Below are 57,671 nucleotides of genomic sequence, written 5' to 3' on the forward strand. Positions count from 1 at the left end.
CAGTGAGCGCTGGCAACGCAGTCCGCCTGGCGTCGGCCACGATGTCGCGACAGGTTCAGTCGCGCGGCGGCGTCGTGCCGGCGGCGCAGTACTACTTGTCCGTTCTCAAGCGCGAAGGCATGCCCGGAATCATGGCTCGCCTGCGCCGCCTTCAGAGCGGAGCGGGATTCGCCGATGGACCGCCCCGTGACGAGGTTTATCACGAGTGGATCGAACGCTACGATTCGATCACGCCGGAGAAGCGCCAGCAGGTGTTGCAGGACATCGAAAGACTTCCGCGCCGCCCGACATTCTCGATCGTGGTTCCCACTTACAACAGCAGCGAGCCGTTTCTGCGCGAGATGATCGCGTCGGTGCGGGAACAGATCTATCCCGACTGGGAACTCTGCATCGCAGACGATGCCTCCACCGATCCGCGCGTGCGCGAAGTGTTGAGCGAGGCAGCGGCGCAGGACAGCCGGATCAAGCTCGTGTTCCGCGACACCAATGGTCATATCTCAGCGGCGAGCAACAGCGCGCTCGAACTGGCGACGGGCGAATTCGTCGTCCTGCTGGACCACGACGACGTCATTCCTCCGCATGCGCTTTACATGGTCGCGGTGTATATCGGTCGCTATCCCGCGAGCCGCATGCTCTACAGTGACGAAGACAAGCTGAACGAGGCGGGCAAGCGCACGACGCCGTATTTCAAGAGCGACTGGAACCCGCAAATGTTCCTGACGCAGAACATGTTCTCGCATCTGGGCGTCTTCGAGACGGCGCTCGTACGCGAGGCAGGCGGCTTTCGCAAGGGCTACGAAGGCAGCCAGGACTACGACCTGGCGCTGCGCTGCATCGAGATCGCGGGTCACGATCAGGTCGTCCATATTCCGCACGTGCTCTATCACTGGCGCATCGTGCCGGGCAGCACGGCGGGTAGCGGCTCCGAGAAGCCCTACGCGCTTATGGCCGCCAAGCGGGCCGTCGAAGATCATCTGACGCGCAGCGGGATCGATGCATTCGTCGATCAGCCATACGAATCGCTCGGCATCTTGCGCGTACGTTATGGACTCGCGCAGCGTCCGCTCGTCTCTATCGTCATTCCCACGCGCGACGGGCTGGCGCTCACCAAGCAGTGCATCGACAGCGTGCTCGCCAAGACGCTCTATCGCGAATACGAGATCATCGTGGTCGATAACGGCAGCGTGAAGCCGGAGACGCTCGCTTATTTCGACGAGATCGCCAGCACGAAGGGCATTCGCGTGATTCGCGACGACGCGCCCTTCAACTTCTCGGCGCTCAACAATCGCGCCGTACGCGAGGCGAAGGGCGAGTTCGTGTGCCTGCTGAACAACGACATCGAGGTGATCTCGCCCGACTGGCTGAACGAGATGGTCAGCATCGCCGCACAGCCCGGCGTCGGCGCCGTGGGTGCGTGCCTGTGGTACCCGAACGACATGCTTCAGCATGGCGGCGTGCTGATCGGTCTTGGCGGGGTTGCCGGGCACATGCATCACATGATGAAGCGCGGTCTGTTCGGTTACTTCGGCCGCGCGGTGGCCATGCAGAATCTGTCGGCGGTCACGGCAGCCTGTCTCGTCGTCAGGAAATCCGTCTATGAAGAAGTCGGCGGCCTGAATGAAGAACTGGCGGTCGCGTTCAACGATGTGGATTTCTGCCTGCGTCTTCTCAAGGCGGGCTATCGCAACGTCTGGACGCCGCACGCGGAGCTCTACCATCACGAGTCGGCGACACGCGGTTCCGACATGGATGCGGACAAGTATCAGCGCTTCCTGGGAGAAGTTCGCTGGATGGAAAGAGAGTGGGACGGGTGGCTGGAAAATGATCCGGCGTACAACCCGAATCTTTCGCTCAGCACCAAGGTCTTGCCCTTCACGCTGGCGTCTCCGCCGCGCGTCGGACAGTTCGAGTGACGATCTGCGCGGTCCGGAGACGGGCTATGCGCATGTTAAAATGTCCAGTTAATTTCTAAACCGAACCGCTGGGCGCGCGGTCATTGGCAAGATGTTTTCTTGCGATTCGCGTGCTCCGGGAAGGTCTCCTGCAGGAAACTCTCGATGCAACTTTCAGTCTGGCGGCACCGAGCGCTGTTATGGGATTTCGTGCGCCGCGATCTTGCAACCAAGTTTCGCGGCTCGGCGCTCGGGTCGATCTGGATGCTCGTGACGCCGATCCTTACGCTCATCGTCTATTTCTTCGTTTTTAGCGTGGTGTTCAAGGCGCGCTGGTCGTCCGGCACGTCGGGCAGCAAGGAGTCGGCGCTGATTCTCTTCGCCGGGCTCATTACATATACCTTCTTTTCCGAATGCTTCTTGCGCGCGCCGGTGTTGATGCGCGAGAACCCGAATTTCATCAAGAAGGTCGTGTTTCCGCTCGAGATCCTGCCCATGGCGATCACGCTGTCGGCGCTCGTGAATGCGTCGATCGGCTATGGCCTGCTGCTTTTGTTTCATCTTGTCTTCGTCGGTCTTCCGCCAGTCTCGGCGCTTGCGCTGCCAATCGTGCTGCTGCCGTTCATGTTTGCAGTGCTCGGCGTGAGTTATCTTTTCGCGTCGCTCGGCGTGTATCTGCCCGACATCAAGCTCGCGGTGCCGCCCATAACCATGGCGCTCATGTATCTGAGCCCGATCTTTTACCCGATCGATATGGTGCCCGAGGCGCTTCGCGCACTCGTGAGCTGGAATCCGTTCACGCCAATTCTCGAGAATGTGCGGCATGTATTCTTCTTCGGCACGTGGCCTGACTGGACGGGCTATCTGATTCAGATTGTGGCTTCGCTCGCATTCCTGCGAGTCTGCTACTGGTTCTTCGACAAATCGAAGAAGGGCTTTCCTGACGTTCTCTGATCGAGAAGCCAGAACCGGCGCGGACAAATGCCGGCGGGACAACACAAAGCGCGCAGTCGGTTAATCACAATGAACACAACGAGAGTAAAAGCAGGCATCGTCATCGTCACGTACAACTCGGCAGAGGTGTTCGCGCTGGCGCTCGACAGCCTTCTCGGTACTGCAAGCGATACGGCGTTCGACGTCGCGGTCATCGACAACGCTTCGGCCCCCGCGCAACGCGAGGCTTCCCGGCGGGTGTTCGATCAGGCCGTGAGCCGCGGGCTTTCCGGGGTCTATTTCCAGCAGGAAAAGAACCTGGGCTTTTCCGGCGGCAACAACATCGGCATCGAGCACTTTCTCGCCGATAAGGACATCACGCACATCTGTCTGCTCAACAGCGACGTGATCGTGACGGATCACTGGCTCGACTATCTGATCGAAGACGACAAGGACGCGATCGGCCCGCTCACCAATGCGTCGAACAACGAGCAGGGTATTCCCGTCGGCTACCATCTCGGCGACCGCAACAACCTGGGCGCGGGAAGCGCCGCGCTCGACCTGCCCGCGCTCGACCGCTTTGCCAAAGAACGGCGCGAGGCGTGGCTCGGCGACGTCGTCGAAAGCGATTTCCTGAGCTACTATTGCGTTCTGTTCACGCGGCGCGTCATTGAAAAACTCGGGCTGCTGGACACCCGGTTCTTCCCGGGCGCCTATGAGGACGACGACTATTGCCTTCGCACGCTCGAGCACGGCTTCAAGATGCATGTCGCGCGAGATGTGTACCTGCATCACTGGGGCTCCGCGTCGTTCGGCAAGCTCGACGCGCTCGAAGCACAAGGCTTCGCAGCCGAAAACCGACGCCGCTTCGAAGAGAAGTATGGCCGCGCGTGGCAGGATCGCACTTACCTGTCCGTGACCGCGTGGAAACAGGACTCGCTTTTCGCCATCGCCCAGCCGGCGCATCCGCCGCTGCACGTTGAAACGCATCGGCTCTACGCGCAGCAGCTAAGCAAGCTCGTCGATGGGCTCGAAGCCTATCGCACGCATCTTCTGCACGAAATCAAGACGCGCCGTTCGGTTGAAAAGCGCGATCTGCGCTCGATCGTGTTCGGTCAGTACGAAGACGAGGAGGCAACGCCGCGCTCGCTCATTCCGGTGATCGAATCGATTTCGTCGGAGGTGCGGCAATTCCTTGCCGACCAGAACGAAGTCGCCACGCCGGACGTGGTTCAGCGTTTGAAGACGCGCTTCGAGAGTCTCGAGCGCGAGGTCGATGCGCTCGTCTCCGAGACCAAGGCGCTGCTCGCGCAACTCGACGCCATGCCGACGCTCGAGCCGAAAGCATCGGACGGACTCATGAACCGCCTCACGGCGAGAGTGGCCCGCGCGGCCCGGTTCCCGAGTTCCCGGGTGAGCCGTATCGCGCGATGGCTGGAGTTTGCGGATCTGTTCTTCGGTGGCAACGGCATCATGTTCGTGGCGCCGTATCCGACGAAGGCGCGGGAGCGCGACGGCTATTTCCAGCGCGTCAAGGCAATCGATTCGCTGTTCCCGTCGCGCCGCCGCGTGTATTGCGACGTGCGCGAGGCCGCTGCCGGCCCCAAGCCTTTCATCGAACGCGCGGGACGCAGCGCCTGGGTGCTCAATATCGCTGATGAATCCCGCGTGCAGCGGCTCGCTGCATGCCTGCTTGCGTGGCGCTTCAAGCGGGTCTATTTCCATAGCGTGCTGCGCATGCCCAACGCGCTCGGACGTGCGCTGCGGCGCGTGCCGGGAATCAAATGGGTGCTCGACGTCCACGGCGTCGTGCCCGAAGAGTTCCGCATGCACAACGACTTTTACTCGGCGCGCATCCACGATGATTGCGAGCGCTGCGCAGTCGAGCGCGCGTCGAACGTGATCGTCGTTTCGCAAGCGATGGGCAACTATCTGTCGCACAAGTATCGCGATCTTCTGAAGGCCAACGTCATCGTCCTGCCGATCTTCGCGGTCGACGAGGGCAGCCATGCTTCGCGCGCCTACCGGGACGGCAAGCCGACGGTGATCTATGCCGGGGGCACGCAGAAATGGCAGAACCTGCCGGCAATGATGAACGTCGTGCGCGAAGGCATCGATCTGGCGGACTGGTGGATCTACACGCCGGACGTCGAGCAGATGCGCAGCGCAGCCGCGGCCGAGATCGTGCATCACCCCAACTTTCATGTGTCGAGCGCGACGCGCGCCGAGCTGAACGGCATCTATCAGCAGTGCCACTTCGGCTTCATTCTGCGCGACGACATGGTCGTGAACAACGTGTCGTGTCCGACGAAGCTGATCGAGTATCTTGCGTTCGGCATCGTGCCCATCGTCGATACACCGAACATCGGCGACTTCAACACGTACGGCATGCGTTATGTGACCGCTTCGGATTTCGCCGCCGGGAAATTCCCCGGTGAGCGGGAAAGAATGGACATGGCGCGTCACAACATGAGCATCTGCGAGCGGCTCGTCGAGCAAAAAGCGAGCGGCGAGCAGCAGCTCACGGCCGCGTTCGCCTGAGAGTCGTGAGCGAGAACATCAATCGGGGCAGGAGTTTCAAGAGAGAGTGGCTTTGGACGATCTAGCTATTCATGTTCGCAATCTGAGCAAGCGCTACGAACTGTACGCGAAGCCCCAGCATCGTCTGCTGCAGATGCTGTTTCGCGGCCGCAAGCAGTTCTTCGGCGAGTTCTGGCCGTTGCGGGATATTTCGTTCGACGTGAAGAAGGGCGAGGCGGTCGGCATCGTCGGGCGCAACGGCGCGGGCAAATCGACGCTCTTGCAACTCATCGCCGGCGTGCTTCAACCGACGCAGGGCGACGTGTCCGTGCATGGCCGGGTCGCGGCGCTGCTCGAACTGGGCAGCGGCTTCAATCCCGAATTCACGGGACGCGAGAACGCCTATTTGAACGGGTCCATCCTCGGTCTGACGCGCGCGGAAATGGATGCCGCGATGCCCGAGATCATCCGGTTCGCGGCGATCGGCGAGTTCTTCGATCAGCCGGTGAAGCACTATTCCAGCGGCATGATGGTCCGCGTCGCGTTCGCCGTGCAGGTTCAGTTGAATCCCGACGTGCTGATCGTGGACGAGGCGCTCGCCGTCGGCGACGCGCTGTTCCAGAAGCGCTGCTACCAGCGGATTCGCGAACTGCGCGACCGCGGCGTTGCCATTCTGTTCGTGTCGCACGATATCGAATCGGTCAGAACCTTCACCGATCGCGCCATTCTGCTCGACAAAGGCAGGCTCGCGGTCGTCGGTCCTTCGTCGGAAGTCGTGCTCGCCTATCGCAAGCTGCTTCACGACGAGGAGAACCGCGCGAAGCAGAGCGAGATCGACGAGCACAAGGCGGCGACGAAGGCAAAAGCCGCCGCCGAAGCGACGCAGCCTGCCCCGGTTCCGGCGCTTGCCGGGACGCAGTCCGCCGATGCCGCGTCGGCTGCATCGGCTGCATCGGCTGCGTCGGCTGCATCGGCGATCAGCACGGCCGCCGAAAAGGTGATGGACGAACCGCACGAACAGAACAAGTTCGAATTCGGCACGCTCGAAGCGATGATCACGGACGTCACCGTGCTCGACGAGAAAGGCGAATCGTCGTCGACTTTCTATACCGGCGACACGATCAAGGTGATGGTCAGGTTCCAGATTCGCGAGGACATGGACAAGCTGTACGTCAACCTGCGCATTCGGAACAAGGAAGGCATCAAGATGTACTCATGGGGTACGTTCAACCAGGACGCCGAAATGTTGGCGGCAGGGCGCGACGGCTTCATTTTCTGGAACCGGAAGTTTCGCGCGGGCGAGGAGCACACCGTCGTGTTCACCATGGACGGCTGCGCGCTCGGCGAGAATTTCTATGAAGTGCAGGCCTCCCTGATCCATCAGCAATCGATGAACTTCTCCGATCAAGCCATCCTGCACTGGATCGACGAAGCCGCGTTCTTCATGGTCCGCGCGCGCGTGGACACCCATTTTTTCGGCGGCGTGTGCGACCTGCATATGCGTGCCGAACTGCAATCGAATGCGGGCAGCAGCAGTGCTAAGCCCGGCGCCGAGGCATCGCGCGCCTGAGCGCGCCCATGAACGGTCCGGGCCGCGCGGAGGTCCGGACACATCTCTACTTCCGCGTTGCAGAACGTGAAGCGAACGTATGTCTGAAGAGTTACTGGCCTTTCTCCGTCAATGCCTGATCTGTTTCGGGCATTGCCGGGTCCTGTATGTGGGCGACGGATTGCCCGGGGCGCTGCGTGCGCTGCTGGACGCCGGCTGCGATGCATACGGCCTCGCACTCGACGAAGACGAAGCGCGCGATGCAGCACCGCAGTTCCCGCCCGGCCGTGTGCTTCGCGCGAATGATGCCGGCGCATTGCCGGAAGGTGTGTCGGCCGACCAGTTCGATGCACTGATCGTCGCCCGATCCGCTGTCGCGCATTCCGAGGCGAGCGAAGGCAGCGAAGAAAGCGACGCGCGCGATCTTGCGGCGACACGCCTGCTCGCGCAGCCTTTCCGGCAAATCGCAATGCTCGGCCCGGCGCACAAGGCCGCCGGTGACGTCAACCGTATTGCGTATCGCCGGCATGCGCGCACAAAAGCGGCGTGGTGGTCGCAGCCGTTGCCACCGGCGAGCAATCGCGCGTCCGTGTTCTTCGAGCGCATGCCCTCGGGCGTCGTGGACGAACAGGAAATCGCGCCGCCGCAGGACATTCTCGCGCAGGCGAACTCCGCGTGGCCGACCGCTTTCGGCGATACCGTCGAGGCATGCGCATTCGTCCGTATCGGCGATATCGTGCTTGTGCTAGATTCGAGCGTGGGCAGCGGAGCGCGTGTCGTCGCGCAAAACAGCGCCGCGCGCGCTGTCGTCGGATTGGAGCCGGGCGAGGCGAGCCTCGCATACGCGCGCTCCCGCTATGGCGTCGACGAACACGTGTCCTTCTTCGCAGACGCCGCTTCCCGGCCTGATTGCGCTGCGTCGGTCGATGTCCTGATGGCGCTCGATGCAACAGCCTTTCCCGCTGATGTGTTGCATGGCGAGATAGCGCGCGTTCGTCCGGGCGGACGCGTGATATTCGGCGTATCGCGTGCGCAAGCCGAGGCCCTGGAACAGGAAGGCGGCGCGTCGCCGCGCGCCTGGCTGCATCGCGTGTGCGGGCCGCAGGCGGAGGGCTTGCTCGCGGAGCGCGCGTTCGTGTCGTCGGCGTTGGGGGGCGGCGATCCGGGTCGTACATGGACCGAGGCGGGCTTCGACGAGCCCGCGAATATCGACGGCACACTCATCGTCATCGCAATGCGCGACCCGCTCGCCGGCCGCGCGTCGGACTACGTCGAAACGACGTTCGCAACCGTCGACGCGCCGGATTTCCACGTGCTCGCCGATAACCGGGCCATGGAGAACCCGTGGCTGTTCAAGAGCATGATCGCGATCGGCATGCGCCTCACGAACAACGAGTCGCTCGACGCGCTGAATGCACAGGTCATGGCAAGCTCGCCTCGCGGCAGCGCGGATTTCGGCGCGGCGCTGTGCGGCCACGCGTACCGCGTGCTCGGCCATGCGAGGTCGGAGCAGGAGATGCGCGCTTGTCTCACCGACATTCGCGAGTACGTCGCGGCAGCCGGCGGATCGGCGCATCAGTTGCGATGGAAGGTATCGTTGAGCTTCGTCGCCGCGCGGCTCGCGCAGCGGCTCGGCGATCTCGCGGCTGCCGAAGACTGGGCGCTCCGCTGCGCGGCAATGAACCCGATGCCCTTCAGCCCGCTGCTCGGCACGAAAGTCGTAGGGGCGCTGGATCTGGCTGCCACCTTCGCGCTCGTCCGGGGCGACCGGCAAGCCGCCCGCGAGCGGCTCAAGCAGGGCGTTGAGACGGTGCGCCGTCTTTTGTCGGGCGACTGGCTCAATATTCTCGGCAACATCGAGAAGCCGCTCAGTTTCGGCTTGCCCGAAGTATCGCAACTTGCCGAAGCCGGTGCGCGCTGTGCCTATCTGCTGAACCATCTCGACGACGCCGATTCGCGTCCCGGATTCGTATGGCACGAGCATCGCGGCTACTACGAGCGCATTCTCGACGAGAGAAACACGAGGGTGAACCTGCTGACGGCCGGACACGCGGTGCTCGCGAATAACGCGGTTCGCCTCGAAGCGGAGGTGAGCCGGCGCGAAGCCGAGCGCCTGCGGCTCGAAGCGACGATCGCGGAAAGCATCGCCGAACGTCAACGGCTCGAAGGCGTGATCGGCGAACTGAACGAGAATCGGCAGAGACTCGAGGCGCTCGTCGGCGAAATCAACAGTGACCGCGCGCGGCTCGATCAGGCGGTCGCGCAGAAAGAACAAGAGCGGATAAGACTCACGGAGATGGTGGAGACCCTGAGCGAGCAGCAGGCGGCGCTCACTCGGGAAAAAACCGGCGCCAATACTGTCGTCAGCCATCTGGCGCACGAGCAACCGAGAGGACTTACCTTGAGCAGAACCTGGAATGCGATAAAGCGCAGGCTCAACCGCGTTGCGGGAAGGCACGCCGCAGCGGCGGAAGAAGGGCTGCCCGCGATCGCTCCCGGAGCCCGGCGCACGCCAGGCGCGCCGGTCTCGATCGACGACATTGTCGCGCCGTGGCTGGCCTCGTCCGGACTCGGCGCGCATCCGTGGCGATGCACGGACCGCGCGGCGCGGCAACTGGGCGTGCAAGCGGCCGAGCGGCTCGCGGCGAGCGACGCCGACGCGCGTCTCGTGATCGTGTCCGCGCCGGAACTGAAAACGTCGCCGCGCGATGAAACACGACTCGTCGTCGCGCTCTTCGACGACACCGACGACGCTTATGCGCTGCGCAACGAGGTCTATGACAAGGTCGATCTCTGCATTGCGCTCGGCCCGCGCGTGTACGAACGACTTGCGCTGTTGCATCCGTTGGTCGCGCGAGCCGACGGCGCCGCGCTCGACGTGGCCCGCCGCTTTGCCAGCGCCGCCGGTGGCGAAGCGCTCCGCGTGCCCGTATTCGCGAGCGACTTGCAGGGCGCTCCGGTGGTGCTGCTGCAGGTGGACAGTTTCATGGTCGGCGGTCTGGAGCGCGTGGTGTTCGATCTGCTCGACACGCTCGCTGCCGCCGGATTCCGGCCGATGCTCGGCGTGACCGGCGACATCGCGCCCGAAGCGGAAGCCGAACTGAAAGCGCGCCGCTTTGCTTACGTGAGGCTGCCGTCGCATCCCAAGGCGCTGCGCCGGCTCTTGAAAGAGCACGAAGTGGCGCTCGTCAATGCGCATTATTCGCTGACGCTCGCGGAAGTTTGCGCGTCGCTCGGCATTCCGTTCGTGCAGACCGTCCACAACATGTACCAGTGGCTCGACGAGCCGAACAAGCAGAAGTGGCGTCAGGCCGACCAGATCACCGACTGCTACGTCTGCGTGTCGGCCAACGTCGCCATGTTCGCGGACTCGAACCTGCGCCTTGCGGCCGAACGCATGCTCGTGATTCCGAACGGCTGTGACTCCGCGGGCCGGGTGCCGCTCGCGACGCCCGAGCGCGACCCCGAACTCCGCGCCGAACTCGGCGTGCCGCAAGACAGCCCGGTGTTCGTCAATGTCGCGTCGATCAATCCGGTGAAGGGACAGGGCTTGCTGATCGAGGCGTTCGCCATCGCGCATGCCGCGCGTCCGGACATTCGCCTCGTCATACTCGGCAAGCACGCCGACGCGAGCTACGCGCAGCGCCTGCGCGAGAAGATCGAGCGACACGGCTTGCAGGATGCGGTGCTGATGCCCGGCTACCGGTCCGACGTGCATCGCTTCGTCGATCTCGCGCGGGCGGTTGTCATGCCGTCGTTCACCGAGGGCTGGAGCCTCGCGATCTCCGAAGCGGTGCAGCGCCATGCGCCGGTCATCGCGACGAACGTCGGCGGAGCGCGCGAGCAACTCGTCGATGAAGCCAGCACGGTGATCGACGCCTATCGCACCGACTGGGCGAGCCTCGACGGTCCGCAGTTCTACGCGGCGATCGCCAATGAGGACACGTTGCACGCCGTGCGCGATCAACTGGCCGCGGCGCTTCTCGCGCATGCGGACCGGCCGCTGCGCACCGCGCGCGACGCGTTGCAGCGGTCATACACGTCGATGACGCCGGCGCAGGCCTACGAACGGCACGCGGAAGTCTTCAAGGCCTTGCTGTACCGCAAGTCGGCGACTCCGATACGTTACGCGTCGTACCGGCCGCAGCGCCAGAGCCGCTATCTGTCGAACGTCTGAGGCGGACTGTTTCGCGCAACACGTCGATAGCGGCGCACACAAGATGACAGGTATGCAGGCGGAGCCCTTTGTCCCCGAGGTCTCGCGCCTGCTCGATGACGAGCGCGCCTACCGGGCGATGTCGGCGCGAGAAAACCCGTTCGGCGAGGGAACCGCAGGCCAGCAGGTCGTTCCGGTGCTGCGCGCTTGCCCGACCGGTGAGCGCAACCGCCCGATTACGAGCGGCTCTTGCCCGGCCGATACACCCACAGTCTCGCGCTCGCGAAGTTGACGAACATGCCGGCGACAGAACCGATCGCGACCGCGACAAGCGGTCCCGTTCCTGAATGCGGCAGCATCTTCATCGCGAGCACATAGGCGCCGTAGTTGCACACGCCGCCGAACATCATCGCGAGCAGGTATTCGTACCATTCGCGCCACGCTGAATGCCGGTGCCCCGTCGTGAACGTAAAGCGGCGATTGATCCGCCATGTCACGAACGCCGCGCAAAGAAACGAGATCAGCCGGCCGATATATGGTCCCGTGCCGAGCGCGAGCATCGCGTACAGCGCGCCGGAATCGACCAGAAAGCCGATTGCCCCGGCTATCGCAAAGCGGATGAACTGACGCATCTCAGCGCGGCTGCCGGCCCACGGCGGGCACCGACAGATAGGCGAAATGCTTGGCCTCGTTGCGCCCGCGCGTGACCGTGTCCAGAACGATCCCGCAAGTCAGCAGAATGGCGCCGAAGATCATGAGACCGCTGCTGAGAATCACCGTGGGCACGCGCGGGACCAGGCCCGTTTCGAAGAAAGTTTCGAACACCGGAATGGCCATGCCGACGGAGAGCAACGCGCACAAGAAAAAGCCAGTCGAGAAGAAGGCGAGCGGCTTCTCGGTCTTGAACAGCTTGAGGATGGTCATCAAAATCCGGAAGCCGTCGCGGTACGTATTGAGCTTGCTTTCCGAGCCCTCCAGACGCGACTTGTAACTGGTTTCCCGTTCAGCCACCGGCATTCTCAGGCTCAGCGCGTGAACCGCCAGTTCGGTTTCGATTTCGAAGCCTGCGGAGTGAGCCGGGAAACTTTTCGCGTAGCGGCGCGAGAAAACGCGATAACCCGAAAGCATGTCGCGAAAGGTCTTGCCGAAAATGGTGGCGGCACAGCGCGTGAGCAGGACGTTGCCAAAGCGATGGCCCAGCCGATAGGCGGTTTCTTCATCGCTCAGACGCGAGCCCACGACCATGTCGAGGTGTTTCTCGACCAGCAGTTCGACGAGCGCGGGCGCGGCGAACGCGTCATAGGTCGCGTCGCCGTCGACCATGACATAAACGTCGGCTTCGACATCGGCGAACATTCTGCGCACCACGTTGCCCTTCCCCTGAAGCGGCACCGCGATCACTTCCGCGCCCGCCTCACGCGCCACGCGAGCGGTGTGGTCCGACGAATTGTTGTCGAATGCGTAGATCTCGGCCGTCGGAAGGCTCTGCCTGAAGTCACGTACCACGGTCGCGATGGCGGCTTGCTCGTTATAGCAAGGAATGACGACCGCGATGCGCGGGAAATGTTTTTCGCCTATGTCCATTCGCGGGATTATTGCATACCGCACACGCGATTATTGCGGCTGCCGGTGACTGCGCGCCGCGAAAGAAGTGAACGCGATTGCGAACAGAATCCAGCCGATCACGAACGCGGCCCACGCCCAGCCGATGAACGGCGGCGCGAATTCGAAGCGGATGGTCGAGCGTCCGGCCGGCAGTGCGATGCGCTGGAATATCTCGCCGGTCTGCGCGATCGGCGTTGCTTCGCCGTTCACGGTCGCGCGCCAGCCTCGCATGAAGAGTTCGAGGCGCGTCACGGACGAGGCGGCGGTGCAGTCGGCTTCGACGCTGTTGCGTGTGTCGGCGACCAGAGTGCATCCCGGCGCGCTGAAATAAGGCGCGGGATTCGCGAGTTCGAAGACGCGCATGACCTTGTCGCTGAAGACCTCTCGCAACGCCGGTTGCGGCGTTTCATCGACGTAGTGCGCGAGCGACGCGAACGCTGGCTGACCGGGCGATTCCTTCGGCGCGAGCACATAGCGGACGCCGACGCGCCGGTAGGCATCGAGATTGGCGATCAACTGATCGGCGGCCGATGGCCCCGCAGAATCCTGACGGCTGCTGCCGGTGAAGAGAATGGGCGGCGCATTGCTGTCGAGATGGCGCTCGACGTAGTCGGTCCAGATGCGCGGAATGGGCAGGTCGTTGTGATTGATCGAAGCGATGCCGAAATACGCGCCGTAGTTCGGCTGCACAGGCCCCAGCGTCACGAATCGCTGAAAGCCGAGGTTTGCTTGAAGGTAATGCACGCCGTCGAGCGCGACGGCGCCGCGCGACGGCGTGCTGAGCGTCGGAATCGCGAAGCAGACGACGGCCTCCAGCACGAGCAGCGCGGCAAGCGCGCGGCGCCGGGTCTCGCCGGAGCGGGAGCGCCACGCGAGCGCGGCCATCGCCAGCAAAACGACGGCGAGGAAGATCGCATTGCCGAGCGCGAGCCGGCCATGAAGACTCAAGCCATGCCGATGCGTCGTCCAGATCGCGGCGATGACCGCGAGGGCGACGAGCGCGACGGCGATTCTGAGCGCGCGCGATGCTCCGTCGCGGGAAAGATCAGTGAGCGCGAACGCGGCGAGCACGCACAGGCTGAACTCCCACGACGGCGGAAGATAGCGAAAGTAAGCCGCGAGCTTCAATCCCGGGACGATCTTCACGATCAGCCCCGAACCCGGAAAGCCGTACGAGATGCCGATGGTCACCAGCACCCAGACCACGAGCATGATTCGCAAGCCGCGAAAGGTTCGGCCCGCAGCCCCGGCGAGCGCGAGCGCGACCAGTGCGCAACCGGCGTAGCCGCCGACGGCGCCCCAGAAACCCGCATGTTCGGAAAAGCTGAAAGATCGCGCCGAACGCATAGGGCGCGAGCAGGCCGACGAGGAAGCCGGGGCTCAGATGAACGGACTCAAACCCGGTGCCTTCGTGTCCGCCCGTGTTGGCGAGCGGCAGAAAATCGAAGAAGGGAACGAGAACGGGCGCGCTGATCGCGAGCGCGGCGATTCCGCCGATCACCACGCGCCGCAGAAAGAGCCAGCGCTCCGCGTAGGGCAGGGCAGCGGTTCGCACCAGCGTCCAGGCGAGGATCAGCAGGCCATTCAGATAGGCGACCTCGGGAAAACCGGCGTAGAGCGAGGCGGCGAGGCCGATCGTCAGGAATGCGTGGCCACCGGCTTTCGCGCGCGCGACGCGCTCACGCAGGATCTCGATGCCGAGCAGCGTGAGGGGTAGGAAGGGAATCGGATTGATGACCGCGTTCGCGAGCCACGCGAACGTGCCGTTGAATTCGAAGGCGAGCGCGGCGGCGACGGCCGCGAGCTTCGAACAGCCGATCCTGCGCAGCAGTTGCCACGTGGCGACGCCCGAGATGACTTGCAGCGCGATATGCATGTAGAACTGGCCGCTTTTCAGCACCAGCAGCCAGGTCAGCGGAAAGAGCGCTGCAGCCTGCATCTCCCCGACGAGCGGCGTGCCCACGCCCTCGAAATGATTCCACCACGGAATGTGCCCGCTCAGGACATCGAGCGCGGCGCGGTGACCCAGCGCGTGGCTCGTGAACGCGATGTTCGGGTCGATGGTGGGAAACGGCGGGAAGCCGCCGAGCGGGCCTGCGCGCAGGCCGTCTGCGAGGCCGGCGTAGAGCAGCGTCGGATCGGCGAGAAGCAGGTCGAATAGCTGCGGCGCGCGCACGAGAACGGGGGCGAGCACCAGCACGCCGACGCATAGCAATGTGTATTTGAGACGGTCGGCGGATTCGTCGATGTTGGTGCTGGGCATGGTTGACGCAGTCGGGATGTTTCGGGGCAGGCGATCCTAGCATTCCGACAGGCGAGCGGGGCTACTTTGGCATCGTGATCCCGGTGACGGTGAGCGTCGAGCTTCGCTGACCGATGGTCACGCGCACCACGTCGGAAGCGGAGCATTCGCGGTCGGTGTAATAGAAGAATCGACGTTTATGGTTGTCGCCATAGTCGACGAGCCAGAATGCGTTGCCATGTCCGAGGAAGGTCCAGAACGGCGCGATGCTGGCGTTGTCCGACGGCCTGTCCGGGGCGAAGCAGAACGTCGTGTCCTTGTTGATGGGGACGTTCTTGATCGCCTGTTGGGCATCGCGAATGCCCGCTCCGTACGGAGACAGCATGAAGTTGTCACGCGTCGGCGCGCCGTTCTCCAGAGAATAAAACATGAGACACACGGTCAGCGCCGACAGCACCCAGGTTCTTCGTTCCCGGGCGCGAAAGACGGGCGCGGCGAAGTTGCTGAACAGCATGAGCGCCAGCATGAGATAAGGGATCGCCAGATAGCCGAGCGTGCGCTGCGCGCCGAGAAAGAAGAGCATGCCGAAGGCAGTGGCGAAACCACCGGCGAGCGGAAGAGTGAGCATGTAGTTCCGTCTCACGTTGGCGAGCGTCAACGCCAGAATCGCGGCGAACAATAGCCGATACCAGGAGCCGATCATTCCTTCGCGCAGGAGGCCGTCATAAAAGCGCGCGCGCGCAATGGAGTGACTCAGTGACAGGTCGAGTTTGTAGTGAACGTTCGCGCTGTGCGAGATGGCGAGTGACCACGCAAGCGTGCACGCGATCAACAGGACGATGACCGTGACGAGCGGGACGAAGCGCTTCACGGGTGCACGGCAATGACGCAGAGCGACGTGAATACCGACGAAGACCAGCGCGAAGAGGGACGATACGTTCGAAAACATCGCCAGGACATAGATCAGCACGGCGCGCACGATACGGGGATTGCCCGCGTTGATTCCGCGTACGGTCGAGAAGATGAACCAGAACGAGAACAGGTGGGCAATGGTGTGTTGCGAATTCGAAATCCACGACGCATGCGGCACGGTCGCCGGCATGTAGAAGTAGATCATGGCGGCAACCGCGGCTATCCACGGATCGAGGTCGAATTCGCGCAGCGTGCGGTAGATCAGCACGCAGACGCCGGCGATCACCACGAGGTTGAGGTAGAAATAGTTGCTGCTGTCCCAGCCCAGCAGATGTGATGTCAAAAAGAAATAGAGGTCCCGCGTGACGGGCCGACCGAAGTTGACCGCTGGGTCGAACAGTTCGGACAGGTTGAGCGTCGAGTAGTGCGGCCAGAATTCGAAGTCGTCTTGAAAGAAGTAAGAGCGGCTGATGATGGTGACGTAAGCCGCGAGGACTAGCACGCAAATGCCGGCACTTGCATAGCAAAGCGATTTTCTGAATCTGTCGAACAGTGACGTGTATCCCAACTCCTATCTCCTTCCGCAGTGGCGCGTGCCCGAGCGTTTGTTTCGCGGCGTCATCCAGAATCAATGCGACCATTCGCCCGTTTGCACGCTCCGCGTCACGCTCTATTGAGCGCGCTGGACAAGGTGCGGGCGCTTCTGTCACAGTGATTAGTTTAGCAAGCGCCCAAGGGAATGTACGATGGCGTGAGTTTCCTTCAAAACGCGCGAGACCGCCACCATACAGACATGCAAACGAAAGGGCGAATCGATTCTCTTGACGGCCTGCGCGGATGGGCCGCGTTGGTGGTCGTTTTCTACCATCTGCTGCCTGCGTTCCTGATCCCCGAGGCGAAGCAGCCGAAGTGGATCATCTTTCCGACCGACGGTGCGCTCGCCGTCTATGTATTCTTCGTCGTCTCCGGATTCTCACTCGCCATCGGCTATGTGCGAACAGGGGATAGGCGCGTGCTGTTGACGCTCGCGGTGCGGCGCTATCTCAGGTTGAGCATTCCCGTTCTCGTGTCCTGCTTCCTGACTTACCTGATGATGTCGGCGAACCTGAATAACGCACCGCATGCGGCGCAGCTACTGGGCCGAACCAATTGGCCGGCGAAGTCGTTCCAATTCCAGGAGTCGCTGCGGGGCGTGTTCGAATTCGCGGCTTTCGGCGTGTACTTCGATTACGTTCCCGCGCTTAGCTACAATCCCGTGCTGTGGACGATGAGCGTCGAAATGGCGGGCAGCTTCATCGTATTCGCATTGCTCGCGTTGCTCGGGACCTCGCGACTCAGATGGCCTCTGTTCGCGGCTCTGTGGCTCGCCTTCTCGGTTGTGCAAAGTCCTTTTTCGGCATTCATTGCGGGCGTCGCCATGGCGGAGATGCATGACAGCCCGTTCATGATCCGCGTCCGCATGACGAAATGGTCCGTGTTCGGCGGCATGGCAATCGTGGTTTGCGTTGCATATGTGGCGACTTTCCATCGCTACCTCTACGCACACACAACAGCCCTTTCCGTTTTAGGGGCAGCCCTGGTCATGGCGTTTTGCACGAGCGAGCGGCTAGCCGAATGGTTGTCCACACGCGTCTCGCGATTCATGGGTGCAATATCGTTTCCGCTGTATCTCACGCACATACCGGTTATTTGTACGGTCGGCGCGATGCTATGGCTGCATCTGCGCGACGATGAAGTGAAAGCCATCGTTGTCACGACCGCGGTCGTCGTTCCGCTCTGCCTTGCGCTTGCGTGGTTGTTTTCGCCGGTCGAGCGCTTCGCCGTTTCATCCAGCAGACGTTTCTCTCGCGCCGTGCTTTCTCGAACAATCTCTGGACGAGCACCGTGATTTTCTTCGAGCGCGCGCAGTGACTGTGGCGCGATCACCTTTGCATCATCAACCGGACTAGAAATGCAGGTAGCGTTGCTTTACACGTTGTTCGCCGCCATCGCCACAGCCGCCAACATCGGCGCGCAGGATCTCACCGCGCGCCTCTACAGCGGCCCGGGGCACATCGTGTTGTCGGTGTTCATGGGCACGGGCGTCGGCCTCGTCGTCAAATACGTGCTCGACAAGAAGTGGATCTTCCGCTTCAAGGCGGAGAACGCGCGTCACGACGCGACCATGTTCACGCTCTACGTGACAATGGGGCTCGTCACGACCGCGATCTTCTGGGGCGTGGAGTTCGCTTTCAACCACATCTTCGGCACGGCCGCGATGCGCTATGTGGGTGCCTGCATCGGACTCGCCATCGGCTATGTCATCAAGTACCGCCTCGACGAGCGCTACGTCTTCCGAACTTTCGCCTGAAGCGACGCGCGTCTGCACACGCGGCGGAAGGCGCGATCAGCGGGCAGGCGTCACCGTCGTATGCCAGGGTCCACCGGGGGCTGCCTGGATGAGATACGTGCCGTTGGGTTGAAGCGTTATCTGCGAGGGCATCGAAGGCGCTCGGAAGCGCGTCGCGCCGTTAGCGAACAGCAGCACGAGAAGCGCGACTGCCGCATAACGCGATCGCCTCGACGGAGCCTTCGCGGCGGCGATTGCAAGGGCCCAGATACCCAGCACGAAAGGCATGAACGTGTATCTGGCGACGCCATCGTAAAACCATTGCACCGGGACCGTGGGGGCGTCGTTTCTCACTACGCCGAGCATCCAGAGGACCACGGCCGTGCCCAGCAAGACGATATTGACCGCACGCCAACGTCGCGCGGGTGACAGCACGCAGGCCAGGACCAGAACTGTCGTAACCAGGGCCGCGTACATCATGGGATGACTCGTTTTAGGAAGAACTTGCGGGATGAAGAAAAGCTCCATCACGAAGTTCGCGAGAAGCGCCTCCATCCACGCGTAGTGAATGTATTCCGCGAACGGATGCCGCGGGTGGCGGTCGTTCGCAAATGCATAGATCGCCAGTTGTGCGAGTCCCGCCAGAAGTACGAGCACGAACGGCGCGACGCGTCGGAGGCCGTCCGTGCGTCGGAACGCCACGATGGCGCCAACGGCCGAGAGAGGAACGAGGATGGCGCTGAAAGGTCCGGTGAGAGACAGAACAATGAAGATGGCGCATCGCGCAGGCAGATAGTCGTTACGCTCACGTCCCAGCGTGTCCAGCAACATAGCCATCAGTAATGGTCCCAGCGTCCACTGCAGATTCGTGAGATTCAGCCAGCTTTCTCCGGTGTGCGGCAATAGAACCGGCGCTAACGCGATCACGAATGCGGCGAGGCGCGGGACATATCGATTGGCTATGACGTAAAGATAGCTGCAGACGAGTGCCGTGACGACCGCGCACGACCACGCGAGAACGACTGCGATTGCCAGCGGATCTCGGGAGAAGGTGCGGTAGGCAAAGACGATCAGTCGCGGGACGACGTGAAGGTATCCCGCGTACGGCATCAGAATGGAATGTGCTCCGAGCTTGTATGCCTGGCCGATGAACACGGTGGCGTCTTCGGCCCAAAGATAGCCTTGCTGCAGCCTCTCCGGCATTCTGAAGAGCAGCACAACGACGGCAATGACGAACGTCAGCACGACGTCGTACGCGAGCGAGTGAGGCGTGCGTTCGCTCTCGCTCGTCGCCGCGCTACGGTTTTCATCCGAGAATTTTTCCATCGCTTTCACCGGCATGGGTGTCGGGTCCGCCATGAATGACGCGCTCGGCACGAACGGGATCTTGCGCTTCTCGGCGGAGAAGATACGTCACGGCGGCGCTCTCGCAACGCGTGAAGATCCGGCGATCCCGCGTGCAGGAGGGCGCGAACGCGTACCGCCACCTGTTTCCCTCGCGCTCTCAAAGCGACGCCCGCTTGAACAGAAACCGCGGTACGTTGCGGATAATAAGCATGATGCCCCACCAGAACCACGGCGTATAAAGCACGTCCTTCTTTCTCTCGACCGCACGCACGATGTCCTTCGCCACCTTCTCCGGCGTCGCGACGAGCGGGCCGGGCAGCGGCAGGCCCTGAGTCATCGGCGTGCTGACGAAGCCCGGCTTGATGTCGACGACATGCACGCCGGCCTTGAAAAGCCGCGCGCGCAGGCCTTCGAGAAACGCCTGCAGCGCGGCCTTGGCGCTGCCGTACAGATAATTCGACGGCCGCCCGCGGTCGCCCGCCACCGATGAGATCACCGCGAGCGTGCCGTGCCGCTGCGCCTCCAGCTGGTTCGCAATCGGCGTGAGCAGCGCGATCAGCGAGAGCGCGTTGGTGTAGAACTCGCGCACCGCGACGGCCGGATCGTTCTGGCACGCGGCCTGATCCGGCAGCGTGCCGGACGCGACCAGCACGATATCGATGGAATCTATCTGCGCCGCGCAGGCCGCGAGCATCGTGGCATGATCTTCGAGCCTGTCGATATCCAGCCGATGCATGCTCGCCGCAGCCGCGCCGCGCGCGGTGAGATCGGCCGCGACCTGCTCCATGCGTTCATGATTGCGCGCGACGAGAAAGAAGCGCGCGCCGTTGGTGGCCCATTCTCGGGCGCAGGCGATGGCAATGGCGGACGTGGCGCCTATGATGACGATGTTCTTCATGTGCCGATCATTCGCTTCCAGAAATGCGACAGCATGGCCGGATCGCGAAGCGATTCGAGTTGCTGCCATTGAGGGTAGGCTGCGCGGAAATCGGCGGCCGACATGTGCGAGTCCTTGGCCGGATAGATGCGGCCACCGGCTTCGTGCACGACGGCGTCGAGCGCGGCGAATAGCTGCGAGTGGCGAACTTCGTGTTGTGGAAAGTCCAGCGCGAGCGAGGTGCCTTCCATCGGAAAGGACAACAGGCCGGGCGAGGCAACGCTGCCGCAGCGTTTGAGCACCGCGAGGAACGAGCCGGCGCCGCTCGATGAAATGCGGTCGAGCATTGCGCGTATTACGTCGGGCGCGTCGGCGGCCGGCACCACGCACTGGTACTGCTGAAATCCCGACGGCCCATAGATGCGGTTCCATTCGAGCAGGCTGTCGAGCGGATAGAAATAGCCGTCATAGCCGACGCGCGAAATCTCGACCGGCTTGCGCTGCCTGCGGTAATACAGTTCATTGAACGCGCGAAGCGTGAGACCGTTGATGAGCGACACCGGCGGCGTGAACGGCACCGTATGCTTCTCGCGCAACTCGACATCGAGCGAGCCGTGGATCGCGTGATCGCCCGCCATGAAGATGCCGCGCCCGAGCGATGGCCCGCGACTCGCGCAATCCACCCACGCGACGCAGTATTCATGTTTCGCGTCGTATTCCTCGGAGAGATCGAAGAACTCGTCGAGCTTGCCGAAGCGGATGCTCGTCACGTCGATGAGACTCGTGCGGATCGGCATCAGCGTGAATTCGGCCCACAGGATGAGCCCGGTCAGCCCGAGCCCGCCGATGGTCGCGCTGAACATCTCCGGGTTCGATTCTCGCGAACATTCCATCAGCGTGCCGTCGCTGCGCGCGAGGCCGAACGCGCGCACGTGACGCCCGAACGTGCCGCGCACGTGATGATTCTTGCCGTGCACGTCGTTGGCGATGGCGCCGCCGAGCGTGACGTATTTCGTGCCCGGCGTGACGGGCAGCATCCAGCCGCGCGGCACGGCGAGCGCGAGGATCTGTTCGAAGGTGATGCCCGGCTCGGCGCGCAGGATGCCGCGCGTCCAGTCGGCGGCGATCAGCCGGTCGAGCGCGAGCGTCTGAAACACATGCCCGGAAGAGGCGAGACAGCTATCGCCGTAACTGCGGCCGTTGCCGAATGCGAGCGTCGTTCCGTGAGCGCGCTGCACGTCGCGCCATTGCGCGGGCGCCGCATCGCGCCAGTAAGCGGCGTGCGGCTCTTGCGGCTGGCGCGGATAACGGCCCCACGACAGAAGTTGGGCCATTGGTTACGTCGCGAGCCAGAACACGAAGCCGCACAACGCGGCGATCAGCAAACTCGTGCGATCGCGCGCCGCGAACACGATGGGATCGTCGTGCATGACACCCCGATGCGCGATGATCCACGTGCGGCTGATCCAGTAGAGCATCAACGGGCAGGTGAGCCAGATTAACTCGGGATGGCGATACAGCGCAGCGGTGCGCTCGTCCTGGATATACAGCGCGAGGACGAGCACGGAGATGTAACCGGACGACGTGCCGAGCGACGATACGACCGAGAGGTCGCTCGACAGATAGCCGCGTCCACGTGTCTTTTCCCGTCCCGACTGCGCCGTGAGACACAACTCCGTGTAGCGCTTGACGAGCGCGAGACTCAGGAAGAAGAACATCGAGAACGCCAGCAGCCAGAACGTCAGGCGCACGCCCGCCGCGGCCGCCCCCGCGATGATGCGCGTGGTATAGAGCGCCGCGAGCACGACGACATCGACCATCACGCGCCGCTTCAGAAACAGCGAGTAGGCGAGTGTCAGCACGTAGTACGCCACGAGAACTGCAACGAAGCGCCACGGCAGGAAGACCAGCGCGATCGTGAAGGAGGCGGCGAGCAGCACCGGGCAGACGGTCGCCCCGAGAAGCAGGGGCAACGTGCCGGCCGCGAGCGGACGCTTGCGCTTCACCGGATGGTGGCGGTCGTCCTGAAGATCGAGAAGATCGTTGAGCAGGTAGACGCTGGACGCGCATAGCCCGAACGCGAGAAAGCCAGTCACGGCCAGCGCGATCAACCGTGGCGCGTCGAGGTGATGCCCGGCAAGCAGCGGCACGAAGATCAGCAGGTTCTTCAGCCACTGATGCAGACGCAGCGCCTTGGCCCACACCCTGAGCGAAGGCGGCGAGCCTTCGAAAGTGCGTTCGACATTGTTATTGCGGCTGGCCGCGCGCACGACGCCCGCATGCGGATTGACGACGTAAGCCCGGTCCGCGGCCTCCCATACGGCGATATCGTCATGCGAATTGCCGACGTAATCGAAGCCGCGCACGCCGTACTCCGCAACGAGCCGGTCGCGCTTCCTGTGCGACGAGAGGTTCGTGTGCTCGTCCGTCGCGAACACGCGGTCGAAAATGCCGAGATGCTCCGCGATGCAATGGGCGAAGGACTCGTGGCTCGCGGTGGCAAGTGCTATGGAGCGGCCGGCGGCGCGCATTTCCTTGAGCCAGCGAACGACTTCGGCGTTGTAAGGCAAGGTCGACACGTCGATCGATACATGCTCGGCGAGCCGTGCCTTCAACGCGGGTTTTCCGCCGCTGGAGAGCCATTGCAGGGGCTTATAGAATTGCTGCGGGAATTTACGCACGAAGGCGAGCCCGCTTTCTACCAGAATATCAGAGTGAATTAGTGTGCCGTCGAGATCGACAACGATCGGCTTGCTCATGCGTCATTCGGAACGGTTGATGGTCAGCCTGCGCCGATGGCAAGGCGTCGTTCCGCAAATGTGTCGGATACGCCCTCTAGCGGCGAAATCTAACACAATTCGTGTCTTTTTCGCCAGATTGCCGCTTGCGCACCGTGAAGGCATCGTGCAAGCCCCCGTTGATCGGGCGAGAAGCGCGTCATACGCGCTCGTGAAGATGGGGAGTCCTTTAGTTCCCGGGAGCGGCGAGGTTATAATGTCCGGCTCGCGGCAACAAATTTCAAGCAGTCCCCGCGAAGTGCCGTCGCGCGGCGAGGGTAATCCTACATTATGAGCTTTACGTACAAACATAACGGCCGCGAAGAAAGGAATCGTCGTGGATAGACGCAAAATCATCGTCACGGTTGGCACCCGTCCGGAAGCGGTCAAGATGGCGCCGCTCATCAAACGGCTTCAACAGGAAGAGTGGGCAGAGTGCCGTGTACTCGCGACGGCGCAGCATCGCGGCATGCTCGACCAGGTGCTCCGCTTGTTCGAGATCGAGGCGGACATCGACCTCGATATTATGCAGCCGAACCAGTCGCTGCCGACTTTGACATCGCGGCTCATCACGCGTCTGGACGAAGTGCTGGAGGCCGAGAAGCCGGATGTGCTGCTTGCGCAAGGCGACACGACAACCGTGCTTACCGCCGCCCTCGCTTGCTTCTACCGGCGCATTCCGTTCGGACACGTGGAAGCGGGCCTGCGAACCGGTGATCTCTCCAATCCGTTCCCGGAGGAGATGAACCGGGTAGTGGCGAGCCGCCTCTCGCGCTGGCACTTCGCGCCCACGCAGAGCTCGAGGGACAATCTGCTCAAGGAAGGCATCGAAGGTTCCTCCATCTACGTGACCGGCAACACCGTCATCGATGCGTTGTTCGAAGTCGCGGAGCGTTGCGACGACGCGTCCCCTTATCACGGGGACAGACGGCTCATTCTCGTGACCTCGCATCGCCGCGAGAACTTCGGCGAGGCTTTCGGAAATATCCTACGCGCCGTCAAGCACGTCGCCGACAACAATCCCGACGTCCACATTCTTTACCCGGTGCATCCGAATCCCAACGTCCGCGACGCCGCCTACCGGCATCTCAGCGGGCACGAGCGCATCACGCTGTGCGAACCGCTCGACTATCTTCCGTTCGTCGCGGCGATGAAGCAGGCATATCTGATCCTGACCGACTCGGGCGGCGTGCAGGAAGAGGCGCCGGCGCTGGCCAAGCCGGTTTTGGTGATGCGCCGGGAAACGGAGCGTCCCGAGGCCGTCACGCATGAAGTCGTGAAGCTCGTCGGTACGGACTTCGACGACATCGTCGGCAACGTGGAACTGCTGCTGAACGATCCGCAAGAGTACAAGCGCATGGCTCGCGGCGTGTCGCCGTATGGCGATGGCCTCGCGTCCGGGCGGATCGTGGATGTGCTGAAGGCTCACTTCGGCGTGTAAGCGCCAGTCAAGGTCTGCGGCGTGCCGAAGGTCTGAAGGCAGATGGACCGGGAAAGCCTGGTGATGACACGCTGCCCGACCGGACGTTCCGATAAACTGCAAGACCCGCCGGGTGCGGCTCGCGGAAGGCGAGCGCGCCGCGCCCGCTGGATTGGTCGATCGGCAATTCGAGGCTGACCTGCGAATCAGCTCCGGAGTTCGAATGCGCCTGCGTTCTCCTGATCGATGCGTTCGCCCGTCGCGTCGTTGATTAACACGTCACCTCGTCGATGACCACGGACCTGTTGCTGCGCGCACCCAAGCAGATGCGGTACGCTCGCTGACCGGCCGGGAACGGAACTTTGATACGCCACTCCGTTTCGGACGCCCGGTACGTCATTCTCCGGTATAGCGAGCGTTTGGCCGAAGCGGACCGGAGCCGTCCTTCGGCTTCCATGACGACACCCACGATCAGACGTTGCCCGAAACGATCAACGGTCTGTACGAGACACAAGACGGAACCGACTCGTCGGCGCGCTTCATGGAGCACGAGGGAATCCGTCGAATCGGCGACGCTGGAACGGGTGGCCTGTTCCGTCGTACGATCGCAGGCCGCCGCAAGTCCCAATTCGGTCACTAAGGATGCAGTTGAACTCTGATTACGCCAACGCAAGCTCAGCTGGATTCATCAGCGTATCTGTCGTCGTCTATCGGCCACACCGTCAACTTCTCGAACGCACGCTTCATACGCTCGATACAGCGATGGATCACTGGTGCGTCGCGAACGACGTCGAGGCCGCGCCGCTCTACATCGTCAACAACGGCACCGACGAACCCATCGACTGGTCGAGCCTGACCGGCAACGCCCGCCTGCAAACGAGCGTCATCGAAGGCCAGGGCAACGTCGGCTACGGCCGCGGCCACAATCTGGCCATCGAACGCACATCGAGCCGTTACCATCTGATCCTGAACCCGACATCGAGCTGGCAGCGACGCGCTCGCCCAAGCGATCGCCTTCATGGACGCCCATCCCGAAGTCGGCCTGCTTTCCCCGCAGATCGTGGAAGACGACGGCAGCCAGCAATACCTTTGCCGCCGCTATCCCGCGCTCGCCGATTTCTTCATCCGCGGCTTCCTGCCGCGAAGCCTGCGCAATCCGTTCCAGAACCGCCTAGCGCGATACGAAATGCGCGACGTCATAGGTGACAAGGCAATCGTCTGGGACCCGCCTATCGTCAGCGGCTGCTTCATGCTTTTCCGCACCGAGGTCCTCAAGAAGCTCAACGGTTTCGACCCGCGCTATTTTCTCTACTTCGAAAACTACGACCTCAGCCTGCGCGCGCACGACGTCGCTCGCGTGGCCTACGTGCCGTCCGTGCGCGTCCTGCAAGAAGGCGCTCGCATACATTGGCGGGTTGTACCGCACCACGGCTTGCCGACATAGATTTCGTCGAATGGCACGTCGTGTTGACGAAGCCATTCAACGGCGATCGGCAACGTGTTTGCATTGATCTTGCCGATGTTGCCTTCGTACTTGCGCATCGAGCGGCTGGTGCAGACGACGATCGTAAAGCCGTCGCGCCTGTAGGGGCGTAGCTGGTCGATCACGGCGTCATTGGGTATCGCGTGCGCATAGCCATCGGGTGCACCCGTGGTGATCGTATGGTCGAGATCCACTATGAGTCTCTTCACCGTCGGCCCTTATCGTCCTGAAGTGCAGATCCATACGGGCAATCAGCCCACGTCGCGCCGGTCGATTTCGATCACCCTGCCATGCTCTAGACGCAGAAGCGATTGCAGTAGGTGCGGATTAGTTCATGATCGTGTGAAGCGAAAACCAAAATGCCAACACTGCTGATAAGACGAGACATAGGTTCCTTCGCTCGCTCTTGGAACTCGGCAGTACCTGCGCCGAAGACTTCATCGACGAGCAGAATGTCGGGGCGCGTAGACGTCGCCACTGCAAACATGAGACGCGTCGCCATCCCTGACGAATACATTACGCACGGGTAATTGCAGGAAGTTGCCGAGCTGCGTAAACTGCCCGATCTCGCTGATACGCTCTTTCGTTTCTGCGATGCTCATGCCTAATGCAATGCATCATTAAATTGGCACCCCGAGTGTGTTTAGATAGCGGTCATGGGCAAAATGAATCTGACCGAGACCGAGACCGAGACCGAGACCGAGACCGAGACCGAGACCGAGACCGAGCAACTGTTGTCGGCGGCGCGCAGCCGAACAGTACGTGCGGCGGACGTACGACGCGCGAAGTTGATCTTGATGCTCGAGGACGGCGAATCGCGCGACAGCACCATGCGCACACTAGGTTGCGACTCGCGCTTCATCGCGCGCTGGTCCGGGCGCTTTCTTAGCGAGCGACTGGTCGGAATGTACGCCGGGCACCCCGGGCGCGCTCCCAAGCAGCCGCCAGCCAAACTTGAGGCGCGGGTGCTCAGCCGCACCCTCAAGCACAAACCCGCCGACGGCTCGGCACACTGGAGCAGCTATAAACTGCGGCAGGACTCGGCGACGTGTCGGTCTCGGCCGTGCAGCGTATTTGGCGCAAGCACGGCATCAAGCCGCAACAACTTGAGCGCCATATGGTCTCTACGACCTGGACTTCGAGGCTAAAGCAGCCGACGTGATCGGGCTTTACCTAAACCCGCCGGCGCACGCAGCAGTGTTCTGCGTCGATGAGAAGACCGCGATCCAGGCAATTGACCGCAAGGACCGGATGCTGCCGCTGTCGCCGGGGCGCGCCGAGAGTCATGGCTTCGAGTACAAGCGCAATGGCACGCTCAGCCTGTTCGCCGCGTTCAATACTGCGACCGGCGAGGTGCTGGGCAAAACGGCGGCAAGCCACACCAGCGAACAGTTTGTGGCGTTCCTAACCGACGTCGTGGCCAGCCAACCCAAACGCAGAGAAATCCACGTCATCTGCGACAACGTTAGCAGCCATAAGACGGAGCGGGTGGCCATATTCGTCAACGCGCATCGCAACGTACGTGTGCACTTCACGCCGACTTACTCGTCGTGGCTGAACCAAGTGGAAAACTGGTTCTCGCGCATCCAGCGTGATGTGATTGCCTGCGGCATCTTCACTTCAGTGAAAGACTTGGATCGCAAACTTATGCACTACATCCGCGAACACAACAAAAATCCGAAGCCGATTAAATGGAAGTATGACGATCCTTCGCGCCGGATCCGCCCGGTGCCGAATCACTGACGCAGTCGACTAGCAGGACGCCCATGCGGGTGACGTTCTCGTAGCCGCTCAATTCGAGGTCGATGCCCGCGCCCAGTTCAAGCACCGTCGCGGTTCTGCCGCGGCGCCTGACTGCGCCGTGCGTCGGTTTGTACACGCCTGCCATCGTCCGCAGCATCGTGCTCTTGCCCGCCCCGTTGTGTCCGATTAGCCCGACCGCATCGCCCTCGCGGAACTCGAAGCTCACGTCGTCGAGTGCGGTCACCACTTGTATGCGTCCAGACTCCGCATCAAGTCTGCCGCCGGTACTGATGCGCACGAGGTTGTTCCGAAGCGATTTCGTTCGATTGTTGTGAACCGGGTAGCGCACGGTCACTCTGTCAAATTGCAGATGCGTCATCGTTAGATCCAGAACGCAATGCGCGAGTGAACGCGATGGAACACGACCAGTACCACGCTCCACCCAACGACCGCCATACCGATGCTTGTCCAGACGATGAAGCCTGGCGGGATCGTGCCGAGAAGCGGATAGCGCAGCAACTCGATCAGGTGCGATAGCGGGTTGAACCAAAGAAGGTGCCGGGTCATCGGCAGAAAATTCGGCCGGTGCATCACTGGGCTCAGGAACATGAGGAGCGGCATCACGGCGGCCACGAGATATTCGAGGTCGCGAATACGCGCGCCGAGAATGTTGGGCAGGAACGCGATCCACGCAAGGTTGGCAGTGACGAGCATCAGGCAAGGTATGAAGAGCAGCGTCGGCCATCCGACGTGCACGTTCATCAGAACGGCGACAACGACGAATACAGGCGCGGTATGAAGTAAATTGATGAAGTGCTTGGTCACCATCTGCGCGGGATGAAGCGATAGCGGCACTTCCATATTCCGGATGATGCCCGCCTGACGATTCAAAGTCGTCGGTGCCTCTGTGATGCAGCCCGAGAGAAACTGCCAGACAATTAGCCCGCTCGTCAGCGCAGGGACGAACGTGGCTCTGACCAGATGGAAGAGCTCGCTCCAGATGTACCCGAGGCCTGCGGTGCCCAGCAGCGTGCCAAGCGTCAGCCGTAAAGGACCCAAGATCGTCCGCTTGTAGCGCGGTCGAACGTCGCTCCATGCCATGAAAAGGACGACGCGGGCAGCGTTAAGCGTTTGCTGAAGTCGCTAACAATAGTCGCGGACGGTTGCACGTCCGTTCTGTAGGTGTCAGCGTTGTCAGTGGCTGTCATCGGTCGCAGGTATCCTTCTAGTGAATCAGTTGGCGCTGCAACGCTGAGAGGTAGTGTTCGAAGCTGAAGCGCGTCTCGCGGATTTTTAATTGGTAACCGACTCGGCAATCGGCGTGGCTAACCGTCCGCGACATGGAGAGGCCGTTTAGTCTGCCCATCGGTCCGCACGGCCTGGTGCTCTCACGCACCCGTCGAGGTCGGTATGTAGAAAGGCGGCGACCTCGTACGCCGAGGAAACGGCTGACGTGAGAATGCTCGCACCAACAACGAGAAAGAAAAAGCGGGGCGTTCGCCCGCAGGGCCGCCTTGACGCTATAAAAGCCGACGTGACGGTAGCATGGCGTGGCACACGCACGATTCCCTTTAGTAAGTGCTAACCGCACCAATATCGGCTCGTTGCACGCACGTGGGACGCTCGACCCACGATGAATGGCTTTAAGTCAGGGACATTGGCCGCCTGGCACAGTCGAGAACAAGCCCACCAATGGTTGTTGAAAGCTTGCCGTCGCCGAAATGGTGTCCCAGAACGCGGCCAGACGGGGAACGGGAACTCAAATCGCCGTTCTATCGCCGACGTGCAACCCCCGCTCATGCCGACCTAGTAAAAAGTATCGGCGCGCTCACGGTCGCTTACCACGAATCTGGTGCGCTGTGCAGCGGAAAGAGATACGTTTTTGTACTTCTTTCCTCAGATTGGGTTATATCATGATATTTCCTCCGGGCACTGTGGGACAAGTTCGCGCCTCACGAAGTGCTTTTACCGCGTGCTGCTCACACTAACCTGCGGGAATGTTCAGAAGCTGCAGACTGCACTTCAGAGCGTGCAGTTGCCTTATGCTTTCTCCAAGGTCAACCGCTAAACTAATCCTCTGTAATAACATGCTGTACGCCGGGAACGACCATGCGGCAACAGGCTAGCTTTCGAAGAGATCGTCGGAGGCCGCGAGCACCGCAGCCGGGCCATGCTCGGGAGCGTATTCACGTAGCACCGTGAACAACTGGACGGGGCTGGAGCCCGATGTACCGATTGTTCGCGCAATATCAATAACCACGCAGGTGCCCGGCAGCGCCGGTCGCGACGAAGGCTGCACGCAAGGCACCTATCGGCGATGCATCGGTATCGAAAGCAAAGCGGCAGCCCTTCCCGGATGAAGGACGTGTGTGCGCTTATTGGTCGAAAGGGGTATCGAAATCGCGAGCTTTCCACCGCCAAATCGGCGCTAAGAAGCGCAACATCCTAGTCACCTATCCGCGTTCCAACGCATCGACCTTAGTGCAACGCACTACATTTCTGTTCGCACAGCGTCCGACGGACGCTACCTTCTTCGGCCGCGCAGTGATCCTGCGATTTGACCATGTGCGCCGTGCCGGAAACTGAGTCCTCCGACAACGGCGTCAACATTGGCTTTGCAAGCAGAACGCAGTTTCCCATCGTCTGAGAACAACTTCGCACGGACAGTGCGAACGTCCTATGCCTTTCGTCGAGGGCGACTCTCGCCAAGCTTGATTCGCGCGGTTCCAAATCGAGGCGACCGTGATGAACAAGCTCGCAAGACGGGAAATCACTTGCACCCTGTGTGCGGATTTCTATATCCCATTCTGTCGGCTCGCGCTGCCGATACCAAAAAGCGCAAAAGGAATTGCTTGGCTCGACGGGCTTACGCCTGCGGTCAAGTAGCCATGCATCGGTTCGTCCGGCGCATGGATCATCAGGCGGCAGTGCTTCCCTGCGCCGGGTGAATCGAAAATCTGATCTCTAAGATCCCGGAAAGCAAAGCGTGCAGTATTCCAACAACCCGGGACGTTCTTCTGATAGGTGAGAACGTCGCGTTTGATGCGACGGTCATGAAGATCCAATTCAACTTTTTACCCCTGTTGGACAATGCAGGGCTGCCTCAGCGGCTCACCAAAGAGCTCGCCGAACTCTTCAATCGGCACCTATCGAAACCCCACAGCACGACGCGCGTCACGTCGAACGCAATCTCCATCAAGACGCAGACCTATCGCGTACGGCATCTGATCGCCGGCTTTCGCGAACTGCGAAAGGGCGGCTTCGCGCTACAGTCGCCTTGGAACCTTTCCGAAAAGCACATCGCGTTTCTCGTGAAGCTTTGGGTCGCGGAAAAAGATCAGGCGCCCGGCACGGTCGAAAACAAACTGACCTACTGGCGCACGCTCGCCGCCTGGATGAAAAAGCACCAGCTCGTGGGCACCGTCGATGACTACATCAAACGCCCCGACGGTTATCGCCGCTATTACGTGGCGCAAGAAGATAAGTCGTGGGAAGCGGCTAACGTTGACGTCAACGAGGTGGTCTCCCGGCTCTGCGAGCATGATCGGTGGGTCGCCATTCAAGTCGAATTGCAAGCGACGTTCGGCTTGCGCGCCCAAGAAAGCATGCTTCTGCGTCCACTGCAATGCCTGCGCGTTTCGGGCCACCTGCACGTCATCGATGGTACGAAGGGCGGCAGGCCCCGGCTCGTGCCGATCGATGCTGAATGGCAATACGAAGTCCTCATCCGTGCAGCGAGGCTCGCGAATCCGCGCACCGGTTCAATGATTCCGGAGCCATGGTCGCTCAAGCGGTGGTACCGCCATTTCTATCACGTCCTCCAGAAAGAGGGCATCACGCGTAGTGGCTTGGGCGTCACGGTTCACGGACTGCGCCACGCTTACCTGCAGAAGATGTACGAGGCTATAACGGAGGTGCCGGCACCGATCAAGCTGCCTGATCATCGGCCCGATCCGGAACTTCATCAAAGGGCCATGCAACAGTTGGTCGAAGCCGCGGGGCATAGTCTTGCAGCGAAGGCGACGGCCTACATCTCGACCTTCGCGACGGCGGAGCGCCTGTCGCGACCTGTCGCGACTTTCGAGCAGGCGATCGCGGCTCTTGATGCGGCGAACGGCGTCAAATCAGAGGCGGCAAAGCGCCTGAAAATCTCACGGCAGGCGCTCTATCGGATACTCGCAAAAGGCGGCCCGTTGGCAACTGTAACGCCTGCAAACGCCGTCGAAAGGGAAGCATCGCCAACATCCGCGCCCAACGAGGTCCTCGAAGGTTCACCGTTGGCTCTGACGATCAACGACGCCACACCGGACCAGCTTTCACTGCTTGCCGAATAGGGCTACCGTCGCCATCCGACGACTTCGCAGTCGTCATCATCGGCGACGGCTTCCGGGGCTGAGACGGAGTTGAGGGTCGACGGTGGTCACGATGAAAGGTAATCAGCACGATACTATGCGCAAGCAAGGGAGAAGCGAAGAAGCCGCGCCCGTGGTCACGCCTGCTTCGGTCGTCGTCTTTCGCGGTAGTCTCGGGCGTGACATCACCGCACTCGTCGCAGTTTCGATGGGCTGCCGGCTCGCGCGATTGCATGGTCGTGCTCTTACCTCGAGACGCCGGAAACTGCTTCCAACTGTCAGGAAGGTCGAAGATAACGAGGCCGCTGCTTTTTCGGATCACCGCCCCTGAGGACTTGAGCCGCCTGCAACGCTGAACAAAGCGCGCTTGCCACTGACGATCACCTTGGCGCGGCGAAGCATAAGTAGGTCGTTGTTTCCCATACAAAAAACCGCTACGGCGCAGTGTTACATTTGGCAAAAATTGCTGAAAGTAACACCGTCCCCCAGCGCTCGCTCGTGCGACTTTGTAAGCTCCTGTGCTCTGGGCGGCGGAAAGACGCTAAAAAACTGTGTCTTTCCGGGGAATGGACTTCATCATGATAATTCCACTTTTTGCGCTGACGTCCGACAGGTCTCGAGCAACACGGCATAGCGGTCCGGGGTGCTACCGCATCCGATTCGCCTTGCCGATGCACTAGTCGAGCTTCAAGATTGCGGTGTCGCCCGTGAGCGGACGCGAGCGTTGCAAGGCGCCAGTTTGCGTGCGTATTCGATCTATTGCGATCTTTGTGCGATTGGTATGACCAAGACAATATCGCAATATCATCCGTTTTTCCGCTTAAAATCAGCCGGTTGCCTGCCGGTCCGACTGAGAAAAATGCGCTACATCATGATGAAGTCCCGCTGACTTTTTAGGCAAAGTACCGATTATCGCGAGCGACACGGGGCGAGCCTCATAGAAGCATCGACGGTCGCTGGATTGGCCCACAACCAAGTACCGCACGCTTTCGATAGACCTCGCCGACGTTCATCGGCTGCGCGACCGGTTCGCTCAGACGGAGAAGGGGAGAGAAGGCGGTCAACGCCCCCAGCTCGGTCAAGGTCGGTAAGCCGGGGCAGCGCTCGCGCCTTGTCTGCAACAGCGGACAGCTACCGTACCGCGCGATACGAGAGTTTGTCGCAATGTCTGCGAGACACCCCTCGTACCGTGCTGCCCTCATGAGCACAACAGCCAGAGGCTGGCACGTCGCGGTCAGCTTTGCGTTCCGCCTAAGCTCAGGAAGTCTCAGAGACTAACAAAGACCACTTGGATGAAGCGCGTCATCTTACGGCTTCTGTTGCCTGCAGAAAGCTCGTAACAGGCCGTTATTACGATCTTTGCTATCGGCTGTGTGTATGCGATGAAACTGAGGCGCGGCGAAAGGAGAGCAAGATGATTGGAAAAAAAAGGGCGTATCGGTTCCTCAGCCGCCGCAGTTGCTGGCGACTAGCGATGCTTTACCGAGAGGGACTTGCTGATGGGAGATGGACGACGCAACTTGGCGCACTCAGTACGCTCGGCGTAAGCCAAGGCGACTTATCGTTGGCGCTGCAGCTTGAGAAATTGCCGGAACCGATCGTTGATCTTTTTGAAGATCGCATTGAGATCAGCAGCCACACCGTTCGTGTTATTCGCCACACGATCATCCACGACGGTCTGAGCACCGTGCTTAGTCGTGTGCAGCGTAGTGGCGTTCCTAGTAAGACCCTGTCGAACAAGGGAGTGTTGCGTGTCATAAAGGGCCAAGCGTTGGGGTCAAAGAAGATGCTGCGTCGGTCGGGACAAGATCTAGAGAAGATCGTTGCCCGGCCGCTGGATCTGCCCGCGCACATCGCTGAGCGGTATTACCTCGGCGTAAAGCAGGGGGAATGGGACAGTTTCAGTGCCTGCGCGAAAGCACTGCACATATCCCGGCGAAACATAAGCGACGCCGTTGCGATCAGCGAGCTGCCGGTTTCCATTCGCCATCTTTTCGGTGTGCAAGCGCTTACACTCTGCGTCGGGCGAAAGCTTCTCGCGCTTAAGCGCGAACTGGGGATCGACGAACTGCTGTTGCGGGCACTGTGTAAGGAATCGATGTTAGATGTGGTCGGCCGAACAGCCGACAACATCTTGCTAGAACTGAACGATGAGGATATTGGGCCTTTGGACCTCAGGCGGGTGCGCATCAAGAAGGGACGCGGTTCAAATCGGCTCGTCATCGAATGTAAAGATGCCGCACTGCTTTTTAGGTACCGGCATGAGATGGAAGGAGCGATCCACAAGGTGCTTAGAAGGCGTCTCCGCGATCCGGAATCCTTTGAAGTCATCCGCGACTCGTTGGGCACGCGGCGGTCAGTTCTTCCTCGTTGAGGCGGCTTGCAGAGCATGTATCGGCCGCGTTCATCTAAATCGGCGTCGACCGATGCACAAGGTCACGTCCTGTCGGTGGGTGGGACTCGCGCCACTGACCTTGGCCAGCGCGCGCAGTTGCTGTTGAAACGGCGACCGCCCTTAGCGTTAGGTCAAGTAGCGAACTCTGATTGGACAGCGTCAAGCAGCACGGCCGGTTTACCGACAACCATCTTGGCCGGTCGACCGGGATGATTGTCGGTCGTTATCCGGTCATGGTTGTCGCTCCTTGTTGATGTTTGTCGCTGGAGGATTGTCGGCGCCGGTTGTTCTGTTTGTCGCTGGCTGCGCGACGACGGTAGCTTTCGACGTTCATCTCGAAGATCGTCGAATGGTGGACGAGTCGGTCGATCGCAGCGACAGTCATGCCGGGATCCGGAAACACGTTATTCCATCCCGAGAAGGGCTGGTTGGCCGTGATCAGAAGGCTGCGGCGCTCGTATCTTTCGGCGATCAGCTCGAACAGGACGCTTGTTTCGGCCTGGTCCTTACGGGCGTACGACAGGTCGTCGAGGATGATCAGGTCGAAGCGGTCGAGCTTGGCAAGAGCTGAAGGCAACTGCAGGCTCTGGCGCGCAGCCTGCAGCTTCTGTACGAGCTCGCTCGTACGCGTGAACAGCACCCGGTAGCCGGCGTCAATCAACGCGTGTCCGATGGCCGAACCTAGATGATCTCGTACCGACTGTCAATGCGTGTTCGCAACGTCTTAGCGCGACTCTACGCCGGTTCTGGCATAGGCTGGTTGCGGCGAGACTGGCGGACCTCGATCGGCACTTTAAATTGCGCAGCAACGATACGTTTGCCTTCTTGGACGGTAATCGAGTTACCGTCCTGATCTCGGAGCACATATGGCTCACCGGTCTTCAGCACGGGGTAGATCCGGTTGATCAAACGTGTAGCAACAGCGCAGAGGGCCTGTTTGTGGTGATGCCCTTTGTTCACCATAAGACGCCAGTACACAGCGGCAAGGTCGGGATCAATCTTGCGCGCAACGTCGGCGGCGATATACAGCGCCCGCTTGACGCGATCGCTTCCGCTTTTTGTCAACCTCTGCCCGGGCTTATCTAGGCCGCCCGACGAATTTCTGGTCGGGAACATGCCGCAGAAGCCTCGGATGTGATCCTCGTTACGGAAGCGTTTTGCGTAGCCGAGCACGCCGATGAGCAAGGGAGCCAGGGTCGCACCAATGCCAGGGATCGATCGAAGTGCGTTGGACGGATGCACGCGCTGATAGATTTGCTCCACCTCGCGCTCGATCGCGCTCACGTGACGATCCCATAATCGCAAACGTTCGACCTCCTGTGCCACCTCAAATTGCAAAGCGACGAAATCGACGCTATCACCATGGAGTTCAATGGTTTCCTCGGCAGCAGACTTAAGTTTCTCGACCAGCGAATCAATAAAGGGGCCGCTCTTGGGATGATTGCCTGATGCGTGTCGCGCCAAGAATCGAGCAAGCACGTCACGTCGCATAGCGACAACCTTGCGAGGATCGAATAGCTCGTCGAGAATTGCCAATGTGAGTTGCGTCACCGTGTCGGGTAACACAGGCTCAAGTGCTGGGCAGGCCCATCGGATCAGGTCAAGAACGCGGCGCCGCGCGGAACATACCAGCTCCTGATAGCGGTGACGCTGTTTAGTCAGTCGTTGCAGAGAATGTTGCTCGGGCACTGGCACATGAACTGGATCAAGGCCACGACCACCAAAGCCGGGTATTGCGCCTAACACATGCGCATCGGCCGCATCAGTCTTGGCATGCTCGCTAAGGTATTTGCGCAACGCCTTCACGCGTTGCCCCTTGACTCGAATGACCTTAATTCCGGCACGCTGCAGCCAGTTTGCCACCGGAAACCATGCCATGCCGGTCGGTTCCATTACTGCGGTGATCAGCGTGTCCGCACTGACACCGTTCTTGACGGCTGACACGAAACGCCTGAGATCGGTTGACGTCAAACGGAAGCGGATCGGTTTGCCAATCGCACGTCCATCATCGAAGATTTGCGCGACCTGTACTGCGCTGATTGCCAGATCGATGCCAACAGTTCGGTGATGCACCGGTGCATTGTTAATAGAAGCCATGAGTCATTGTTCTCCTTTTAACGAATCAGAGGGCTCGTTGCTGGGCAGCACTGCCAGGTGTTTCATTCGTGGCCGCTTGAACTTTGCTGATTCATGCGCCACCATCTCGTTACTCTTGCCTGCGCCAGCCCGAACCCGGCAACCATGGGCTTCACATCGTCGGGACGAACTCTGCGGGCTCTCCCACGTTCTTAAGGTCGCTGGGCTCGGTGCCCGCAGGCAAGGGTATCAGCGAGTGTTCGGGCGGAGTTGAATCGTGAGTAAATCGACAGGAGCTCGGCCTCATACTCTTGGCCCTCGGCGTTCGCTCTGCACCCAGATTCAAATACGAAACTATTGAATTTGAGGGTGCGAAGGTCGACCCGCGATCACTTCGTCGAGGCGTCTTGAAGCCCCATCATCGACTTGCCCCTCGGCGTCAACCCCGCACTGCTATAGATACCTGACTCTTGCCGGCCCCAGGCGGACCAAACAGGAGCGCCGTGGCACCTTTCTCAAGCCACGAATCGCCGGTCGCGAGCGCCATGACGTGTGCCTTTGAAACCATCGGCACCATGCTGAAGTCGAAGGTCGCAAGCGTCTTGGTCGGGTCCAGATGCGACTCGGCACGATGGCGTTCAATGCGCCGTTTGGCCCGCTCGGCCAGTTCGTGTTCGAGCAATGCGCCGATCAAGCGTGTGGCCTGCCAGCCTTCCTTGTCGGAGCGCTCCGCAAACTCGGGCCAAAGGCGGGCGATGGTCGGCAGGCGCAGTTCATTGAGCATCAAGGCAAGACGGCCGGCATCGTAAGCATGCGTGCTCATGCGACCTCCTTGTCGAGCAGGTCGTCATAGCTGCTTGCGGGTGGCATCTCGACATTGACGTTTGGGCAATCGGCGTGACGCGGCGCGAACTCCTCGCGTAGAGCCTTCAGATCAGGCAGCTTGCCGTCAACCAGCAACGCGTTGAGGTGCGCGGCCAGCACGGCCTCGACGCCATCGAGCGCGGCGAGTTCAAGCAATCCAACGATGACTTTGCACGCCTCGCGTTGCGTCAGTCTCGCCTCCAGCTGTTCCCAAGTCCGGCGATAGGCCTCGCGCGGAAACAGCTCGTCTCGAAACGCAAGCCCCTTGAATGCCTGCGGCTTGCGTTTGAGGCTCTCAATGAAGTGTCGGTAATCAAGTGCGCGGCGGTTGTCGCCGGCACGCGAACCTCGCGAGGTGCTATGCACCAGCGCGCCTGACAGATAGCAGTCGAGCCGGTCACCATACACGCGCACCTTCAGACGATGACCGATCAGGCGCGACGGCGCGCTGTACAGAATGCCGCGTATGGTGAAGGTACTGCAGCGTGTAACGCGCGCTTCTTCCTCGACGAAGTCGGTCGTGCGCCTTAACGGGAGATCCATGAGCTGTTCGCGCTCAAGGCGGAACGCCGCTGCGTTACGCCGGTTGCGACGCATGACGACCTCGCGCAGAAACTCATCATAGGCCGCACGATCAACGAAGTCCCGATGGCCGCGCAACATCAACGCTTGGTCGACAGCTTCCTTCAAATAGCGATGCGATGACTCCACGCTACCGTTCTCGTGGCCCAAGCCGCGATTGTTGCGCGTCCCGTTCATGCGGTAGTGCTCGAGCAGCGCCGCATAGCGCACTGTGAAGTCGTCTTTATCCGCGAGGTTTCTGAACGCCGCCGACAGACTGTCGGTGCGATGCTCGCGCGGACATCCCCCGGCCTGCCATAGTGCATTTTGCAATCCCATGGACAGTGCTTCGAAGCTCTCGCCGCCTTCAACGACATTAGCGTATTCCCAGCGCGAGAACGCGAGCACGAAGTGGTACAGCCGGTGTTCGAATGGCACGCCAGCGATCGTCACTCCCAGTTCGGCCATGTCGGTGAAGTCGGACAGGCCGCGTGCGCCAGGCTCATGCAACTGCGGGAAAAAGACTTCCTTCGGTGGACCGGACATCGCCCTCCAGTGCCGAATGCGCCGCTCCAGTGTGCGACGTGTGCTATCCGGATACTGCCCGGGATGATCCTCCTGCAGCTTGCGCAGAATGGTGATCGCCTGAAGTTGTGGCGCGTTCGCAAGCATCGGAACGACTTCGGTGTCCCAGACGTCGGCGAAGGGATCGGGACGGGAACGCCAGTAACGACGGGGTTTCTGTGATGGCAGGGTGGTGTCACGTTCGATGCGCCTTGCGCTGCGGACACTGATGCCCGCCTTGGCGGCGGCGATCTCCTGCGAGTGATGTTTGCGTTTGGACATGTAGAGGCGAACCTGTTGGTCGGTAATGCGGGTTCCAGACATGTAGCTGATCGCTTTCTTGTTCGATCAGCCATCGTAGAACCCGGCCGACTCGGCGCCGCCGGTGATGCGTCGTCTTCGGCGGCTACGCCGCCTTCGACTCCTCATCACCGGCCAAAACCTTCGCCGCTACACCGTCCAACATGATTGTCGCCCTCCACTCTGATCGCGCGTCGCCCTTGAGCAGCCAATCTTCGCCCTCCTGATAACGTCGTAACTATTTGCGAAGTGTTGGTCCTGAGATGCCACACCGCGCGCAATCGAGACGGCGTTGCCGGTCTCGTGCGATGCATAGAAGCATAGCCTCTATCCGCACTCGTTCCGGGGCGAGCGAGCATATTTTGGAAGGGTCGGGTCGCGGGCAACGAGTAGCAAACAAAGCATGGGTGGCCACCACTTATCGAATAGTCCTGCCTACCGTCTTCCAACGACCGATGATGGCGCCACCGAACCGGTATGCGTTTTCCCTCAGAGCAAGTCCCGTCGCAGCCAGCGCCCACCGCAAACCGGCGTGCCTCCCGCTCGGTTCCGTGATGGAGTCAGGGCAGAGTGCCTCGCCATCTTGGCGAGGTCGTGAAGGCGTCGTTGGTCCCACCGCCGAATTCGTTGCGCCTACGTCGTGGTCAAGGACGACTGATGAAATAGACGCGGCGGTCTCACGCGGCAAGGAAACTCCTTCTACGCCATAGTTTCGCGCCTCTGTGACGGTCAGAACCATTTGGGCGGAGGGGCTCACGGCCGACGAATCGTCGGCTACGCATCTATAAGCCAACTGCCTTTGATCTTGGTCCACAATGCCTGTCCCCGAGGCGGGGCCACCGGGCATAGAAGGAAACGATTCCGGCTCAGCTCCCGAGTGGGTCGGCCTGGGTACAACACTGCTGCCTGCTATGACTGCGGCCGCAGCAGGCGAAACCTGAGTGGTCACTATTCTGTTGCGCAGCGCGTCCTCGGCGAGCCGTCTGAGCAGCCCTGCTCGTTGCCTTGGATTCGAGACGGCCGACAGGGCGCGATAAAGCTCTGGCGTGACAAACTCGCTAATTGTTATCTTGATTTGCAATGAACTCGTCATGTAGTCGTTCCGTCGTTTCGATCATTCTTATGCACCAGCGTTTCCCTCGCCCGACGCGGCGAAGAAACCGCTCGGGTAGAAGGCAGGGATTCGCTCGCCATAACGTTAATTCTTCGGTTCCTCGGAGCTGAAGGCCCATGCTCGCCTCCGAGATAGACAGCCGCCCTGCCAGCGATTACACGGCGTTAACAATCTACGACCCGTTCGCGTTCCCTATTCCTAACAGCTGCTCGGTAACAGCTTCGGATTTGGCGGCTTCGGCGAGAGCTTGTTTCAAGCCTGTCGTCGACTTCCTGTTTCCTGAGGCGATATAGGCAACTAGGATCGACTGCTCGCCTCCACTGTACCGGCCAACAGGCGCACCCAAGCAAGCAAAAGCTTCGCAAATTGGGGTAGCTTTCGACTCTTTGGTCTCTCCAAACTACCAAGTTCGGTTTCAGATGTTCGCCGGCGGTGGTGCAGGACGTGAATTCGTAAAGGTCTCGTGAGTTCCGTGCTAAGAGCTGGCGCCGACCACAGACCTCATACAACGACCGCTGCTTCGGTCTATCGCCAAGCCGTCGCGGCGCCTTGACATCTTTATATGCCAGGCATGCTGGATTTGTCCCAACCAGATTATTTCAGACATGCCAATAACGAAACTTCTGTGCTGCGCGCATTCGTGCCAACGAGCAAGACTCTCCGATAGTCGCGGTTCGAGGGAACACCCGTCGGGAGGATTACGCACCCGCACGCCAGTGCGTGCAGCGCCCGGGCACTCCCTCCGACAAGGCCTAGCACGATCAACAGGTCCTTCTGCCGTCAGCGTACCGTCCCCTACGGTGCGTCTGCCCGCGCGGTGCGCGGACGCCGAAATCCGACATCTTGAAGCGGTGATTCGCCACGTCGCTAGCACTCACGGCCCGTCTCTACCTGCGTACCTGCCTCAGTCGTATTGGCTCGCACGGCTCGAGCGAATCAAGCAAAAGACTTGCCTCATTCCAACTCAGCAGCAACGCATCGCGGCATTGCGAAGGTTGCTGCTGGAGAGCGAGCCGCACGAGTGTCAGTGCGCGTAGGTTCGCCCGGCGGTGTTTTCGTAGCGCAACCTACTCACCTTCTTATTCGCCTATTGCCGCTCGCCTCACTCAATGACGCTCGGTCGAGCTATACCGACAGAGGTGGCGGCGCGATAGGCGGCCTGACTTGCAAATGAGATCGCCGTGGCATGCGATGACTTTTCTTGGAAGTCCATCCCATGAACGAAAGCCGAGGGACCAAATGAGAAAGCACAATCAAGACGGAATACCGACGCACGACCTACCAAACGAGACGGTCAGCGGCGCCGACGATAGCTTCAGCCATTCCAGCAGGACAAGAAAAGAGGCGACCAACGGAGCGAAAAACCGTCCACGCGTGAGCCGCGCGTTGCTGATGCGCATTGCGCCGATCTTTCAGCATGCGTGCGATGGCCGGGCGCATGTGCGCCATTCAATCGAACTCGAACATGCACCGGGCACCAAGAACCCGACAACACAGGTTGATTGCCTCGCGATCACACCGTTTGGCGTGTTCGTCGTGAACCACTTCCTCTGGACAGGCCTGGTCAAACCGGGAACCAACGAAGATGAACTTGCCGTCGTCGATGACCGCGGCGACGTGACGATTCATACGTCGCCGCTGCGCCGTGCGAAGCCGGCCGTGCGTCATTTGCGCTTGGTGCTGTCTCAACACGAATGTCCGGTCGAGAGTATCGCCGTTCTAGGCGAGGCGGGCGGCAGCCTGCATCCGACCGTGCCGGATGGCGTCTTGACCTTGCCAGACTTGCACTACTTCGTGCGCACGAGGTTGAACCGCTTCCGCGCAACGCACCGGCGCTATTTAGAGGTGGACAACCTCGCTTCCCATATCGACTGGCTTTGCTCTCGCGGGCGCTCGCGTCCGTGATACCGGTACCCGGAATCGCTGTTTCGTTTATAGCAGCGTGCCCGCCACGTGAAACCCGAGCCAACCCTCGAAAGTTGCCCGTGGCGCGGCGTCGGGCCAACCGAGCTCTATCGCCCTCGAACGGCAACCGCCGCTCGAGCCGCCCGCTCCATGACATCAATATCCACCATCAAACTGGAAAGACGCCGTTTTTACGAAGCTTTCCAGGGGAAACCGTCCAATGGGCGCGCTATATTGGTTGGACCCACCGCGTATTTACGCATCGACCTTAGCTAAGCGCACGGCTGACGCGCGCTTGCCATTTCTTTTATACCTGGCCTCTCCGGGAAATCGCAGTCCGGGCTCCCGCACGAGTTCATCGAGCGATCTGCCACCGTTTTCCATCGTTGTATCCGAGCGCTGGTCCCCAGTCGCGTCGTCATTCCTGTTTCCGTGCAAGACAAGCGCGCTTCCTGCCGGAAGCAAGCCGTTGTCTCGCACCAACACAGTTTTCTGTTCGACGGCCACGCCTGCGCACGCGTGGTCGCGGGACGTTGCTCGTCATCCGTTTTCAGCATCTCGCCGCCACGCTGGTTCGCTGCACTTATGCGTCGCGCACGATCCACCGCTGACCTATTTCACCACCGTAGTCTGGCCTGGCAGACCGCCGAAGGCCGCTACTTTCTTAGCCAAGGAGGCTTTATGAAACTCGCCGTACTAGAAGTCCGCTATGCAGGCGGCTTGATCCTGACCGACCGCGTTGTCGTTCAGCCGTCATTCCGCATTATGCTGCCGCCGCGCTTGAGCGCGATGCTTACCGAACTCGAAAGGACAGAGCGCCGCACGTCGATTCAAGTTTCGGTAGACGGCGTCATTTATCGCGTGACAGGCGCCCCCGACGGCGAACTTGCCGTGGGGGACAAGCTGCCTTTCGGTGAGCGTCTAGTCACGACGCTGAAAAGCGTCGCAACTCCCAATCGCGCTCAACGGCGGCTCAACCGGCGCTTCGCCCATATGCTGAGTGCCTTTTCGTTGATCAGCGCGTGCTACCTCGCTCAGTCAAGCAAGGACTGGGACGCAGGTCTCATCGTTGAGATCGCGTTGCTTTGCGTGACGTCCGCTGCTCTGTTCGTCATCGGACATATGTGCTTTCCGGGTGATCACGAATCGACGTGACGATGATGCTGAAGCTCGCCTTATCGGCTCGCTCTTAGCAGTGGTTCGGCCGTTCGTCGACGCGGCGTTGATCTTAATGTCGATCGACGTTGTTTGTGCAGACCACGCCGCTTGGCGTGGTTTGCCTCATTAACGACTAACGATTCCGCTCGCGCCACTTACGGGTCCAACCAATCGGGCACTGATATCTTGCTTAAATTTCCGGTCGTCATAGCCGTCGGGCCCGGCGCCGCAGTGCGCCCTTCGTTGCGCCAGCGAAAGAATTTTCTAAGCGTCAATCTCTAAGGCGTTGTCGAGCCCCGGTCGTCGGCGTACTTAAGCGGGATGCTCTGCTTTGCCCGCCCTACGAGGGCAGGGATTAGAAGACCGACGCACATTGAGATGCAAGGGCGAGGGTGCCTCCGGTGCCCACGAATTCAGTTGTCGTTGCTTGACGAGCGGCGTTCATTTGCAACGGGACGCTCATCACCGTCACCGCTGCCACAACCGACCAGCAGCGACGCGACCTTACCGTGGAAACCGTATCGCGCGGAAAAGAAGGCGCCGGGCTAGCGCAATCGCTTCGAAAGACGCGAGCCGAGGCTTCGCCAAGCGAGCCGTCGCCCGCAATCTTTGGTACCCGACTCGCGATTTCCTGTCGGAATAAACGCGGATAGATTCCAGGATTGACTCGCCGGCGTAAAGGAAAAGAAGGCGCACCAGACCATCGCGTCATCGCGCGGTCTTCACTGTGTCGCACAAACGAACAAGGAGGGACAAGATGGCTGCAAGAATGTGGGTGGCGACAACAATGGATGGGCGGGAAGTCTCCGCTGAGACGATCGGTTCTCTTCAAGAGCCTCCGCCGTTGAGATGTGTGTACTGCAGGGCGCCCGTCAGTTTCGTTCCGCACCACGCACGCGAGAGTCGGGGCAAAGCCTACTCGGTCAAGGCGTATTTTCGCTTGTTTCCGAAGGTGGCCCATAACGAAGACTGCGTGTTCAATGTCGAGGAGCAACTGAAAGTCATTGCGCGTCGTTCGTTTGGTCTTTTGCAGGCCATCGAACAAGGACAATATCGTTTTCGTCTGCTCGCAATCGCTGATATACGCGACATAGACACGCATCTAAAGCGTTCAAAGATATCTCGCAAGGCCGATATTGCAGGAGACGACAGTGCGTTCCTTTCAAGCGACTCCCGCTGCTTTCTGTCTGCGTACATTAACGCGGCGAAGCGAGTTATAGAACTTCGAAGTTTGTGTGCGAGCAATTCCGGTGTTAGGGACCGTCTCGAATTCGTCTTCAATGGCATGTCAGTGAATTGGGAGGATTTCTATTACGAGGAAGCGCGATTTCTCGCAGCCTATCGTTGGCTCGGTATGACTGCAACTTCTTTTCCAGTCACGCTGGTGGGCACGGTAGCCAATATTGAGACTATCGAGAGACGTGGTCGAACGTTGTATGTTTTGCATATGAAGTCGTCTGCAGCGCACTCATATTCTCGTGACCCGATGGTAGGAGAAGTCGCGCACGCGACGGTATGGACCAATCAAGCTGAATGGTTGCATTCGCTCAAGGGAAACGACACTGTGCTTGTTTTCGGCCATTGGCGCCATGCGACAGTCAATACAGTTACCACCTTTGCACGCAAGGGCGATAGCAAGTTTCGCAAATTTCTTGAACGGCAGTTGTCAATCTGGCTACACGTGAAGTCTCAGATATCCCGGGTGATTGCTAGTGGGTGATGGCGTCGCCGTTAGGCAATGCTGCTTACGTGGCGTGTGCTCTTGAAAAGCGATCGTTCCGGGTGTAGCGCCGCGCGTTCCTCGCCATCGATAGGTCTGGTATGGCGCTCACGGCAGTCAGGCTCATAGAATTTTGGCTGCGCTGGCTCACTGTGCGCTTCGGTCCTGGGATATCGCTAGAAAAGATTGAATCGGTCCTGACCGAGTAGAGAGCTGATCGGTGGCGTCCGCGCGGACGTATCCTCAGTCGCTCCTTCTTTTCGTTGGGGGCTGCCAGTCATAGCACGCGTGTGTCCAGCAGCACTCAGGCTCCGCAGGCCCTCGCGGAAGCAGAATCCAGAGTCGGAGGCGCATTGACTGGACGGATTTGCGCTGCACGCTTTTCAAGAAGAGCAAAGAGAGGGCGCCGCTGCGGCGTTAAACGCTGACGACAACGGCGCATGTCCGCGTTGTTGATTGCCTGAGTTTTTTGATGCCCCAGTGATGGAGTCATTGTGCGTGCGATTTCATCGTGAAAGGCGAAGCGAGGCGTAGGGTCACCGCACGGAGCTACTTTGTATTAGAAGCTAAGGCATCTTGCTGGTCCCGGGAAATTCGAATTTCTACCGCGAAAAGAATGACCGGGAAATGCCAGGTGTATTGCTCGCTGTGATCGACAACAAAGAATCCGAAAAAGAAATGACGTTCAAGCAGCGAGTACGTCGAGGGAATTGGTGCGTCAAACCTTGTTTCGGCGCCATCACAACAGCTGGGCCGCCTATTTAGAATCTTTCCTCCCACATCGGAGCTCCGATGCAGACGTCGTTCTTTCAACGGGATGGTGACGCAGTGAGAGTCGCGTTATGCCAATCAGAGAGAGCAGACCGTGCGCTTGCCATAGCCGCAACCTTCATACGCTGCATGCTCCCAAGCATCTGCTCCGCGGAAGATTGACTAACATTTAAAAGAGCGTCGAGACGGGCACCTTGTGGGGAATACCGAGATTCGCAGGCCTCGACAGAGACGGCGCGTCCATCCCGCCGACACTAGCCGCGTTCGATTATTTCCTACGCACGGCCCATTTCTGGGAAAATGTCGGCTGCGTCGTCCGACAGTAGGGGGCGCGTTCGGAACTCGGTCGCTAAGGATGCAGTTGAACTCCCAATACGCCAGCGCAAGCTCAGCTCAATTGATAAGCGTATCCCTCGTTGTTTACCGGCCGCATCGGCAGCTTCTTGAACGCACGCTGATTACGCTCGATAACGCGTTGCATCGTTTGTTTCCCGCCGATGTCAGCGTCTCTGCGCCACTGTATCTGATCAACAACGGAACGGACGAAGGGTTCAACCTGTCCGAGGTTGCCTGCGAAACGGCGCTTCAGACGCACGTCATCGAAGGCCATGGCAACGTCGGCTACGGCCGCGGTCACAACCTGGCCATCGAGCTCACGTCGACCCGTTACCATCTGATCCTGAACCCCGACATCGAACTGGACGGCGACGCGCTAACCCACGCGCTCGCCTTTATGGACGTTCACCCGGAAGTCGGCCTGCTATCGCCGCAGATCGTCGAAGACGACGGCAGCCGGCAATATCTCTGCCGCCGCTACCCCACGGTCTTCGACCTCTTCGTTCGGGGCTTCCTCCCGAGAAGCCTGAAGAAGCCGTTCGAACCGCGACTAGCAAGATACGAAATGCGCGACGTCATCAACGATAAAGAAATCGTCTGGGACCCGCCCATCGTCAGCGGCTGCTTCATGCTTTTTCGTACCGAAGTGCTCAAAAAGCTGAACGGTTTCGACCCGCGCTATTTCCTCTACTTCGAAGACTACGACCTGAGCCTTCGCGCTCATGAAGTCGCGCGCGTCGCCTACGTCCCCTCGGTTCGCGTCATGCATCACGGCGGCGACGCGGCAGGCAAGGGCTGGACCCACATCAAGCTCTTCATCGCATCGGCGTACAAGTTTTTCAACCGATTCGGCTGGAAATGGTTATGAGTGAGCGCATCGGCATCACGGGGGCGAGCGGTTTCGTCGGACGAGCGGTCACACGCGCCTTGCTCGATGCGGGTAAGGAACCGCTCGGCATCGTTCGCCACGGCGCGGGCCCGCATACAGTCCAAGTAAAGTCACTCGATGCGCTCACCCCCGCCGTGTGCGAAGGCTGCACATCGGTGATCCACCTGGCAGCGCGCGTCCACGTAATGAACGACGCCGCCGCCGATCCGCTCGCCGCCTTCCGCGCGATCAACGTCGACGGCGCGCTCAGAACCGCCGACGCCGCCCGCCGCGCCGGCGCGACGCGCTTCGTCTTCGTGAGCAGCATCAAGGCGCTCGCGGAACTCGACGACGGCCGCCCGTTGACCGAAACCGACGAACGCCGCCCGCCCGACCCCTACGGCGTATCGAAAGCCGAAGCCGAAGTCATGCTGCAGGAATTCGGCGCAAGGACGGGGATGGAAATCGTCATCGTGCGCCCGCCGCTCGTCTACGGTCCCGAAGTCCGCGCGAACTTCCTCGCGCTGATGCGCGCGATCGCCAAAGGCATACCAATGCCCATCGGCGCAGTCACCGCACGCCGCAGCCTCGTCTACGTCGGTAACCTCGCAAACGCGCTCGTCGAATGCGCGACACATCCGCGCGCCGCGAACCAGCTCTTCCACGTCACCGATGGCGAAGATCCCGGCGTCGCCGAACTCGCGCGCAGGCTCGGGCATCATCTGAAACGCCCGGCGCGTCTGTTGCCGGTGCCCGTCGGCTTGCTGAAAGCGGCGGGGCGGCTCACCGGCAAGACGGCGCAGATCGAACGCCTGACCGGCAGCCTGCAAGTCGATTCGTCCTACATTCGCGATGTGCTAGGCTGGCGGCCTCCAAGCTCGCTGGATGCGGGCCTGGCCGCCACCGCCGGTTGGTTCCTGGCCGAGAACAAGTGGACGATCTAACGTCCCGTAACAACCGAATGGCGGCGGTAACACGCGGATGATCCGGAAACGCGCATCATCCGCTGGTCAAAAGAACATAAACGTAGGCAATACCCGGGAAATGAGTGCGCAGTTGTCCCCTTTCGTCGTCGATTCGCCGTGGATCGCCGCTGCGTGTGTCGCGGCCGCATCCCTGGCGATCTGCGCGCTGATTCTCTTCCTCCTGTTGCGCACAGGCCTCGCCTGGCGTCTCGCCACCGACATTCCAAACGACCGTTCGCTGCACACGCGCCCGACGCCGCGCGTCGGCGGATGGGGCATCGTGCCGGTCACCGTCATCGCGATGCTGTCGCTCACGCGCTCGATGTGGCTCGCCGCGCTGCTCGCCGCCGCGCTCGCCGCCGTATCGCAAATCGATGATCGTCGCGGTCTGCCTGCGCGCGTCCGGTTCGGCGCGCACGTCGCCACCGTCGCCGTGCTGATCGTCGCCAATCCGGCGCCAGCGCCATGGATCGCGCTCAGCGCCGTCGGCTTCCTGATGGTCTGGCTGGTCAACCTCTACAACTTCATGGACGGTTCCGACGGCCTCGCGGGCGGCATGGCGCTGTTCGGCTTTGGCGGTTACGCGGTCGCGGCGCTGTCCGGTCCGGTGCCGCAGATCGATCTGGGCATCGCCAGCGCGGCCATCGCCGGGGCGGCGGCGGGCTTCCTGCTCTTTAATTTCCATCCGGCACGGATTTTCCTAGGCGATTCAGGCTCGATTCCCCTAGGATTCCTTGCAGGCGCACTCGGTTACTGGGGCTGGCTGAAAGGCACGTGGCCCGTGTGGTTCCCGGCGCTCGTGTTCGGCCCGTTCATCGCCGATGCGTCCGTCACGCTGCTACGGCGGCTTGCGCGCGGCGAGAAGTTCTGGCAGGCGCATCGCGAGCATTACTACCAGCGCATGGTGCAGATGGGCGCGGGTCACGCGCGAACGGCCATCGTCTGGTACGTGCTAATGCTCGCGGGCGTCGCGCTCGCCAACCTGGCGCTGGCCTGGCCGACCGGAGTGCAATGGGCGGCGGTGGCAGGCTGGGCGGTCGTCGTCGCGGTGGCGGGCCTGTTGGTCGATGCAAGCTGGCGGCGTCATCAGGCGCTTCTATCCGAACAATCTCGAGGTGTACGCGGATGATTCGATTCAAAGCTTCCTGGCTTTCCGCAGGCGCGTTCACATTCGATCTCGTGGCGGTCGCCGCGACCTGGCTCGCCGCTTATCTGATCCGCTTCAACGGCGCCGTGCCGGCCAACTTTCAGCACGGCGCGCTCGTCGCGCTCATCTGGGTGCTGCCGGTCTACGGCGTCATGTTCCGCGTCTTCGGCCTCTATCGCGGCATGTGGGTATTCGCCAGCCTGCCGGACCTGATGCGCATCTCGAAGTCGGTCGTCGTGGGCGCGCTCGTCGTGATGATCGGCGCAGTGCTGCTTCAGCCGACGCCCGTCATTCCGCGCTCGGTGCTCATCGTCGAGCCGCTGTTTCTTTTCCTCGCGATGGGCGGCGCGCGTGCGCTGTATCGCGCCGGGAAGGAGTTCTATCTGTACGGCGGACTCGTCGGGCAAGGCAAGCCCGTGATCGTGCTCGGCGCGGGCACCGCCGGCGCAATGCTTGCGCGGGAACTCGCGCGTTCGTCGGAATGGCGTCTCGTCGGCCTGCTCGACGACGATCCTTCCAAGCAAGGCCGCGAAGTCCTCGGCCACAAGGTGCTCGGCTCGTTCGGCGACCTGTCGAAAGTCGCGGAGCAGTACAAGACCGAATACGCGATCATCGCAATCCCGTCCGCTTCCGTCGATGAACAGCGCCGCGTCGCCACCCTCTGCGTGCGCGCAGGCGTCAAGGTGATGGTGCTGCCCGCGCTCAACCAGCTGACGCAAGGCGAGGGCGGTTTCCTGTCGCGCGTGCGGCAGATCGACCTGGAAGACCTGCTCGGCCGCGAGCCCGTGAAAATCGACATGCCGCACGTCGAGCAACTGCTGCACGGGCGCGCCGTGATGGTGACGGGCGCGGGCGGCTCGATCGGCTCCGAGCTTTGCCGGCAGATTCTGCGATTCTCGCCCGCGCAACTGATTGCCTACGATCTCAGCGAATACGCGATGTATCGCCTGATCGAGGAACTGCACGAGAAGTTTCCGGAGCTGTCGGTGGTGCCCGTCGTCGGCGATGCAAAAGATTCGCTGCTGCTCGATCAGACGATGGCGCGCTTCACGCCGCACATCGTCTTCCATGCGGCGGCTTACAAGCACGTGCCGCTGATGGAAGAGCAGAACGCGTGGCAGGCGGTGCGTAACAACGTGCTCGGCACGCTGCGCGTCGCGCGTGCGGCGATTCGTCACGACGTGCGCCACTTCGTCCTTATTTCCACCGACAAGGCCGTCAACCCGACCAACGTGATGGGCGCGAGCAAGCGCCTCGCGGAGATGACGTGTCAGGCGTTGCAGCAATCCGCGCCGCGCACGCAGTTCGAGACCGTGCGCTTCGGCAATGTGCTCGGCAGCGCGGGCAGCGTGATTCCGAAGTTCCAGCAGCAGATTGCGAAGGGCGGTCCCGTCACGGTCACGCATCCCGAGATTACGCGGTTCTTCATGACCATTCCCGAGGCCGCGCAGCTCGTGCTGCAGGCATCGAGCATGGGGCGGGGCGGCGAAATTTTCATTCTCGATATGGGGCAGCCGGTGCGGATCGTCGATCTGGCGCGCGACCTCATCCGCCTCTATGGCTACAGCGAGGAGCAGATTCGCATTGTGTTCACCGGCCTGCGTCCCGGCGAAAAGCTCTATGAAGAACTGCTCGCCGACGATGAAACCACCACGCGCACGCCGCATCCGAAGCTGCGGATCGCGCAGGCGCGGGGCGTGCCGGATGCGTTTATCGACGAGTTATTGCCCTGGCTGATGCAGCATCGCGTGTTGTCGGACGATGAAGTGCGCCGCGACCTGCGCCGCTGGGTGCCGGAGTATCAGACGGCGGCGGCGCCGGTTCTGCAGAGCGTGGCCAAGGGGCGCGAGGCGGCGCGCTGAGACGCAGCGCGCTTCAGCTTTCCTGAAAGATCGGCAGCCGCAAATACAGATCGGCGACCCAGTCGATGAACACGCGCACGCGCCGCGGCTGATGCCGGTTCGCCGCGTACAGCACCGACACCACGCGCGGATGCGTCGGATACCCGGCGAGCACGCGCCGCAATGCGCCGCTCTTGAGATACGCATCGAGCGTGTAGCTCGAGCTCTGGATGAGCCCGAGTCCCGCGAGTCCGGAAGCGATGTATGAATCCGCGTCGTTGACCGCGATCTTGTGCTTGAGCGCGATGCTGCGCGTCTCGCCATCGACGACGAATTCCCAGTTGCGCACGCGTCCCGACTTGTTCATCACATAGCCGACGGCGAGATGCCGGTCGAGATCGTCGAGGGTCTGCGGCTCGCCGTATTGCTCGATATATCCCGGCGATGCACACGTGATCTGCGTATAAGCGCCGATGCGTTTCGCCACCAGCCCGACATCCCCGATCGCGCCGACTCGCACCACGCAGTCGACGGCGTCTTCCACGAGATCGACCTGCCGGTCGGTCAGCAGCAATTCGACGCCGATATCCGGATACGCCGCGAAGAATTCCGGCAGCGCGGGAATGACGGTGCTCTTCGCCATGACTTGCGGAAGGCTGACCTTGACGTTGCCCTTCGGACTCAGCTTCGAATGCGATAGCGAGGCTTCCATGTCGTCGACTTCGCCGAGCACGCGCACGCATCGGTCGAAATAGGCTTCACCGTCTTCGGTGATGCTGATGCTGCGCGTCGTGCGATTGAGCAGCCGCGCGCCGAGATGCGCTTCGAGCGCCTGCAGCGTCCGGGAGACGCTTGCGGGTGGAAGGCGCAGCGCGTCGGCGGCTTTCGAGAAACTGCCCGATTCGACGACGCGCACGAACACTTTCATTGCGAGGAAGCGGTCCATGCTGGAGTCCGGAAGTATGAGTCAGCGGTCAGGCCGACATCATACTCAGGACAGCCCGAGTCCCCGGCAAAGCGCCCACGAGTATTGCTCGATGAGCGCCTGAAACGGCGCGTGATGCCCATACGCAATCGACGAGACCGCCAGCAGCCCGACGCCCGCGACAGCCGCGCGCGGCATCTTGCGCGGCTGCTCGAACACGCGCATGAGCAACATGCCGGCGATGGCCGCGCCGAGCAGCCATCCCGCGATGACTTCGCTCGGCGTGTGCGCGTCCTGGATGATGCGGCTCGCACCGATCATCGCGGCGAGTCCGAGGCCGCCTGCCGCGCCGAGCCGATACCATGCGCCGCCGAAGCTGCCGAACAGCAGCGCGCCCGCGACGGTGTAGATGGATGCGGCGAGCATCGTATGCCCGCTGATCATGCGGAAGCTGATGGCCGAAATCTCCAGCCCGCAGCCCGCATAGAGAATCTTGGAGAGGCCGACGAGGCCCATGCCCCCGGCGAGCAGCACGGCCCAGCGCAGCGCGAGCCGCCAGTCGACAGTGCGCAGCCACAACGCGCAGACGAGTGCCAGTGGCAGCGTGAAGGCTGCATCCCCGAGGTTCGAAAAAATCCAGAGTACCTTTGTTTCCATACGTGTCCGTTGTAGGTATCGAAGGTTGGAAAATGCCTACGAGCTGTCCGCCTGCTTGCGGCGGCCGGCCATGCGATATTCCGTCGGCGAGATCGAGAGCCGCTTGCGGAAGATCTTCGCGAGGCCGTCGCCGCTGCCCGCGCCGCAACGCCGCGCGATCTTGTCGACCGGCAGGTCGGTGGCGGCGAGCAGCATGCAGCTGGCGTCGAGCCGGGCGCGCAACAGGTATTCCGATGGCGTCAGGCCGATCTGTGCCTTGAAGCGCCGCAGGAAGTTGCGCTCGCTCATTGCGGCGACGCGTGCGGCATCGGTGATCGAAATCGGCCGCACGTAGTTTTCGCGGATCCAGCGCGCGGCCGCGTCGATCTTCTGGCGCACGCCGCCGCCGTCGGTGTCGTCGAGCACGGTGGCGAGCTTCTGCCACGCGCCGGGAATCGACCGCTCCGAGACTTCACGCGCGACGGCCGCGCCGTAATCGCGCTTGACCATCGACAGCGCCGCGGCGATCGGCCCTTTCGGGTCGTCGAGCGTGAGCGTCTGCTCGGCGATGCAGAGCGCATTCGACAATGCCGGCGGCATCGCCTCGGCGGCGGAGTCCCCGGCGAAATCGAGCGAGCGGTTCTGCAGCGTGAGATTCGCGGCTGCCAGAAGGTGCGCGCCTTCGCCGATTGCCTTGATGAACGGAATCTTCGGCGCGATGCGGCCGAGCTGCTTGCGCAACATGACATCGTGGCGTGCCTGCCGTGCGCCGGGGCCGCCCGCGATGAAGAGCGCATCGCATTCGTTCATCCATCGTGCTTCGAGGCTTTCGGTCCAGATACGCATCGAGCAACTGCTCGCGACGCTGCCTCCTTCGCTGGACACGAACTGCAGCGAATAGTTCGGCAATTCTGCAAACGATGTGGACGATGCGTGCGGTTGCTCACGCAGTCCGTGCGATTCATCGTCGGGCGGGCGCACCTGATTGGCGAGCGAGAAGACCTCGGAGATCGAACTGACTTCGACGAGAGAGAAGTCCTCGAAGACCAGAATGCCGATCCGCTTTGCCGTATCGGCAGACCGTGGGTCGGGCCTGGGCGAGCGCACGACTTGCAGCCGGCCCCGGCCCATACCATTGGCGTATTCCATCGACTTTCTCCTGTCGACCGGAGCGGGCGCGTTGAGCCGCTTTCGGGCCGCTCTGAGGCAGCTTCGAGGCCGCTTTGGGCGCTTGGTGCGCCTCGCTCGGGTCACATGCAAGACGGTTGCTTTCATCCCCCTTGTTCCGGTGAGGAACGTCGAAAGCGGGAAAACTAAGCTCACATGCGTCGCACTATACGCGGCAGGGAACGGGCATCGGCTTGACAGTCTGAAAATGACGAAGTGTTGGCAGATGATTTCGATATCGGGCGAATAAGCTGACGCTACTCGTGTCGTCTGATGAAATCGGCGATGGCGACAACAACAAGAGGCGGCCGCAAACGCTCGATGAAGCGTTGCGTTCGCCTTTGCACATTCAACCAACAAGGTGAGCCGATGCTAAAAGTGCGCAAGGCGGTATTTCCGGTGGCGGGACTCGGCACGCGATTCCTTCCTGCAACGAAGGCGAGCCCGAAGGAAATGTTGCCGGTGGTGGACAAGCCGCTGATTCAGTACGCGGTCGAAGAGGCGATGGCTGCGGGAATCACGGAGATGATCTTCGTGACGGGCCGCAGCAAGCGCGCGATCGAGGATCACTTCGACAAGTCGTATGAGATCGAAGCCGAGCTCGAAGCGCGCGGCAAGGAGAAGCTGCTCGAACTCGTGCGCGGCATTTTGCCGAGCCATGTGACGTGCATGTATGTGCGTCAGGCGGAAGCGCTCGGTCTCGGGCATGCGGTGTTGTGTGCGGAGAAGCTCGTCGGCGATGAGCCGTTTGCTGTCGTGCTCGCGGATGACTTGCTCGATGGCGAGCCGCCTGTGCTCGCGCAAATGGTCGATGTGTTCGATCATTATCACTCGTCGGTGATTGGCGTCGAGGAGATCGATCGCAAGGATTCGCGATCCTATGGCGTCATTGAAGGCAAGCCTTGGGACGATGGGCTTTTCAAGCTATCGCGTGTCGTCGAGAAGCCCGAGCCGGCTTTGGCGCCTTCCAATTTTGGTGTCGTCGGGCGGTATGTTTTGATGCCGCGCATTTTTGAATTCCTGCGGAATCAGAAGCCCGGGACCGGTGGCGAAATTCAGTTGACCGATGGGATCGAGGCGCTCCTCTCGCAAGAGCAAGTGCTCGCTTATCGGTATCGCGGGAAACGGTTCGATTGCGGCAGCAAGCTCGGGTATCTCAAGGCTACTGTCGAGTTCGCGCTTCGGCATCCTGAGGTTCGAACCGAGTTCGAAGAGTATCTTCGGGGGCAGTTCTTGGGTTCTGCTTCTTCTTTTTCTTCTTCCTCCGCTGCTGCGGTTGTCGACGAGCCTGTCGTCGATGCTCAGGACAATGCGGATCTTTCTGTCGTCGAAGAGTAATTCCTTCTCCTTCTGGAAGCTTGTATTCGCGTCGGTCTATTAGCTCGCCCCGGGGAGGGGCGCACTAATAGACCGACACGAACATAAGTACATCGACGGGAAGTACATCGACACGAACAAAGTCCACCGACGCGAATACAAGTCCACCGACGAGAACAGAAACACAAGCACACCAACCCAAACCAAAAAACCATCAAGAAAAATATGCCTTAGTATTCTCATGCACATCTTGTGAAGCAAGCAGATCATCAACGTGCAACCATTGATACTCACTGTGCTGATCGAACCGCCCGATGGCCACATTCCCGCTCAAGGGAAGCGCATAAGCGAGCACGACATAGTGCGTCCCGAACCCTTCGACCCCGGAGAAGTTATCGCGATAACAGTGCTCAAAAACCCCATAAAACCGCGCAGAAGACCGCTCGACGCTAGCGACCCCCAACTCACTCCGAACAATCCGCCTGAACGCCGCATCGAGCGATTCATCCTTGGCAATCCGCCCGCCAGGCACGAACCACGTCCCCTGTGCCGGCCGGTTCCGACGCCGCCCCACAAGCACCCGCCGATTGCCATCGGTGACAATGAGATCGATCGACACCAGCGGCGCTAGCCGAACCACTGTCATGAAATCCGCTTCGCTCAGCATCGCCGTTGCGTTGGTCATTTTTTTCTTTTGATCGTTATGAATGTTGAATGCCGGTCCCCGTTTGAACAGACGCAGCGCAAATTCAGTGTAGCGCGAACAGGCATGCGACAGTCAGCCGCAGCACTGGTCATAAACGACTAAATCAGGCTCTATTGCCCCGCATAACCCGCAGGCTTCGTCACATTCGCACGCATCGCCGCGGCGTTATCGGACACGACATAGAGCGGCGCTTCGCTCAACACCAATGGCAAGCGTCCATCGCGATATGGCATCGCCGATGCATTGCCCATCATGTCGAATACCGTCACCGTGCCCGACTTGCCCGGCGCATCTACGACAAGACCGTAGTCGACGCCATGCGTCGCATCGAAGCCGTCGCGGCCCGGCCACGATGCATTGCGATGCGTCCACAACGCCGTCACCACCTTGCCGCCATTCAGGCGCTGAAACGCATACGCATAGACGCCGCGCGGCGTGCCGTTCAGATAACCCAGCGTCGTCGTGCCGTCGATGATGCGCGTCATCGCAGCCACCGCCATCGCAGCAGGCTTCGGGCTAATCTGCGTCTGCCCGAACCCGCCCTCCGCATTCACGAGATCGAAGAACACGCCATAGCCCACCTCCGGCGGATCGGCGCTATAAAACACGAAGCTCACGTCCGCACCTTCGCCAAGCAGAATCAGATGCGTGCGTGCGACCACCGCGCCTTGCGCATACAGCACGTTCCAGTCGGGGGTATGCGCGCCGTACTTGCTGCCGATGTCATAGCTCACACCCGTCTCGGTGACGAACAGCTTCGCGCCCGGCTTAACGATGTCCGTCATCGCGCGACGCAACTCGCGCATCGCCGCGGGCATCGCTTTCGCCGATGTCGATGCGTCCGCATCGAAACGCTCCGGCGGATGCGAGGGCGACGTGCCCACGTCGTAGTAGCCATGCACACTCACGCCATCCAGATACTTGCCGATGCCGAGCGGCGCGAGACGCCTGAGCCACGTCGTATTCGATGCGAGATTTGACAGCGTCAGCCCCATCACGACCGCGTTCGGATCGCTAGCATGAATGGCCTCGTGCGTGGCCTTGTACACCGCAACGAGATTCGCATCCGAATCGCGCCAGGGCAGGCCGCCTTCGTAATCGGGCTCCCACGTCACCTGATAGTAGTTGTGCGACTGCTGCGCGAACCAGCGCTTGCGCACGGTGTTCGACTCATCGCCCACGCGCTTCATGTAGTCGCGGTAAGCATCGAGCGATGCCGGCGCGTAGCTGTGCGTGCGCTCCTTCGTCGGGCTCGCCCAAGCGGGGATGCCATCGAGCTGAATGAGGCGCAGCAGGTCGCCCGGCTTGAAGAACGGCGCGAGATTGTCCGCCGATGCGTTGAACGTGTGCGGGCCTTTCTCTTCGGTCACGTACCAGTTGCGATTGTCGTTGACCCACGTGAGACCGAGATCCGGATAGAGCGGGCGATAGCCATCGCCGGAGCAGCACGTCTCGCCGGGCTTCAGATACGCGGCGCCCTGACCGCCGAAGCGATGCTGATCGGGATGCGAGTACGTCACGGCCGGCAGCGCCGCCGATACATCGGGCAGCACGCCGAACGTCGCGATGCCCGAAGGCCGCGTGCCGCGCCGAGGCAACATGCCCTTGTCCGATTCGAGCGATGCGCTCACCGCAAAGTACCCCGCTGCACGCGATGCACACGCGAGCGTGTACGTCCCCGGCTTCGCATCGACGGCGAAGCGGCCGCTCGCCTTCACCACGTTCCATGCGTCGCGGATCTCCCAGCTCACCGCGTCGGTCGACTTCGCCCGCGTCGTAATTGCAACGGAAAGCGGCGCATTCAGCGCGAACATGCGCGTGCCGTTGCTGCCGGGCGTGTCCGCCTCGATCGCCGGACCGCTTGCTGCGGCCTGCACGGGCGCTGCCGGCGCGTCGCAGCGCATCGGCGGCGTGTCGAAGGAAGCGCGCCGCGCCGTTGCGTGCGCGGCGGTCTCGTCGGACGTTGCGCTGTCGCAGGCGGTCATCGTCAGAAGCAGGGCGATGGCCGCTGTCGCGCAGCGTGCGGTCGGGAATCGATTCATCGTGCGAATGATCGGACTGAAGGTGCGGGCACCCACGATGACTGCAGCGCCCGACGCGAACCGTACGGGTCCGCACGCGCGCCGCGCGTTCGTCGGATGAATGCGTCATCGCGCCGTCTCGGAACTGATCAGACATGAAACAGAAGCGCCGGTCGC

At 61.2% G+C, this 57,671-nt stretch carries 39 protein-coding genes and 2 pseudogenes (1 of these 41 cut by a window edge); 20 read left to right on the forward strand and 21 right to left on the reverse strand.

Annotated features, from left to right (window positions below):
* The 5 genes from P9220_RS07140 to P9220_RS07160 form a co-directional block, all read left to right on the forward strand.
* Positions 1-1,913, forward strand: the 3' portion of a protein-coding gene (locus P9220_RS07140; RefSeq protein ID WP_309765412.1) for a glycosyltransferase family 2 protein. The gene continues 22 nt to the left of window position 1, outside the view; 1,913 of the gene's 1,935 nt are visible here — the last part of the coding sequence; the start codon falls outside the window, past its left edge; the stop codon is at positions 1,911-1,913.
* 144 nt (positions 1,914-2,057) lie between these two features.
* Entirely contained in the window at positions 2,058-2,846 is a 789-nt protein-coding gene (locus tag P9220_RS07145) for an ABC transporter permease (protein ID WP_309764208.1), read from the forward strand.
* A gap of 69 nt (positions 2,847-2,915) precedes the next feature.
* Entirely contained in the window at positions 2,916-5,366 is a 2,451-nt protein-coding gene (locus P9220_RS07150; RefSeq protein ID WP_309764209.1) for a glycosyltransferase, read from the forward strand.
* A gap of 52 nt (positions 5,367-5,418) precedes the next feature.
* Positions 5,419-6,915 (forward strand): ABC transporter ATP-binding protein, encoded by a 1,497-nt coding sequence (locus P9220_RS07155; protein WP_404980361.1) that lies wholly within the window; start codon positions 5,419-5,421, stop codon positions 6,913-6,915.
* A 79-nt stretch (positions 6,916-6,994) separates the two neighbouring features.
* Positions 6,995-11,071, forward strand: coding sequence for a glycosyltransferase (locus P9220_RS07160; protein ID WP_309764211.1), 4,077 nt, complete (start codon positions 6,995-6,997; stop codon positions 11,069-11,071).
* Positions 11,072-11,286: 215 nt separating this feature from the next.
* Here the strand turns inward: P9220_RS07160 and P9220_RS07165 are convergent, their stop codons facing one another.
* From P9220_RS07165 to P9220_RS07185, 5 genes are all read right to left on the reverse strand, one after another.
* Complete coding sequence (locus P9220_RS07165; protein WP_309764212.1) at positions 11,287-11,682, reverse strand: GtrA family protein; 396 nt, start codon at positions 11,680-11,682, stop codon at positions 11,287-11,289.
* A 1-nt stretch (position 11,683) separates the two neighbouring features.
* On the reverse strand, positions 11,684-12,634 hold the full coding sequence (locus P9220_RS07170; RefSeq protein WP_309764213.1) for a glycosyltransferase family 2 protein: 951 nt from the start codon (positions 12,632-12,634) through the stop codon (positions 11,684-11,686).
* Positions 12,635-12,664: 30 nt separating this feature from the next.
* On the reverse strand, positions 12,665-13,801 hold the full coding sequence (locus P9220_RS07175; protein WP_309764214.1) for a hypothetical protein: 1,137 nt from the start codon (positions 13,799-13,801) through the stop codon (positions 12,665-12,667).
* Positions 13,701-14,849 (reverse strand): hypothetical protein, encoded by a 1,149-nt coding sequence (locus P9220_RS07180; protein ID WP_309764215.1) that lies wholly within the window; start codon positions 14,847-14,849, stop codon positions 13,701-13,703. Before P9220_RS07180 ends, P9220_RS07175 begins: the two co-directional genes overlap by 101 nt.
* A 130-nt stretch (positions 14,850-14,979) precedes the next feature.
* Positions 14,980-16,311 (reverse strand): hypothetical protein, encoded by a 1,332-nt coding sequence (locus P9220_RS07185; RefSeq protein ID WP_309764216.1) that lies wholly within the window; start codon positions 16,309-16,311, stop codon positions 14,980-14,982.
* Positions 16,312-16,602: 291 nt separating this feature from the next.
* Here P9220_RS07185 and P9220_RS07190 point away from each other — a divergent pair, with 291 nt between their 5' ends.
* On the forward strand, positions 16,603-17,697 hold the full coding sequence (locus P9220_RS07190; protein WP_309764217.1) for an acyltransferase: 1,095 nt from the start codon (positions 16,603-16,605) through the stop codon (positions 17,695-17,697).
* A gap of 63 nt (positions 17,698-17,760) precedes the next feature.
* Positions 17,761-18,159 carry a GtrA family protein gene (locus tag P9220_RS07195; RefSeq protein WP_309764218.1) on the forward strand — a complete coding sequence of 133 codons (399 nt, stop codon included), beginning with the start codon at positions 17,761-17,763 and terminating at the stop codon, positions 18,157-18,159.
* Positions 18,160-18,195: 36 nt separating this feature from the next.
* On the opposite strand, the gene P9220_RS07200 is transcribed toward P9220_RS07195, so the two are convergent.
* The 4 genes from P9220_RS07200 to P9220_RS07215 all read right to left on the reverse strand — a co-directional run bounded on the left by P9220_RS07200 (position 18,196) and on the right by P9220_RS07215 (position 23,121).
* Entirely contained in the window at positions 18,196-19,497 is a 1,302-nt protein-coding gene (locus P9220_RS07200) for a hypothetical protein (protein ID WP_309764219.1), read from the reverse strand.
* A 145-nt stretch (positions 19,498-19,642) separates the two neighbouring features.
* Complete coding sequence (locus P9220_RS07205; protein WP_309764220.1) at positions 19,643-20,383, reverse strand: SDR family oxidoreductase; 741 nt, start codon at positions 20,381-20,383, stop codon at positions 19,643-19,645.
* Positions 20,380-21,696 carry an FAD-binding oxidoreductase gene (locus P9220_RS07210; RefSeq protein ID WP_309764221.1) on the reverse strand — a complete coding sequence of 439 codons (1,317 nt, stop codon included), beginning with the start codon at positions 21,694-21,696 and terminating at the stop codon, positions 20,380-20,382. The genes P9220_RS07205 and P9220_RS07210 overlap by 4 nt, the downstream gene beginning before the upstream one ends.
* A gap of 3 nt (positions 21,697-21,699) precedes the next feature.
* Positions 21,700-23,121 carry a UbiA family prenyltransferase gene (locus P9220_RS07215; RefSeq protein ID WP_309764222.1) on the reverse strand — a complete coding sequence of 474 codons (1,422 nt, stop codon included), beginning with the start codon at positions 23,119-23,121 and terminating at the stop codon, positions 21,700-21,702.
* A 355-nt stretch (positions 23,122-23,476) separates the two neighbouring features.
* Between P9220_RS07215 and wecB the strand changes: the two genes are divergently transcribed.
* Positions 23,477-24,580 carry a non-hydrolyzing UDP-N-acetylglucosamine 2-epimerase gene (gene wecB, locus P9220_RS07220; protein WP_309764224.1) on the forward strand — a complete coding sequence of 368 codons (1,104 nt, stop codon included), beginning with the start codon at positions 23,477-23,479 and terminating at the stop codon, positions 24,578-24,580.
* A gap of 654 nt (positions 24,581-25,234) precedes the next feature.
* Here wecB and P9220_RS27035 read toward each other — a convergent pair.
* Entirely contained in the window at positions 25,235-25,579 is a 345-nt protein-coding gene (locus P9220_RS27035; RefSeq protein WP_404980360.1) for a hypothetical protein, read from the reverse strand.
* Between P9220_RS27035 and P9220_RS27040 the strand changes: the two genes are divergently transcribed.
* Positions 25,578-26,003 carry a hypothetical protein gene (locus P9220_RS27040; RefSeq protein ID WP_404989529.1) on the forward strand — a complete coding sequence of 142 codons (426 nt, stop codon included), beginning with the start codon at positions 25,578-25,580 and terminating at the stop codon, positions 26,001-26,003. The two genes, P9220_RS27035 and P9220_RS27040, sit on opposite strands and share 2 nt — an antisense overlap.
* Before the next feature lie 695 nt (positions 26,004-26,698).
* Positions 26,699-27,785: pseudogene (locus P9220_RS07230) on the forward strand (IS630 family transposase).
* Here the strand turns inward: P9220_RS07230 and P9220_RS07235 are convergent.
* Positions 27,730-28,164, reverse strand: a complete 435-nt coding sequence (locus P9220_RS07235) for an ATP-binding cassette domain-containing protein (protein ID WP_309764225.1) — start codon at positions 28,162-28,164, stop codon at positions 27,730-27,732. The pseudogene P9220_RS07230 and the gene P9220_RS07235 sit on opposite strands and share 56 nt — an antisense overlap.
* Positions 28,165-28,166: 2 nt before the next feature.
* Positions 28,167-28,886: an ABC transporter permease gene (locus tag P9220_RS07240; RefSeq protein ID WP_309764226.1), complete on the reverse strand. Its 720-nt coding sequence runs from the start codon at positions 28,884-28,886 to the stop codon at positions 28,167-28,169.
* A 1,952-nt stretch (positions 28,887-30,838) separates the two neighbouring features.
* Here P9220_RS07240 and P9220_RS07245 point away from each other — a divergent pair.
* Together P9220_RS07245 and P9220_RS07250 are read left to right on the forward strand one after the other, a co-directional pair.
* The gene (locus P9220_RS07245; protein ID WP_309764227.1) at positions 30,839-32,119 is read left to right on the forward strand and encodes an integrase domain-containing protein; all 1,281 of its coding nucleotides are present in this window, start codon (positions 30,839-30,841) and stop codon (positions 32,117-32,119) included.
* A 1,432-nt stretch (positions 32,120-33,551) separates the two neighbouring features.
* A complete protein-coding gene (locus P9220_RS07250) occupies positions 33,552-34,511 on the forward strand; it encodes a hypothetical protein (RefSeq protein ID WP_309764228.1) in 960 nt (319 codons plus the stop codon).
* A 244-nt stretch (positions 34,512-34,755) separates the two neighbouring features.
* Here P9220_RS07250 and P9220_RS07255 read toward each other — a convergent pair.
* From P9220_RS07255 to istA, 4 genes and pseudogenes are all read right to left on the reverse strand, one after another.
* A pseudogene (locus tag P9220_RS07255) lies at positions 34,756-35,226 on the reverse strand (ATP-binding protein); the annotation flags it as partial.
* Positions 35,227-35,267: 41 nt separating this feature from the next.
* Positions 35,268-36,629, reverse strand: a complete 1,362-nt coding sequence (locus tag P9220_RS07260) for an IS110 family transposase (RefSeq protein WP_309764229.1) — start codon at positions 36,627-36,629, stop codon at positions 35,268-35,270.
* Between the two features lie 418 nt (positions 36,630-37,047).
* Complete coding sequence (locus tag P9220_RS07265) at positions 37,048-37,431, reverse strand: ATP-binding protein (RefSeq protein WP_309764230.1); 384 nt, start codon at positions 37,429-37,431, stop codon at positions 37,048-37,050.
* Positions 37,428-38,879, reverse strand: coding sequence for an IS21 family transposase (gene istA / locus P9220_RS07270; RefSeq protein ID WP_404989530.1), 1,452 nt, complete (start codon positions 38,877-38,879; stop codon positions 37,428-37,430). The genes P9220_RS07265 and istA overlap by 4 nt, the downstream gene beginning before the upstream one ends.
* A gap of 2,371 nt (positions 38,880-41,250) precedes the next feature.
* On the opposite strand from istA, the gene P9220_RS07275 reads away from it, so the two are divergent.
* The 7 genes from P9220_RS07275 (at position 41,251) to P9220_RS07305 (ending at position 50,743) form a co-directional block, all read left to right on the forward strand.
* The gene (locus P9220_RS07275) at positions 41,251-41,916 is read left to right on the forward strand and encodes a nuclease-related domain-containing protein (RefSeq protein WP_309764232.1); all 666 of its coding nucleotides are present in this window, start codon (positions 41,251-41,253) and stop codon (positions 41,914-41,916) included.
* A gap of 681 nt (positions 41,917-42,597) precedes the next feature.
* A complete protein-coding gene (locus tag P9220_RS07280; RefSeq protein ID WP_309764233.1) occupies positions 42,598-43,071 on the forward strand; it encodes a hypothetical protein in 474 nt (157 codons plus the stop codon).
* A 760-nt stretch (positions 43,072-43,831) separates the two neighbouring features.
* The gene (locus tag P9220_RS07285) at positions 43,832-44,794 is read left to right on the forward strand and encodes a hypothetical protein (RefSeq protein ID WP_309764234.1); all 963 of its coding nucleotides are present in this window, start codon (positions 43,832-43,834) and stop codon (positions 44,792-44,794) included.
* Between the two features lie 1,126 nt (positions 44,795-45,920).
* A complete protein-coding gene (locus tag P9220_RS07290; protein ID WP_309764235.1) occupies positions 45,921-46,769 on the forward strand; it encodes a glycosyltransferase family 2 protein in 849 nt (282 codons plus the stop codon).
* Positions 46,766-47,713, forward strand: a complete 948-nt coding sequence (locus P9220_RS07295) for an SDR family oxidoreductase (RefSeq protein WP_309764237.1) — start codon at positions 46,766-46,768, stop codon at positions 47,711-47,713. Before P9220_RS07290 ends, P9220_RS07295 begins: the two co-directional genes overlap by 4 nt.
* 112 nt (positions 47,714-47,825) lie before the next feature.
* On the forward strand, positions 47,826-48,863 hold the full coding sequence (locus P9220_RS07300; RefSeq protein WP_404989531.1) for an MraY family glycosyltransferase: 1,038 nt from the start codon (positions 47,826-47,828) through the stop codon (positions 48,861-48,863).
* The gene (locus P9220_RS07305) at positions 48,860-50,743 is read left to right on the forward strand and encodes a nucleoside-diphosphate sugar epimerase/dehydratase (protein WP_309764238.1); all 1,884 of its coding nucleotides are present in this window, start codon (positions 48,860-48,862) and stop codon (positions 50,741-50,743) included. Before P9220_RS07300 ends, P9220_RS07305 begins: the two co-directional genes overlap by 4 nt.
* Before the next feature lie 13 nt (positions 50,744-50,756).
* Here P9220_RS07305 and P9220_RS07310 read toward each other — a convergent pair whose 3' ends face one another.
* Genes P9220_RS07310 through P9220_RS07320 form a run of 3 tightly spaced genes read right to left on the reverse strand, consistent with a single transcriptional unit; the run spans position 50,757 to position 53,432 of the window.
* Entirely contained in the window at positions 50,757-51,668 is a 912-nt protein-coding gene (locus P9220_RS07310) for a LysR family transcriptional regulator (protein WP_309764239.1), read from the reverse strand.
* A 45-nt stretch (positions 51,669-51,713) separates the two neighbouring features.
* Positions 51,714-52,304 (reverse strand): phosphatase PAP2 family protein, encoded by a 591-nt coding sequence (locus tag P9220_RS07315; RefSeq protein WP_309764240.1) that lies wholly within the window; start codon positions 52,302-52,304, stop codon positions 51,714-51,716.
* Between the two features lie 36 nt (positions 52,305-52,340).
* Positions 52,341-53,432 (reverse strand): helix-turn-helix domain-containing protein, encoded by a 1,092-nt coding sequence (locus tag P9220_RS07320; RefSeq protein WP_309764241.1) that lies wholly within the window; start codon positions 53,430-53,432, stop codon positions 52,341-52,343.
* A gap of 387 nt (positions 53,433-53,819) precedes the next feature.
* On the opposite strand from P9220_RS07320, the gene galU reads away from it, so the two are divergent.
* Positions 53,820-54,788, forward strand: a complete 969-nt coding sequence (gene galU, locus P9220_RS07325; protein ID WP_309764242.1) for a UTP--glucose-1-phosphate uridylyltransferase GalU — start codon at positions 53,820-53,822, stop codon at positions 54,786-54,788.
* 193 nt (positions 54,789-54,981) lie between these two features.
* On the opposite strand, the gene P9220_RS07330 is transcribed toward galU, so the two are convergent.
* The gene (locus P9220_RS07330) at positions 54,982-55,434 is read right to left on the reverse strand and encodes a GDP-mannose mannosyl hydrolase (protein WP_309765414.1); all 453 of its coding nucleotides are present in this window, start codon (positions 55,432-55,434) and stop codon (positions 54,982-54,984) included.
* Between the two features lie 149 nt (positions 55,435-55,583).
* The gene (locus P9220_RS07335) at positions 55,584-57,515 is read right to left on the reverse strand and encodes a hypothetical protein (RefSeq protein WP_309764243.1); all 1,932 of its coding nucleotides are present in this window, start codon (positions 57,513-57,515) and stop codon (positions 55,584-55,586) included.
* Between the last annotated feature and the right edge of the window lie 156 nt (positions 57,516-57,671).

The organism is Caballeronia sp. LZ016 (assembly GCF_031450805.1).
Classification (GTDB): Bacteria; Pseudomonadota; Gammaproteobacteria; order Burkholderiales; family Burkholderiaceae; genus Caballeronia.

Excerpts from the sequence above, each read along its gene's own strand:
- P9220_RS07295 (WP_309764237.1), top strand. The coding sequence starts at position 46,766 with ATGAGTGAGCGCATCGGCATCACGGGGGCGAGCGGTTTCGTCGGACGA.
- P9220_RS07215 (WP_309764222.1), bottom strand. The coding sequence starts at position 23,121 with ATGAGCAAGCCGATCGTTGTCGATCTCGACGGCACACTAATTCACTCT.
- P9220_RS07305 (WP_309764238.1), top strand. The coding sequence starts at position 48,860 with ATGATTCGATTCAAAGCTTCCTGGCTTTCCGCAGGCGCGTTCACATTC.
- P9220_RS07315 (WP_309764240.1), bottom strand. The coding sequence starts at position 52,304 with ATGGAAACAAAGGTACTCTGGATTTTTTCGAACCTCGGGGATGCAGCC.
- P9220_RS07160 (WP_309764211.1), top strand. The coding sequence starts at position 6,995 with ATGTCTGAAGAGTTACTGGCCTTTCTCCGTCAATGCCTGATCTGTTTC.
- P9220_RS07145 (WP_309764208.1), top strand. The coding sequence starts at position 2,058 with ATGCAACTTTCAGTCTGGCGGCACCGAGCGCTGTTATGGGATTTCGTG.
- P9220_RS07335 (WP_309764243.1), bottom strand. The coding sequence starts at position 57,515 with ATGAATCGATTCCCGACCGCACGCTGCGCGACAGCGGCCATCGCCCTG.
- P9220_RS07250 (WP_309764228.1), top strand. The coding sequence starts at position 33,552 with ATGATTGGAAAAAAAAGGGCGTATCGGTTCCTCAGCCGCCGCAGTTGC.
- P9220_RS07285 (WP_309764234.1), top strand. The coding sequence starts at position 43,832 with ATGGCTGCAAGAATGTGGGTGGCGACAACAATGGATGGGCGGGAAGTC.
- P9220_RS07190 (WP_309764217.1), top strand. The coding sequence starts at position 16,603 with ATGCAAACGAAAGGGCGAATCGATTCTCTTGACGGCCTGCGCGGATGG.
- P9220_RS07205 (WP_309764220.1), bottom strand. The coding sequence starts at position 20,383 with ATGAAGAACATCGTCATCATAGGCGCCACGTCCGCCATTGCCATCGCC.
- P9220_RS07210 (WP_309764221.1), bottom strand. The coding sequence starts at position 21,696 with ATGGCCCAACTTCTGTCGTGGGGCCGTTATCCGCGCCAGCCGCAAGAG.
- P9220_RS07265 (WP_309764230.1), bottom strand. The coding sequence starts at position 37,431 with ATGAGCACGCATGCTTACGATGCCGGCCGTCTTGCCTTGATGCTCAAT.
- P9220_RS07170 (WP_309764213.1), bottom strand. The coding sequence starts at position 12,634 with ATGGACATAGGCGAAAAACATTTCCCGCGCATCGCGGTCGTCATTCCT.
- P9220_RS07275 (WP_309764232.1), top strand. The coding sequence starts at position 41,251 with ATGAGAAAGCACAATCAAGACGGAATACCGACGCACGACCTACCAAAC.
- P9220_RS07320 (WP_309764241.1), bottom strand. The coding sequence starts at position 53,432 with ATGGAATACGCCAATGGTATGGGCCGGGGCCGGCTGCAAGTCGTGCGC.
- istA (WP_404989530.1), bottom strand. The coding sequence starts at position 38,879 with ATGTCCAAACGCAAACATCACTCGCAGGAGATCGCCGCCGCCAAGGCG.
- galU (WP_309764242.1), top strand. The coding sequence starts at position 53,820 with ATGCTAAAAGTGCGCAAGGCGGTATTTCCGGTGGCGGGACTCGGCACG.
- P9220_RS07150 (WP_309764209.1), top strand. The coding sequence starts at position 2,916 with ATGAACACAACGAGAGTAAAAGCAGGCATCGTCATCGTCACGTACAAC.
- P9220_RS07310 (WP_309764239.1), bottom strand. The coding sequence starts at position 51,668 with ATGGACCGCTTCCTCGCAATGAAAGTGTTCGTGCGCGTCGTCGAATCG.
- P9220_RS07260 (WP_309764229.1), bottom strand. The coding sequence starts at position 36,629 with ATGGCTTCTATTAACAATGCACCGGTGCATCACCGAACTGTTGGCATC.
- P9220_RS27035 (WP_404980360.1), bottom strand. The coding sequence starts at position 25,579 with ATGAAGGCGATCGCTTGGGCGAGCGCGTCGCTGCCAGCTCGATGTCGG.
- P9220_RS07290 (WP_309764235.1), top strand. The coding sequence starts at position 45,921 with ATGCAGTTGAACTCCCAATACGCCAGCGCAAGCTCAGCTCAATTGATA.
- P9220_RS07200 (WP_309764219.1), bottom strand. The coding sequence starts at position 19,497 with ATGGCGGACCCGACACCCATGCCGGTGAAAGCGATGGAAAAATTCTCG.
- P9220_RS07195 (WP_309764218.1), top strand. The coding sequence starts at position 17,761 with ATGCAGGTAGCGTTGCTTTACACGTTGTTCGCCGCCATCGCCACAGCC.
- P9220_RS07280 (WP_309764233.1), top strand. The coding sequence starts at position 42,598 with ATGAAACTCGCCGTACTAGAAGTCCGCTATGCAGGCGGCTTGATCCTG.
- P9220_RS07165 (WP_309764212.1), bottom strand. The coding sequence starts at position 11,682 with ATGCGTCAGTTCATCCGCTTTGCGATAGCCGGGGCAATCGGCTTTCTG.
- P9220_RS07240 (WP_309764226.1), bottom strand. The coding sequence starts at position 28,886 with ATGGCATGGAGCGACGTTCGACCGCGCTACAAGCGGACGATCTTGGGT.
- P9220_RS07330 (WP_309765414.1), bottom strand. The coding sequence starts at position 55,434 with ATGCTGAGCGAAGCGGATTTCATGACAGTGGTTCGGCTAGCGCCGCTG.
- P9220_RS27040 (WP_404989529.1), top strand. The coding sequence starts at position 25,578 with ATGGACGCCCATCCCGAAGTCGGCCTGCTTTCCCCGCAGATCGTGGAA.
- P9220_RS07235 (WP_309764225.1), bottom strand. The coding sequence starts at position 28,164 with ATGACGCATCTGCAATTTGACAGAGTGACCGTGCGCTACCCGGTTCAC.
- P9220_RS07245 (WP_309764227.1), top strand. The coding sequence starts at position 30,839 with ATGAAGATCCAATTCAACTTTTTACCCCTGTTGGACAATGCAGGGCTG.